Below are 57671 nucleotides of genomic sequence, written 5' to 3'. Positions count from 1 at the left end.
AATTGAAAGAACATTGTTCATGATAAGGCCTAGTTTATTATTTTTGATTTATGAATAGATAATAAATAGCCTTCCAAAATGGTCGATCACTTCTTTACTCCTCACTCCTCGCAACGCAAAGAATAAGGAATCTTCATAATTTGAGTGGATCACTATTATGAAAACCTATTTGTTTATCAAGATGCCAGATACATTAAGGGCAACATGATTGTTGCCCTTAATAATATATTAATTAGTTATTTCCAATTGATAAGGCAATAATGTTTTTTGCCACGGCGTAACAAACTATAACGCCCAAACAAACGATCACGCTCGGCAAATACATACATAGGTTCGGATTGTTTTTCACCGTTGATGGAAACCGCATTAGAACTAATCATGGTACGGGCCTGCCCACGGGAAGGGACAAATTCGGCTGCGACCAGTGCTTGTTGCAGGTCAGCCTCTTTTTCAAGTTCAATGGCCGGCATGCCATCTTGTGCCAATTGAGCAAAATCATCTTCAGTCAGATCAGCAATGGCCCCGGAGAACAAACTCTCAGTGATACGCTTCGCGGCGGCAAGACCTTCTTCACCATGCACCATACCAGTCACTTGTTCCGCCAGTACATATTGGGCACGTGGCGCTTTACCGCTGTGCTTATCTTCTTCTTCCAGTGCATTAATCTCTTCAATGTCCATGAAAGTAAAGAATTTCAGGAAACGGTAAACATCCGCATCTGCCGTGTTAATCCAGAACTGGTAAAATTTGTATGGACTGGTTCTTTTCGGATCTAACCAAACGGCTCCACCTTCTGTTTTGCCGAATTTCGTTCCGTCTGATTTGGTGATCAGTGGCACCGTCATACCAAACACTTGTTTTTGGTGTAAGCGACGAGTCAAATCGATACCGGAAGTAATGTTGCCCCATTGGTCTGAACCACCAATTTGTAATTCAACACCATATTTTTCGTTCAAGTTTGCAAAGTCATAAGACTGCAATAGGTTATAAGAAAATTCGGTGTACGAAATACCAACATCATCACGGTTAAGGCGCTGTTTCACCGCTTCTTTGTTGATCATCTGGTTTACGGAGAAGTGCTTACCGATATCACGCAAGAAAGCCAGTACATCCATTTGGCCAAACCAGTCGTAGTTATTGGCTAACTCTGCACCATTTTTACCCTCAAAACTCAGGAACGGGGAAACCTGATTACGAATTTTCTCAACCCACTCTTTGACCGTATTTTCTGTGTTTAATTTGCGTTCAGTTGCTTTAAAGCTGGGATCACCAATCAAACCTGTCGCCCCACCGACCAACACAATAGGCTTGTGCCCAGCAAGTTGGAATCGTTTTAAACACAGCAAGGGAACCAGATGGCCCAAATGCAAGCTGTCAGCGGTAGGATCGAAGCCACAATAGAGAGAAACCGGACCTTGCGCCAGTCTCTCAGCTAACGCCCCTTCATCCGTTACCTGGGCAACAAGGCCCCGCTCTTGCAGTTGTTTAATCAGGTTATTGCTAGACATTAATGACTCCATCGGTTTGTATACTTTACCTATATATCTATACCCTGCTTTCACGTTGCTGCTTTGTTATACGCCGCCACTTGAAATCTATTGGGTATATAAGCGTCTCGTTATAAATCAAGTGCTATAGCATAAAACGCCCGTAATATAAGTGCCAGTATTAAAAACAGTAATTATTCCTTCACTTTGCAACTCACGGCCTGATCGACTGTTTAAGGAGCCAAACGGTCAACATGCCACTTATCGCCTTCACGCTGATACAAAAAACGATCATGAAGACGATGAGCCCCCCCCTGCCAGAATTCGACTGAATCAAATTCGACCTTAAATCCTCCCCAAAAGCTGGGGAGAGGGACTTCACCGTTCTGGAATTTCTGTTTCAACTCCAAAAATTTCCCTTCCAAGATGCCTCTGGCAGAAATTTTCGAGGATTGCTGAGACGCCCACGCTGCAATTTGGCTATCCCTCGGACGACTATGAAAATATTTCATAACCTCAATCGGGGACAGACGTTCCGCTTTGCCGAGAAAACTGACCTGCCGTTCCAATTGATACCAAGGGAAGTGGAGACTGATCCGATTATTCTGGGCCAGATGTTTTGCCTTACGACTACCAAGGTTGGTATAGAATACCAAGTTATGCGCATCAAAATGTTTTAACAGAACAATGCGCTGATAAGGTTGCCCTTGTTCATCCACGGTCGCAATGCACATTGCCGTCGGATCAATGAGCTTCGCTTCACAAGCCTGTTTTAACCAATGCTCAAAAAGTTCAATGGGCTCTTCGGTAAGATCTTTTCGCCTTAACCCACCACGTATATATTCGCGGCGCAGTTCTGCGATAGCCATTTCATTATCTTCTGACATTTCTAACTCTCGATTTATTAATGAGTATTAGCATATCATTGTTATCTGCTAGCTAACTGTCTTCTAATAAGGATTATCTGTTAACCGACTATGATTCAACCGATTATCCTACAACCGGGTAAATTGCCCCTAAAATCGTTTCTCTATCCGCACCAGTGACGGATGGCAAGTTACCAGACAATCCTGACAGGGTTCTGAATGCCAGCCAAGCAAATGCCAATGCTTCCATATCATCACCACTCAAACCATATTTGTCTGTCGTCGCCACTTCCGCATCCGGCAATAAAACCGATAACCGATTCATCACGAGTGGATTACACGCCCCGCCGCCGCATACCAGAAGACGGTCACATCCACCACTCAGCACAACTTGTTGAGCAATGCTTACAGCCGTTAATTCAGCCAATGTTGCTTGCACATCCACGGGGGTAACATCAGGAAAATCAGCCAACTGTTTTTCCAACCATGCCATATTAAAGTATTCACGCCCGGTACTCTTCGGTGCAGTACGTGCAAAATAGGGGTCAGAAAGCAGGGTTTGCAGCAAAGGTTCATTGACCATACCTTCGCTGGCCCACAGCGCATCTTTGTCGTAAGGTAACTGTTTATGCCGCCATGTCCAGGCATCCATCAACATGTTGCCCGGCCCGGTATCATAACCTTTAACCGCAGAATTAGGCAGAAGTGCTGAGATATTGGCTATTCCACCAATGTTTAAAATGACCCGCCTTTCAGTCGGATGACCCAATACCGCCATATGGAATGCTGGCACCAAAGGCGCTCCCTGACCACCATAAGCCATATCACGCCGTCTAAAGTCACCAACGGTTGTAATGTTAGTCAGTGCGGCTACACGGTTATTGTCACCAATCTGCATGGTAAACGGCTTTTCACCATCCGGCTCATGCCAGACAGTCTGCCCATGACACCCGATTGCTGTAATAGCATTTGCAGTCACCCCTGCTTTATTCAATAAACCTTGAACAGCTTCTGCAAAGAGAGTACCAAGCTCATAGTCAAGTCTCCCGACCATTGATAATGTCGTCTGCTGCCCCTGACAAATGGAAAGTAATTTTTGCTTAAGATCTTGCGGAAAAGGATGGCTATAGCTGACTTGTTGAGTCACAGCTTTATCACTCATCTCCGCCAAAATAACATCAACCCCATCCATGCTGGTGCCAGACATCACACCAATATAGCGTCCTGACTTCATAAACATTCCCCTATTAAAATAATGGATTACATTTAACCTGTGGATGACATTCAATCTTGCGTAAACTATAAAGCACATCTATTCGGACTATATATGTTTAATCAACATTATTAGAGATAAAATCTGAGTTTTGGAAAGCTCTTCACAAAACATGCTAAGCTTTTGGTCAGGAATTATTCCTTCCAGAGTTTATTGTAAGCATTTATTATATTATGTAGAGATACACCATTAGTGGCCGACAAATTGATGAATTCTGCTGCTGACAAGGGTGTTTTAGTATCTGCTGCTGACAAGAGTAGCCGAACGCTTGGTTATCAGTTTATTACCAAGCTTCCCTATCGGGCATTAAAATTAGGAGTAACTATGTTAAAACGTTTCCTGGTTGGTGTAGCTGTAGCAACCACGTTATCGGGTTGTGCAGACATGGGAGCACTTTCTAGTGATACTTACTCTATTAATCAGGCCAAACAAGCTCAAACAGTAACCTATGGCACCATTCTGTCTGTACGCCCCGTTAAGATTAAAGGTAACCAAGCAGGTGATCCTAATATGTTAGGTCTCATTGGTGGTGCTGTTTTGGGAGGGCTGCTGGGTAATACAGTTGGTGGTGGCTCTGGTCAAAAACTTGCTACTGCGGCAGGTGCCATTGCTGGCAGTATGGCTGGCCAAGGAATAGAAGGTACTTTAAACCAAACGAAAGGGGTTGAGTTAGAGATTCGTATGGACAGCGGAAAAAGCGTTATCGTCGTACAAAAGTTAGACAACGTTGTATTCAACAGAGGGCAACGCGTCAGGATCGCAAACAGTGGGGACGCTTTGACTGTATCACCACTCTGAAATGTTCAAATAACACAAGACTAAAAATCGCGGTTTACCCGTAATGGATCTGGACCGCGATTTTATTATTATAAACTCACTTTTATATTACCTGTTTGTGCAATTGGTTAATATTTTTTTCAATTTTCTTTATTACTGAAGAAAACAGAATTAACTCATCATGAGTAATTCCCTGCAAAATTTCTTTTCTTGTCGAATCAATAACACTATCCACTTCTCTAATAAAAGTTTCCGATTCTTTGGTTAATTTGATTCTTTTTGCGCGTCGATCATTGGCACAGGTATGGCGTGTAATCAATTTCTTTTCTTCTAATTGATCAAGCGTTCTCACCAAAGAAGGTTGCTCAATACCAATCGCTTTTGCGAGCTGTATCTGTGACTGCTCTGGCGGCAGTTGGCTAATATTGTATAGAGTAACCCAATGTGTCTGAGTTAATTTCAACGGTTTCAAACGATGATCTATTAAAGCGCGCCAAACACGGACTAAACGTGCCAGATCTGATCCCAATGTCAATTCCAATTACCCCTCCTTATAATTAGAGACTCATATAACATCAATGAATTATCCAATCAATTTATTCATCTGAATAATGGATATGCACCCTATATCATGCTTACATTAGCAGAGTCAGCAATTCGCTAATTACCTAATTAGTGTCGCGTTGGCTTGTTACTCAAAGTTGACATTTTCGTCGCCCTAAAGAGCGAAATTGTACGGCACACCGAATAAAATCGCGCATTAATCCACCAACGATATAAACTGTATAAAATAATCTTCTAACTAAACTATTTATAAGTTTAAATATCAACAAAAAAAGCACAATCCCCCAAAATATATCCATTTGCACTCGGTTAAAGTTCTATAAGAATAACCGCCATCCAAATACTAATCTATATATTTTTACATTAATATCATTTTTATCTTACAGATACTGATAATGTTAAAATAAATAATATAAAAAACAATAAGATAACAAATCAGTTCTTTTTTTGTTCAATAAATACCTATTTGATAAGAAATTCTTACTGAAATGCCTAGCTTCATCAACAGACCTGATGTGTTAAAGCGACTTATGTCAAATAAAAAAAATATAATATAAGTAATGTATCATTTATTGTGGGTAATGTTTCTTATTTTTACGATCATCCTAAACTATAATTCACATAAGTGATATTTTTTAATCAATTCAGGATAAAACTAAAACAAATTGGGTTGTTGCAAGATAATCTCTTTATCTTTCTCCTTATTTCTTAGCTCCCTTAGCTGCCTCTGATGACATAAGCGCAATATTTTTCTTTTTTCATTATCCGATAGTTTCATCCACATAAAACGCTCTTCCCTGTTGCGATAACATCCCCGGCAAAAACCACGGGAATTGGATTCACAAATTCCTCGGCAAGGGCTTGGAATAGCAAAAAATTCTAATTGTTCAGCCATCTCATCCTCCTGTGCTTGAATTTATCAATTCTTTCCATAATGAAACTATTTATTGGTCAGTATAAACCTCACCTATAACATTTCAAAACAAAATAGTAACAATCGGAAATCAAATAAATAACAAACAGGACAATTTGAATTGTTTCATCTATACACGTTATAGTTGAACTAAGCATATGCCGGTATGTGAGCAAAATTTTGCAATAAAACACTGTTTCATACTAAAGCTATGTTTCGTGATAAAACTATAAAGATCAAGAGGTAATCATGCGTTTACTCCATACGATGATCCGTGTTGGCAACATGCCGCGCTCGATTGATTTCTATACTCAGGTCATGGGCATGCGTTTACTTCGCACCAGTGAAAATCCTGAGTATAAGTATTCTCTCGCGTTTGTTGGTTATACCGATGAAATCCAAGGCGCTGTTATTGAGCTAACTTATAATTGGGGCGTTGAAAATTACGAAATGGGAAGCGCATTCGGGCATATCGCCTTGGGCGTTGATGATGTTGCGGCAACCTGTGAACGCATCAAACTTGCGGGAGGGAAAGTGGTTCGTGAAGCAGGACCGGTTAAAGGTGGAACGACTGTCATTGCATTCGTTGAAGATCCCGATGGCTATAAGATTGAACTGATCGAAAATTCAAGTGCCAGCAGTGCATTAGGCAACTAATTCTATCAACAGCCACCAAATTATCGTTAAAAATTATTTACACACCGACAAAAGGGCATATCTTATTGCCCTTTATTATCCTCATCAGGTCAGCATTACTTCTGCAAGACACACCAAATTTTGTCATAATAGCCACTATTCCAGAATCAAAAACAGAATCCTGAAGCTAAAAACTGAAAATCAGATGTCTAATCAAAACGATCAAAATATGTTAAGTGGGCGTTTTCGTGGCTACTATCCCGTTGTCATTGATGTCGAAACCGCTGGTTTTAATGCACGCACAGATGCTTTACTCGAAATCGCTGCAATTACTTTAAAAATGGATGAAGAGGGTTGGCTCACACCTGCCAATACGCTGCATTTTCATATTGAGCCTTTTGAAGGCGCTAACCTTGATCCTGCTGCTCTCGCTTTCACTGGTATTGATCCAACAAATCCCTTACGGGGCGCTGTCAGTGAATACACTGCCCTGCATGCCATTTTCAAGATGATCCGCAAGGGTATAAAAGAGACGAATTGTAACCGCGCGATTATGGTCGCCCATAATGCCAATTTTGATCACAGTTTTGTCATGGCTGCGGCTGAACGTGCGGGTTTAAAACGCAATCCATTCCATCCGTTCGCCACTTTTGATACCGCCGCACTCAGTGGTTTGGTTCTTGGCCAGACAATCCTTGCCAAAGCCTGCATTACAGCGGAAATTCCGTTTGACAGCAATCAAGCACATAGCGCTCTGTATGATACTGATCGAACTGCCCTGCTTTTCTGTGAACTTGTCAATCGCTGGAAACGGTTGGGGGGTTGGCCCTTACCTTCTACTGACACCGCTCACTGCGAGGCTTAAAAAGGCAAGTCCACGCTGTAAGTAGTAACCCCATACCGATTAATGTATGGGGTTACTAAAAATATCCATCATTTAGATGAATTACTGACCTTCTTCCTGCTCACGATATTTGTCGGCAGTCTCTTTGATCAGTGTTTGTAGTTCACCGCGCTGATACATCTCAACCAGAATGTCACAACCTCCCACTAACTCGCCATCAATCCAAAGCTGGGGAAAAGTCGGCCAATTTGCATACTTAGGCAATTGAGCGCGGATATCTGGATTTTGCAGAATATCTACATATGCAAAACGCTCACCACAAGCGGATAAAGCCTGAACTGCCTGTGCAGAGAAGCCACAACTCGGCAGTTTCGGTGAACCTTTCATGTACAACAGAATGGGGTTTTCTTTGATCTGACGTTCGATTTTCTCAACGACCGTATCAACCGTTGTATCAGTTACTGTATTCGTGTTTGTATTAAAATTCGTCATTTTTTGCTTCCTTAAAACTGCAAGCGCTATTTATCAGCATAAGATAAAGATTGATTCAGAATACCACTTTCTACTCTCATTTTTCTACCGTGAACTTGATGCGGCAAATTTTTGCCATGATTTGCAACAAGTAATTCAGTTATCCTTACTTCAACTGGGTGTATCTAACCCTGTTGCCGTTCAGTTCTGCGCCAGTTCGCGGCCTGATAGCATCTTTTTCCCTGTTATTTAGCCGAAAAGTTGTTAAGATAATTATCAAAAAAGTAATACGATAATGAGATTAAATTTGCCCTACCCATGATGAGTACCTTAAGTCATGGCTTGTAGAGCCAAAAAACCCGATATTAAAAAGGAGCATGCAATGTCTTTTGAATTACCCGCATTACCTTATGCCAAAGATGCCCTGGAACCACATATTTCTGCAGAAACGCTAGAATACCACTACGGCAAACATCACAATGCTTATGTTGTAAACCTGAATAATCTGATTAAAGATACTGCGTTTGCCGGAAAATCACTGGAAGAGATCATCAAAACATCTGAAGGCGGCATCTTCAATAACTCGGCACAAGTTTGGAACCATTCGTTCTACTGGCATAGCCTGTCACCAAATGGTGGTGGCGAACCCACTGGGAAAGTCGCAGACGCCATCAACAATGCTTTCGGTTCTTTTGCCGAATTCAAACAGCAGTTTACTGACGCAGCCCTGAAAAACTTTGGTTCTGGTTGGACTTGGTTGGTTAAGAAAACTGACGGCACTTTGGCTATCGTCAATACATCTAATGCTGCAACACCATTGACCGGTGAAGACAAACCTGTACTGACCGTTGATGTTTGGGAGCACGCATACTACATCGATTACCGTAATGCACGTCCTCAATATTTGGAGCACTTCTGGGCGCTGGTCAACTGGAAATTTGTTGAAGAAAACCTTGCTTAATAAGATTAATTCTTAATACCAAGGTTAAAATAATCAGGGCAGGTTTTCCTTCATTCATGGCATCCCTATTGTTGGAAAACCCGCCCTTAAAGCAAGTGATGTTACAAATGCTTCTTCGCGATCTTAATCAGATCAGGCAAAGGCTTGCCAGAAAAACAATCATGACTAATGCACTCGCGGCAGCCAATAATCCCAATTTCAGATCTGTATCCATAGAACATCCTCAATGTGAAAATTAAGATACCTCAATACAATAAATTCCATAGGATAAATTTTAGTCGGTTATTTACCGTGCCATCTAAAAAAACCATACCCGATATTTAATCCATACTCTTTATAACATCGATTATTACTTTCACTTTTGAGCTAGATCAGACAAAATTCAAGGTTTATCGCTAACTTGTTGCCAACTATCACGCTATACATAAATATACTGGCAAACGATTAACAAATAGCTATACCCGATAGATTTCAACATTGAAAGATAAAAGGTATACCAATTAGACCAAAAGGTCAGGAGTCCTTTTTATCATGGCAACGATTAAAGATGTGGCTAAACGCGCTGGTGTTTCGACCACAACCGTATCGCATGTTATCAATAAAACCCGTTTCGTCGCCGAAGATACAAAGGCTGCGGTTTGGGCTGCGATTAAGGAACTGAATTATTCTCCCAGTGCCGTTGCCCGCAGCTTGAAAGTTAACCACACCAAATCCATCGGATTACTGGCAACCTCAAGTGAAGCACCTTATTTTGCTGAGATCATCGAATCGGTTGAAAATAGCTGCTATAGCAAAGGTTATACCCTGATTTTATGTAATTCCCATAATAACCTTGATAAACAGAAAGCATACCTCGCCATGCTGGCGCAAAAACGCGTAGATGGCTTGCTGGTAATGTGTTCTGAATACCCTGAACAGCTTTTGGGCATGCTGGAAGACTATCGCCATATTCCTATGGTGGTCATGGATTGGGGAGAATCCAAAGGGGATTTTACCGATGCAATTATTGATAATGCCTTTCATGGTGGTTACTTAGCGGGTCGTTATCTCATTGAACGCGGCCATCGTGATATTGCATCCATTCCCGGGTCATTGGCCAGAAATACCGGCGGAGGACGCCATCAAGGTTTCCTTAAGGCACTGAAAGAAGCCAACATCACCATTCGGGATGAGTGGATTGTACAAGGTGATTTTGAACCTGAGTCCGGTTATCAGGCCATGTACAAGATCCTGAATCAGAAGCATCGCCCGACGGCTGTTTTTTGCGGTGGGGACGTCATGGCGATGGGGGCGATCTGTGCAGCCGATGAGTTAGGATTGCGCGTTCCACAAGACATTTCAATTATCGGTTATGACAATATCCGCAATGCCCGCTATTTCACGCCAGCATTGACAACTATCCACCAACCCAAAGAACGTTTAGGGCAAATGGCGTTTTCAATGTTACTGGACAGAATCGTCAATAAACGTGAGGACGCACAAACTATCGAAGTCCACCCACGCCTCGTTGAACGGCGCTCTGTTGCGGATGGACCTTTTATCGATTATCGCCGCTGACAGTTAATTTTCTTGCAGCCATTCAGCATTAAGCGTTTCGCTATCTCCCAGATAATCAAGTAACCAACTTAATGCGGGTGAATGGCTCTTTTGCGACCATGTCAGGCAGCACGGGCTGTCAGGCAAAGGTTGCTCAAGTTCGAGTGAAATCAGCTTACCTTTACGGATCAACGGTAGTGCACGATGTCTGGGCACCATGCCGACACACAATCCATCCATCAGGCAATTTAACCCAATATCCCAATCAGGCACAATCAACCTCCGTTGATTATTCAAAGCCCAAGTATCACGCTTAGGCAAGCTGCGCGAAGTATCTTCGAGACATAAACTGGGATAAGGCCGCATTTGGTCATCGTTCAATTTTCCCGATATTACTGCCAGTTCGTGTTCAGGGCTGGCTACACATAGCCATGGCATGAATCCCATATCCCTGAAACTACATCGCTCACCAACGGGAGAAGCCCGTGTCGCGCCAATCGCAACGTCCACCCGTTCATCGACCAGGGCATCCCATACGCCATTGAAAACTTCAGGATAGATAAATAATTCAATATCAGGAAAATGACGATAAAAATCTAAAATTAACCGCAGCGTTCGTTCTGGTTTTACGACCTGATCAACGGCAATACTGAATTGCCCCCGCCAGCCATTGGCCACTTGTTGGCACTGGTGCCGAGTGTGATGCATTTTTTTGATAACAGAACGCGCTTCCTTGACAAAAACAGCCCCTGCTTCCGTTAAATCGACATCACGGTGACGACGTTCAAATAAAGGCACAGCCAGCCACTCTTCAAGCTGTTTTACGGTATAGCTGATAGCAGAAGGCACCCGATGAAGTTCTGACGCAGCCGCACTGAAACTTCCTGTTCTGGCAACGGCATCAACGACTTCCAGAGAGTATTCAGACCACATATATCTTCCTTTCAATTTTTTTCACAGCATGGTGCAAATATTACCGTTTCACAAGTGAAAATCATGCTATATAAAATAAGCCTAATATTTCCTTATCAACCACCACACCAAGTTATTAACACAATGACAACAAATAAAAACGCCATTCCATTCATGTTTTATCTCGCAGGCCTAAGCATGCTGGGCTATTTGGCCATCGACATGTATCTGCCCGCGTTTGACACAATGAAAGCAGAATTAGGTACATCAACAAATGCCATCAGTGCGAGCCTCAGCATTTTTCTTGCCGGATTCGCTTTTGCCCAACTTTTATGGGGACAATTATCTGACCGGTTAGGCAGAAAACCTGTTCTTATTATCGGACTTTCCCTGTTTTCCATTAGCTGTTTAGGTATGCTCTGGATCACTGATCCTGTTCAGTTATTGGTATTGAGGTTTATGCAAGCCGTTGGCGTTTGTTCTGCGGCGGTGATCTGGCAGGCTTTAGTCGTTGATAGATATGATGCAGAACAGACTAAACGGGTTTTTGCCATGATCATGCCGCTGGTCGCCCTGTCGCCTGCCCTTGCTCCTTTATTGGGCGCCTGGTTATTAACGCATAGTGGCTGGAGAATCATTTTCCTTGTCCTAATGATCGTGACAATATTGCTGTTATTACCTACCTTTTTTCTAAAGAATAAACGTACTCATACCGCAACCAATACCAATACCAATACCAATAAAAAGGCAGTTTCTTTCTTTACGTTACTCACTTCCCCGGTTTTCAGCGGAAATGTCTTGATCTACGCCTCTTGCAGTGCAGGTTTTTTTGCTTGGCTAACGGGTTCACCAACGATTTTGAAAAATATGGGTTATGATCCTACCGATATTGGCCTAAGTTATATTCCCCAAACGCTGGCATTTATGATTGGCGGGTATGGTTGCCGTATCTTATTGGAAAAAGTGAAAAGCGAAACCGTATTCCCCTTCCTGTTGGTGGGCTATGCGGTCAGCATGATCGCCATTTATTTGATTTCACTATTTAGTGAACCTTCATTTACCGCCATCCTTATTCCTTTTTGTGTGATGGCGGCAATGAATGGTGCATCCTATCCCATTGCCGTCGCCAATGCGCTGGCTGTTTATCCTCAGGACAGCGGTAAAGCGGCTGCCTTGCAAAATGCGCTGCAACTGGGCCTCTGTTTTGTCGCGAGTATGATCGTCTCCGTATTCATGGGGTCCCCTCTGTTATCGACGGCTACCGTCATGGTACTGACGGCTATTCCAATGGCTGTTGGTTATCGGTTGCAAAAACAGGGTATTAAAAAAACGGCTAAACATAAATTCAATAATTCCCCAAAAAAATAATAATTAAGAACATTATTATCTAAAGGTTGCATCATGATGTGACCTTTAGATGATTGTTTAAATGCCATTTCACTCATATACTCATACAGATTCATTATTCTAAGAATGCGGAATTTGAGGGTCTTTTGGAGCATTGAAGTTCTGTTCAATTTCAGGGTGAATAAGCAATATGTGCTTTCAGCATTATTTTTTAATAAACCTTCAAGGTTTTACATAATAAAAAACAGTTATAAAGTGACACCTCAAAATTCCATCACACAAATGTTGGAGAGTATATGAGTTCATCTTTCGTTGAAGGTAAAAAAACAATAACGGACCCTTGGTATAGGATCGCCCATGAATTGCTTCAGGAAATTGATATTGAGATCAATGGCAAGCGCCCTTTCGATATACGCATCAAGAATCCTGATTTCTATAAGCGCGTACTGAAAGAAGGTTCCTTGGGTCTGGGTGAGAGTTATATGGATGGCTGGTGGGAATGTGATCGCCTTGATATTTTCTTTTATAAAGTATTACAGGCTGGTTTAGAACATCGTATCCCCAAAAATGTCAAAGATATCTTCAAGATAATTATCTCTCGTATATTTAATTTACAATCTCCCAAACGCGCCTGGATTGTCGGTGAGGAACATTATAATTTAGGTAATGACCTTTTTACCCGGATGCTTGATCCTTATATGCAGTATTCTTGTGGTTATTGGAAAGATGCCAATACGCTGGAAGAAGCTCAAACCCATAAGCTCCGCCTGATTTGCGAAAAGCTACAACTTTCTCCGGGCATGACTTTGCTGGATATCGGTTGTGGCTGGGGAGGCTTGGCAGCTTATGCGGCAGAAAACTACGGGGTATCTGTCACAGGGGTCACGATTTCAGCCGAGCAACAAAAATATGCGCAGGAACGATGTAAGGATCTGAATGTAAAAATTATCCTTGAAGATTACCGAAACCTTAACCTCCAGTTTGATCGCGTTGTCTCCGTCGGCATGTTTGAGCACGTTGGCCCGAAAAATTATGACAACTATTTCGATATCGTGAAAAAGAACCTGAAACCTGATGGGCTGTTCCTTCTCCATACCATCGGCTCTAATATTGATAAATCAGGTTCCGATGCTTGGATCAGTAAATACATTTTCCCCAATGGTTGCTTACCATCGATAATCAAAATCGCTAAGGCAACCAATGGAAAGTTTGTTATGGAAGATTGGCACAACTTTGGGGCAGACTATGACCGAACCCTGATAGCATGGTATGAACGATTTACTGCCAGTTGGCACGAAATAGAGCATAACTATAGCCCACGCTTTAAACGGATGTTCAGTTATTACCTGAATGCTTGTGCGGGTGCATTCCGGGCAAGGGATATTCAGTTATGGCAGGTGGTATTCAGTCCGCGAGGCATTGAAAAAGGATTGAGAGTACCTAGATAGTGCTCTCCATAATTGGAATTCACAAAGCTACAGAAATAATATTTCTGTAGCTTTCTTGTTTTATTGGCTTTTACCGAATGACGTTAACGCAAGACCTATGACACGATCTCTATGACACCATTCAGAAATATTCTTTATTGTCCTTCAGTCTGTAACAATAATTTTTCTTGTTCTTTCTGAGCCATAATCCGTTCAACGGTATCTACAATCGTTTGAGTTTGTGGATCAATCTCAATATTCACTTTTGCACCCAAACGCTTTTTGCCCAGCGTTGTACGTTCCAGTGTTTCTGGAATTAAATGAACACAGAAGCGATTATTGACGACATCACCAATAGTCAGGCTAATCCCGTCAATACCAATAAACCCTTTGTGCAGGATATATTTCATCAATTGTTTGTCGTGAATTCGAAACCATATCTCATGGTTATTTTCAGAAGTGAAGATCTTGGCAACTTCCGCTATTGTAATAATATGACCGGACATCAAATGCCCGCCAATTTCATCACCAAATTTAGCCGCCCTTTCCAGATTGACTAAATCACCGAGTCTAAGTTCGCCGAGATTGGTCAGGCGCAATGTTTCTTTCATTAAGTCAAAACTGATTAAATCACCATCGATCTTAGTCACAGTCAGGCAACAACCGTTGTGGGAAACAGAAGCGCCCGTTTCAATTCCGGGTAATAATTCAGCCGGAAATTTAACAACATGAGTCCGAAAATGCATTTTTTCATCAATGGCAACTATCGGTGCTTTTCCCTGAACGATACCTGTAAACATGGGAACCTCTTTAATCATTTCATCTAGCGGATTAGTTTAACCTACTCACCGCTTTTAAACATCATTCTGTTTAAATACCACTTTGTCCATATACGCTATTTAAACATCATAATTGTCTAATACGTTATTTCGATAAACATCGTGCAACGATTGGATTAATAAAATGAGTCCTATACAATGAGGACGCTTATAAGCGATACATTTTCCATTTACATCGTTTGCTCGCAAAATATTTCTTGTTTTTCTCATTAATTTTCAATCAAAAAAGGTGTAGTACGTGCAGAAATATTTAAATGAAGCGCGTAGTTTGCTCGCTCTAGGGATCCCTGTTGTTATCGCACAGTTTTCACAAACTGCGATGGGGTTTGTCGATACTGTCATGGCTGGTAAAGCTGGTGCTATTGAAATGTCAGCAGTTGCGGTTGGCACCTCAATCTGGCTGCCAACTATTCTGTTTGGTCAAGGTTTATTGCTCGCCTTAACACCCATCGTGGCACATATGAATGGCTCCGGCCAAAGAAAAAACGTGGCAGGTCAAATCCAGCAAGGGTTCTGGCTTGCAATCTTCCTCTCTGTCTTGATCATTGCCGTATTGTATAACAGCCGGTTTGTTATCGAAGCACAACATAACATCGATCCTGTATTGGCACAAAAAGCGACGGACTTTATTCATGCCATCATGTGGGGAGCGCCGGGTTATTTGTTCTACCAAGTTTTGCGTGGTCAATGTGAAGGATTATCGAAAACCAAGCCAGCCATGGTCATTGGCATTGCCGGTCTACTGGTCAATATTCCCATCAACTACATTTTTATTTACGGTAAGTTTGGTGCACCTGAATTGGGTGGTGTAGGTTGTGGCGTCGCAACAGCAGCGGTCTACTGGGTAATGTTCCTGTTGTTGCTTGTCTATGTTAAACACTCGCCGGCCCAAAAAGATATCCAAACATTTAACAAATTTGCAGGTCCTGAATGGCATACGCAAAAACGGATTGCACTACTTGGCTTACCTATCGCCCTGGCGATGTTCTTTGAGGTGACTCTGTTTGCTGTCGTCTCGTTATTGGTTTCTCCACTCGGTGTTGTTGCCGTTGCCGGACACCAAATATCACTCAACTTCAGCTCGATGATGTTTATGTTCCCGCTGTCATTGGGAATAGCGGCAACCATTCGCGTTGGTTACAATCTGGGTACACAATCCACTGAAGGCGCAAAAATCTCCGCCTACACAAGTATTATTGTTGGCTTAATGATTGCTTGTATCACAGCAACCTTCACCGTACTGCTGCGCAAGCATATTGCATTTATGTACAACGATAACCTTGAGGTTGTTATTCTTGCCTCTCACTTGATGCTGTTTGCGGCTATTTACCAACTTTCTGATGCCGTTCAGGTCATTGGGTCGGGGGTATTGCGCGGATATAAAGACACACGCTCTATTTTCGTTATCACTTTTATTGCTTATTGGATCTTAGGGCTGCCTAGTGGCTATATTCTGGCATTAACTGATTATGTCACGAAGCCGATGGGGCCACAGGGTTTCTGGATTGGATTTATTATCGGTTTAACCGCCTCGGCACTCATGATGGGTTACCGTATTCTGTGGACACAGAAACAGCCAGCCCATTATATTCTGAAACGTTCTACTCATTAATTCAGTTCACTCAGTTACCAACATAAGGGGAAAAGCTGCAAATTCACGCTAAAAGATGTAATTGCGAGCAGTTGAACAAGAATTTGCACTTTTCCCCTTGCCAGAAAGCCCGGTGCCCGTTAATATTCGTTCCCGTTGTCAGCCACAGAAATTTAAATTGCGTCCGTAGCTCAGTTGGTTAGAGCACCACCTTGACATGGTGGGGGTCGGTGGTTCGAGTCCACTCGGACGCACCAAATATCTGACTGGCAAAAAAGAATGCGATGTGCGTCCGTAGCTCAGTTGGTTAGAGCACCACCTTGACATGGTGGGGGTCGGTGGTTCGAGTCCACTCGGACGCACCATATTCAATTCACAGCCTTACACTTTCCCTGCATTACTTTTCTAGCTAGCCAATTTTTTAGCCTTATTCCATTCCAGTGAACCGATCCCCATAAATTCATTGTTGCCCAATCTCCCCGCGTACGCAAAGTTCAAGATATCCTGTTTGCGCAACAACTCGCTGATTTATCTAATCATGCAGCCTGAATATCTCTTCTCTTTTGTATGGAAATCTTTTCAAGCACCATTTTTTGATTCATTTCACAGAAATTAGTCTCTATAATACGCTCATGTCATGAGTTGAATGGTTTCAGCTAACTAAAGTAGATAGATTGTCATGAAAAAAACCAAAATTGTTTGTACTATCGGGCCAAAAACAGAATCCGAAGAGAAGTTGACCGAACTGCTTAATGCAGGTATGAATGTAATGCGCCTGAACTTTTCTCACGGCGACTACGAAGAGCATGGTCAACGTATTAAAAACATTCGCGCAGTTGCAGCGAAAACTGGCAAAAAAGCAGCAATCTTACTGGATACTAAAGGCCCTGAAATCCGTACCATGAAACTGGAAGGTGGCAATGACGTCTCCCTTACTGCGGGCCAAACTTTCACCTTTACTACCGATAAATCCGTTATCGGCAATCAAGATCGTGTTGCTGTGACTTATGCTGGACTGCCAGAAGATCTGAAAGCCGGAAATACCGTATTGGTTGATGATGGTTTGATCGCGATGACAGTTAAGGAAACGACGGCGACCGAAGTGATCTGTGAAGTATTGAACAACGGTGACTTGGGCGAAAATAAAGGCGTTAACCTGCCAAATGTTTCCATTAACTTGCCGGCATTGGCAGAAAAAGATAAACAAGATTTGATTTTCGGTTGTGAGCAAAGCGTGGATTTCATCGCGGCCTCTTTCATCCGTAAACGTTCCGATGTACTGGAAATCCGTGAGCACCTGAAAGCCCATCATGGTGAACATATCCAAATCATTTCCAAAATCGAAAATCAGGAAGGTCTGACTAACTTCGATGAAATTCTCGAAGCCTCAGACGGTATCATGGTTGCCCGTGGCGATCTGGGGGTTGAAATCCCGGTAGAAGAAGTTATCTTCGCGCAAAAAATGATGATTGAAAAATGTAATGCAGCGCGTAAAGTTGTGATCACTGCAACCCAAATGCTGGATTCAATGATCAAAAACCCACGCCCTACCCGTGCCGAAGCAGGCGACGTTGCCAACGCTATTTTAGATGGTACAGATGCGGTAATGCTGTCTGGAGAAAGTGCGAAAGGGAAATATCCTGTCGAAGCTGTTTCCATCATGGCAACCATCTGTGAACGTACAGATCGCGTAATGAGCAGCCGAATTGAAAATACCCAGTCTCAGAAACTGCGTGTTACTGAAGCGGTTTCCCGTGGTGCTGTTGAAATCGCAGAAAAACTGGAATCACCACTGATTGTCGTGGCAACTTATGGTGGTAAGTCTGCAAGATCTATCCGCAAGTATTTCCCTAACGCGCCAATCCTTGCGTTGACAACGAATGAAATCACTGCCCGTCAATTGCTGTTAGTCAAGGGTGTTTTCACGCAGGTTGTCAAAGAAATCGCATCTACCGATGATTTTTACCGTATTGGTAAAGAAGCTGCATTGGCAAGTGGTATGGCGCACCTTGGGGATATCGTTGTCATGGTATCCGGTGCATTAGTACCCAGTGGCACAACAAACACGTCCTCTGTCCATGTGCTTTAAGGCTAAATAAGCGAAAGCGTACTGCCTAACCTTGGGTCGCCCCCTTGGAAAGCACTGGCAATCAAGAAAGCCCATATTTGTATTTATGCAAATTGGGCTTTTTTTGATTGTTCTGGTTAAATCATCTATTCAACTGCCTTTTTATTATCAATATCCAAAAATTATTGGCTAATTTTGAGATAAAGAAAGGTAGAATTTTTTTTTCGTAGCAAAAATTTATTCTCTTTCTAAAATAGTTTGTGTAATACTTAGATGGCTACTTGGAGATTAACTTAATCTAGAGGGTAATGTGATGAATCGTACTAAAGTTGTATTTGGTGCAGTAATTCTGGCTTCCACCCTGTTGGCAGGTTGCTCAAGCGCAACAAAAGTTGAACAGCTTGCCTCTCAGGTGCAAACTCTCGGTTCCAAAGTTGACCAATTGAGCAGTGACCTCGGTTCTATTCGTTCTGATGTACAATCAGCCAGAGATGAAGCGGCTCGTGCGAATCAGCGCCTTGATAACCAGGTTCGTTCATACAAGAAATAATCTTTGTAGTAGATAGAATGAGTTGATAAACAAAATGGCGTACCCTGTACGCCATTTCTATTTCCGCTTCCCGCCCCGTATTGATCCGTTTCTTAGGCTTCAGTTAATAAACCGGTTCGGGTTGATACAATGAAGGTATCTCAGCAGGTTTAATTTCAGGGACAACCGTTTTTTCAGTCTCTTCAATCAATCTTGATAACGCCCTTTCCGTCTGGTTATTAGCAACCTGTCCTGTATTCACCTGCACGGGGATTCCTGAACGACGCAGCATGGCCTGATCAACAAGAAACTCATCTGTTTCACTACTCTTGATGAACTTCACTAAACCTTCAGAACGTGGGATCGGTATTATCTGTGGATCATCTGTCTCTTTACGGGAAAGCGGCTGATGAACTTCCACATAGCGCTTACCATCCGGTTCGACGGCATATTTCACGGGTTCATTAATGATCTGGACGCGCGTGCCTCGTGGAACAGTTCGAAACAGCGCTTCAATATCATCAGGCCGCAAACGAATACATCCTGAACTCACCCGCATACCAATGCCGAAATCCGCATTTGTACCGTGGATCAGATATTCTCCCCGCCCGGCAGCCAAACGTAAGGCAAAATCCCCCATTGGATTATCCGGGCCAGCCGGTATTACGGCAGGCAAAATAATTCCGCGACTGGCGTAATCCTTGCGAATATTCGTGGTTGGCGTCCATGTCGGATGCTCAATCAATTGGCTGACTGATGTTGTCATGGTTGGCGTGTTACGCCCAAGCTGGCCGATACCAATAGGGTAAACAACCACATAATCCTTTCCTTCAGGGAAATAATAGAGCCTGAGTTCAGCCAGATTGATAACAATTCCCTGCCGGGGCGTGTCTGGCAGCAGCATCTGGGATGGAATAAGTAATTCAGTACCAGACTTAGGCAAATAAGGATCAACGCCCGGATTCGCTTCCAACATCGCCAGTAATCCTATCTGGTAATTAGCAGCAATGTACTCTAACGGACGCCCGTCATCGGGCACAATATAGGTGGAATTTACGCCAATCAGGCGGCTATTAGCAGGAGGCAATGGATACTCGACAGCATGGGCGATATTAGTCAATCCACTTAACGATAACATGCTGCTCAAGAACATGCCGATAAAAGTTAAAGATCGCTTCATACACGCTTCCTGAAAATAATACTTAAACGTTTGTGGTTAATTAATAGCCTACTTTGCCAAACTATTCTATCGCATTCGTAGCAATCAACGAGCAAGGCTGTTCCCGTCAGCCCAAGACTGACAGGAACAAAAACAGGATAAAACAATAGGATAATACTAAGATAACACGGCCGTTGTCAGGCGAGATGTGCAGCATAATTGTTGCTGATCGTTATAAATATCAATCTGCCAGACCTGATGTGAGCGGCCAAGATGAATAGCCTTGCAAATTCCTTTGACCATACCTTCACGAACAGATTTAAGGTGGTTAGCATTGATTTCTACTCCCACGACTTTCTGTTCACCTTCCGAACAGAGATAACCGGCAATGGAGCCGAGTGTTTCGGCCAATACTACAGAAGCCCCACCATGCAGTATCCCGAATGGTTGTTTCGTTCTGTGATCGACCGGCATGATCCCTTCAATAAAATCATCACCAAGCTGGGTAAATTCGATCCCTACATGTTTTACCATACACTGGTCATTAAATTGATTCAGTGTATCCACATCGATATTACGTTTCCAAATCACGGCATTATCTCCAATAAGGCTTGTAATGGATGTTTAAGTTGCTTTCCTTCTATACGCTTCACCTGACTGCGGCATGAATATCCGGTACTCAGGCAATGTTCTAAGGATACGTTTTTCAGTGCCGGAGCCCATGAAAGTGTATAGATGCCAATCGAACGTTCCAGATTTTTCTTTTCATGGCCGTATGTGCCTGCCATGCCACAGCATCCGACATTGACATGCTTCAATTGATGCCCGAAATAGTGAAAGATATCCGCCCATTGCTGACCACTCCCCGGTAACGCTGTCACTTCAGTACAGTGCCCCAGTAAATACCAGTCATGTATGGATATTGAATCATCACTTTTCGCCTGTGGTATTTTTTCCGGCAGGATGCCGGTTAACCATTCGTGTACCAACTGAACGTTAAAATTCCCCCGCCGTTCACCGAGAATATCGTTGTATTCATCTCGGTAACACAGAACTAAAGCCGGATCGACACCGACCATCGGGATATCCAGACCTGCGATCCGATTGAGGAAATCAGCCGTTTTCTCCGCAGTTTTGGCAAATCGCTGCAAAAAGCCTTTGACATGTTGCGCTTTCCCATTAGGTGAAAATGGCAATAAAACAGGCTTATACCCCAATTTTTCGGCCAGCAACACAAAGTCAGTGACCACTTTCGCATCGTAGTAACTGGTAAAAGGATCTTGGACAATCAACACATGTTGGGCACGCTGAGAGGGTGATAAACCTTCCAACTGTTCCAGCGTGGTCCTTGCTGCGTAATGGCTGGCAAGTTGCTGTTGCAATGTCGGGTAAGAGAGCAGCGGCAGATCAGCCATGCCAAGGGTATGCTGGCTGATTTTCTGTACCCACGGTTGCTTCAGGAAAAAGTTAAATGCCCGCGGCGCCTTCGCCATTAATGGCGTACTGTGTTCAACATTGGCAACAATATGATCACGCAATGGGCGCAGGTAACGGCTGTGATACAACGCCAGGAAACGTGAACGAAATGAAGGGACATCGATTTTGATCGGGCATTGTGTTGAACAAGCCTTACAGGCTAAACACCCCGACATCGCCTCTTTAACTTCATGTGAAAAATCGTATTCACCCCGCCATGCCTGCCAACTATGCCGTGTCTTTTCAATCAACCCCCGCAAACTGGGGCGTGCCTGCTCCAGCCCGTGCTCCAGCAACTTGGGTTCAACCCCCTGCTCCGTCAAAAGCCGCAACCACTCTCTGACCAGCGTCGCCCTGCCTTTGGGAGAATGAATGCGATGCTGGCTAATTTTCATTGATGGGCACATGGGGCTTTTAACATCGAAATTGAAGCATAACCCGTTACCATTACACTCCATCGCTCCGCGGAATGCGGTTCTGACATTGACCGGGATCGTCCGATCATAAGTCCCACGTTTGGCCGCATCAACTTTCATCATTGGCGCATCTGCCCCAAGAGGCGGACAAATTTTCCCCGGATTTAGCCGATTAAGGGGATCAAACGCCGCCTTGATCCGGCGCAGTTCGTTATACAAAACCTCACCAAAAAAGGCAGGGCTATATTCTGCCCGAAAGCCCTTTCCATGCTCTCCCCATAACAAACCACCATACTTAGCGGTCAACTGAACAACTTCATCAGAAATCTGTTTCATCAACATTTCCTGCTCCGGATCACACATATCCAGCGCAGGACGCACATGCAGAACCCCGGCGTCTACATGCCCGAACATGCCGTAACTCAACTGGTGGTTGTCCAAAAGCTGGCGGAATTCAGCGATATAATCAGCAAGATGCTGAGGAGGAACACAGGTATCTTCAACAAAGGGAATGGGTTTAGCGGCACCTTTACTGTTGCCCAATAACCCGACAGATTTTTTCCGCATGGCATAAATGCGCTCAATATCCCGCAAATCATGGCACGTCTGATAGCCAATAATGCCCGCCTGATTTTTTTCCATCAATTCATCAAGGCGCAAGCAAAGCGCTTGCAACTGCTGATCAATTTCCTGTTCATCATTACCACTGAATTCGACAATATTCAGACCCTGCATATCCTTATCTGGCACATCAGTAATCAATTCTTTCACTGAATGCCAGATAATATCTTCACGTGCCAGATTGAGTACCTTAGAGTCTACCGTCTCAACCGAGAGCGCCTTGGCTTTCACCATAAAGGGCGCGTTGCGCAGGGCAGAATCAAAAGAGTCATATTTGACGTTCACCAATCGCCTGACTTTGGGCAGCGGCGTGATATCCAGTGTCGCCTCGGTAATAAAGGCCAGAGTACCTTCAGACCCCGTTAAAATGCGGGTGAGATCAAAAGACTGCATATCGTCGCTGAATACATGGCGCAAGTCGTATCCCGTCAGAAACCGATTGAGTTTGGGGAACTTCTCAATGATTAATTTCCGTTGTTCACGGCAACGCTCCAGTACCGTTTTATATACCCGACCAACAACGCTCTCTTCTTGGGCAATCGATTCCGCCAATGCTGTGCTCATAGGGCGGGTATCTAACATTTCCCCGCCCAGCAGAACCGCGCGTACCCCCAGTACGTGATCCGAGGTTTTGCCATAAACCAGTGATCCCTGACCGGAAGCATCTGTATTGATCATGCCGCCCAACGTGGCGCGATTACTGGTTGAAAGTTCTGGCGAGAAAAAATAACCGAAAGATTTTAGATATTGATTAAGTTGATCTTTGATAACGCCGGCTTCCACTCTGACCCACCCCTGTTCTGGATTGATTGCCAGAATACGGTTCATATGGCGGGACATGTCCACCACAATACCATGGTTAAGTGATTGTCCGTTTGTGCCAGTCCCGCCACCGCGAGGAGTAAAGGTCAGCGTCTTAAAACGCGCCTCGCCTGCTATTCTTGTCAGCAATACAACATCGGCACTGGAACGGGGAAATACAACCGCTTGTGGTAACAGTTGATAAATACTATTATCTGTCGCCATTGTCAGCCTATCGGCATAGCTGCTGCTGATGTCTCCCGTAAAGCCAGCTTTTTTCAGTGCAGTCAAATAGTCCTGTGTCAGCTCACTGACATGGGGGGCTTGTGATATACGTGGGATCATTGGCTCATTGCCCCTTATTCTAATAAGTATCCACATTGCTTTATCTATAACTATCTTGATCTATATACTATCTTGGATAGGGTCACTCAGACAATTTCGGGTTTCTGAACTGACAGGTTTTAAACCATATCACAATATTTATCGATTTTGAGCAACCAATGAAATAACGTTATATTTAATGACCTTTGTTACTGCCAATAGCATTAATTACCTGAGAAATGATTTCATGGAAAAATCACCATCACACCAAGATCTGCCCAAGCTGTTATTTGCCCTATTTTTCATTTTATTGCTCATTACCACCAGCTTTTGGGTCTTGAGTCCCTTTGTCTTAGGATTTATTTGGTCAGGCATGGTCGTTATCGCAACCTGGCCATTATTGGAAAAATTACAACAACGATTATGGGGAAAACGCTGGATTGCGGTTTCTGTCATGACGTTATTGCTGGTTTTGTTATTTGTTATCCCCATTGCACTCCTTGTCAGCAGCTTGGTGGAAAACAGCGCACCATTGATTGCATGGGCAAAATCCCCCTCTTCTTTCCCGCTTCCACAACTGGAGTGGCTCAACCGGATACCTGTTATCGGCGATGACTTATACCTAAAATGGCAGAACTTGATTGCTGATGGCAGTAACATGCTTCTCAACAAAATTCCCCCTTATATCGGCAAGGCAGCAACATGGTTTCTTACCCAAGCCGCCAATGCAGGACGCTTTCTTTTCCATTTGGCACTCATGGTCATGTTTAGTGTATTACTGTATTGGAAAGGCGATCAGGTCATGCTGAGTATCCGCCATTTTGCCATCCGGCTGGCGGATAAACGCGGTGATGCCGTCGTGTTGCTGGCAGCGCGATCCATTCGAGCCGTCGCCCTTGGTATCGTGGTAACGGCGTTGGTTCAAGCCATCGCCGGTGGAGTTGGTCTGGCGATTGCCGGTATTCCTTATCCCATGATATTAACCGTGCTGATGTTTGTATGCTGTGTTGCCCAGCTTGGGCCTCTGCTGGTTCTTGTTCCATCGATTGCCTGGCTTTATTGGACAGGAGAAACAACCTGGGGAACGATTTTAATTATCTGGAGCTTAATATTAACCACCATGGATGGTGTTCTGCGCCCCTTCTTGATCCGACTGGGTGCCGATTTACCTATGGTATTAATTCTGACGGGGGTGATCGGCGGAATACTTTCATTAGGTGTCATCGGATTATTTATTGGCCCGGTAGTACTGGCTGTTTCTTACAGTTTACTATTAGCATGGATGAATGAAGTACCTAAACCCGAAAGCAAGATAGCGGATATGGAAAAACATTTCGGGGAAAAACAGGTTAAATAAACAAGTAACTGCGCGGAAAAAATAATATTTCCGCGCAATTATCAAACTGATGAATATATCATCCACACGCCCCCTGAAATGCAAATCTATTTTTCAAAATAACTCACTCCCAGCAAGTAAATTGTTGCAAAAAAGTTATTTTTCTAAAATTTCTTATCTAATCCATATTTATTAAGAGAATTCTTAAAGAAGAAACTGAATTATTAAATTAGTATTCATTTCATCGAAACAAACGTTTCCCAGAGTATTGCAATCTCAGCCTACAACGCCATAGGCTGGGTTCAATAAAGTAATATATATTGCTGTGTGTAGTCTTTGCCTGTCAGCCCATGATAGGCTTTTTTTTTGCCATTTTCTTATTTTCTCCATAATTCCTCCATAATTAATCACCCATAGCCAAAATATTATGTTATATAAAATATAAAAGCCTGAAAGTATTCTGGCAGGCTTTTATATTTAGGTCTGAATTATCCCTATAAACTCAAGTTACCGCCCGCAAGACAAAAGCCGCCGCTTATTATCTCCCCGATGCCGTGGGGAGATAATAAGCGTATCTTGAAGACGACGAGTATAAATGTGACTGGCTATTTTCGGCTTAACTATTTTCGGCTTAGCTATTTTCGGCTAAAGAAATCCACGTTTTCACGACGGTATCAGGATTCAACGACAAGCTGTCAATTCCCTCTTTCATTAACCATTGCGCAAAATCTTCATGATCCGACGGGCCTTGTCCACAAATACCGACATATTTCCCCTGACGTTTAGCCGCTTGAATGGCCATGGAAAGCAACTGCTTCACCGCATCATTACGTTCATCGAATAATTCAGATACCACCCCAGAATCACGATCTAATCCCAAGGCCAATTGCGTCATATCATTTGAGCCAATAGAGAAACCGTCAAAATGTTCAAGAAATTGCTCTGCCAACAACGCATTCGATGGAATTTCACACATCATAATGACTTTCAGTCCATTTTCACCGCGTTTCAAGCCCTGAGAAGCCAATTCCCCGATCACCGCTTCCGCCTGAGAGACTGTACGCACGAATGGGATCATCACTTCAACGTTAGTTAACCCCATCACATTACGTACCCGCTTGACCGCCTCACATTCCAAGGCAAAACATTGGCGGAAACTGTCAGAAACGTAGCGCCCTGCGCCACGGAAACCCAACATCGGGTTTTCTTCATGTGGCTCATAGCGATCTCCACCGACTAAGTTCGCATATTCATTGGATTTGAAATCTGACAATCGAACGATCACCCGTTTCGGCCAGAATGCTGCCGCCAGCGTTGCAATCCCCTCAGTCAATTTCCCAATATAAAACTCAAGCGGGTTATCATAACCCACCATCAACGACTTAATTTGCTCTTGCAGATCAGGAGATTGTTGGGAAAATTCGAGCAGGGCACGAGGGTGCACCCCGATCATGCGGTTAATAATGAATTCCAGCCTCGCCAGACCAACGCCATCATTGGGCAAACAGGCGAAATCAAATGCACGATCAGGATTGCCCACATTCATCATGATCTTCACATCCAATTCCGGCAACTTATCAACGTGGGAACTCTGCACGCTAAAGTCCAGCTTATTCTGATAGACATAGCCCGTATCCCCTTCTGAACAAGAAGCCGTCACCTGCTGACCTTCGCTTAAACGCTCAGTCGCATCGCCACAACCGACCACGGCAGGAATACCCAGTTCACGGGCAATAATCGCAGCATGGCAGGTGCGCCCACCGCGATTGGTCACAATAGCCGCCGCTTTTTTCATTATCGGTTCCCAGTCGGGATCAGTCATGTCAGTGACCAGCACATCTCCCGCCTGGATGCGATCCATTTCACTAAGATTATGAATAACCTTGACCGTTCCGACACCGATACGGTGCCCAATTGCCCGGCCTTCAACTAACACGCTGCCCTGCTCATTGAGTTGGTAGCGCTCCATTACCTGCTGATTCGAGCGAACCGTTTCAGGACGTGCCTGAACAATATATAACTTGCCATTGTGCCCATCTTTCGCCCATTCGATATCCATCGGGCGACCATAATGTTTTTCAATCAACAAAGCTTGTCTGGCCAGCTCTTCCACTTCACTGTCAGCTAAAGAGAAACGATTGCGTAATTCATCTGATACATTTTCCGTACGCACTTGCTTTCCATGCTCTTTGCTGTCGGCATAAACCATCCGTATTTTTTTAGAGCCAAGATTGCGGCGTACTATTGCCGGGCGGTGATTTTTCAACGTGGGTTTATGGACATAAAACTCATCAGGGTTAACCGCGCCCTGCACGACCATCTCTCCCAGACCATAAGCGGATGTAATGAACACAACCTGATCAAACCCGGATTCCGTATCAATGGTGAACATCACCCCAGACGAAGCCAAATCAGAACGCACCATGCGCTGCACCCCCGCAGAAAGTGCGACGCCGCGGTGGTCATAACCCTGATGGACACGATAAGAAATGGCACGATCATTAAAAAGTGACGCAAAGACATGCTTGATAGCCACCATAACCGCATCAATGCCTTGCACATTCAAGAAAGTTTCCTGCTGTCCGGCAAAAGAAGCATCCGGCATATCTTCTGCTGTTGCGGAAGAGCGCACGGCGAAAGAGGCATCCGGCTCGCCTTCAGATAATTGGGAATAGGCATCACGGATATCTTGTTCAAGTTGGGGAGTAAATGGCGTATCAATCACCCACTGGCGGATCTGTGCACCCGCTTTGGCTAATTGATTGACATCATCAACATGGGTTTCATCCAGCAATTGATAGATACGCTGGTTCACACCACTTTGTTCCAGAAAATCATTAAATGCCTGTGCTGTTGTCGCAAACCCATTGGGAACAGACACGCCAAGTTCAGCCAGATTGGTAATCATCTCGCCGAGCGAGGCGTTTTTACCACCGACCCGATTAACGTCATTCATGCCTAATTGATTATACCAGAGCACATTACTTGGGGTGAGGCCGCTATTGGACATTAGAAACTATCCTTTTTACATTCGGAGGTACAAATCGGAAAATTAATGCTGCGCTTCACAGCAAGAAATAGCCTAGCACATTGTCTTGTCAGATATAGAAAGGTGAATCGATCAACCCAACAATATTATTTTTTTGACAGGTATAATCTGGAAACAATCCCAAAGACATAACAATATAAAGGAGAGAGATAATGACAGAAGCTGATAACCCCCAAACACCAGAAAATGAAATACTGGAACGCAGTGTATTTTTTATTTCCGATGGAACGGCAATCACAGCAGAAGTATTAGGCCACGCCGTGTTATCCCAATTTCCCATTACCATGACTTCCTATACCTTACCTTTTGTGACGAACAAAGCCAGGGCAGAGGAAATCCGGGATCAAATCGATACGATATATCAACAAACCCAAATCAAGCCATTAGTTTTTTACTCCATCATTTCGGATGAAGTCAAAAGCATTATTACCCGTAGCAACGGGTTCTGCCAGGATATTGTTCAAACATTAGTCGCACCATTACAGCAAGAAATTGGGCTGGAACCAAAACCCGAATTAAATCGAACCCACGGCTTATCCAAGAAAAATCTGGGGCAATATGATGCCCGCATTGCGGCCATTGATTATACCCTCGCCCATGATGATGGTGTTTCATTACGTAACCTTGATCAGGCCCAAGTCATTATCCTTGGTGTATCCCGTTGCGGAAAAACCCCGACCAGTCTCTATCTGGCCATGCAGTTTGGCATTCAGGCCGCCAACTATCCTTTTACCGATGATGATATGGATAATTTGCAATTACCCGCTGCCTTAAAGCCCTTCCAGCACAAATTATTCGGCCTGACAATTAACCCGGACAGGCTTGCGGCCATCCGTGAAGAGCGGAGAGAAAATAGCCGGTATGCTTCATTACGCCAATGTCGGGTCGAAATTGCTGAAGTTGAGGCTTTATTCCGAAAAAATCAGATCAATTACCTGAATACCACTAATTATTCTGTCGAAGAGATTTCAGCCAAAATTATTGACAGGATGGGATTACAACGTCGTATGTTTTAATTTCAAAATACAAACCTGTTTAACACGATTTATTCACGGCACTTTCCCGCATATACCCGTCGTACTTCAGGACGCATTTATTATCTCCCCGCAACGCGGGGAGATAATTAGCGGTTTTCATCTCATGAGCGGCAACATGGAATTTATCGGCGATAAATATCCTGATTGTCTGTTGAATTTGTTGGGAGTTGAGTTATTGTGATCCCCCAATCATTTCAGACTCTGTCTCAATGTGAAGTAGAATTCGAGAAAGTATATGTACAAAACAGATGAGCTAAGAACCCACCGCATTGATAGCCTAATTACACCGAAAGCGCTTGCCGAACAATATCCTATATCCGAGAAGATCTTGCAAAATGTGACATTGTCACGACAGCGTATTGAATCCATCCTGACAGGCGATGATCAGCGTTTACTGGTCATTATTGGCCCCTGCTCCATTCATGATATTGACGCAGCCCTTGATTATGCCTCCCGCTTGCGCCCGCTACGCGAAAAATACCAGCATAATCTGGAAATTGTGATGCGCACCTATTTCGAGAAACCGAGAACCGTTGTTGGCTGGAAAGGCTTGATTTCAGACCCCATGCTGGATGGTTCTTGTCAGGTCAATAAAGGGATCGCCCTTGCCCGTAAGCTATTAATGGATATCAATGAATTGGGTATCCCGACTGCGACAGAATTTCTGGATATGGTCACGGGTCAGTATATTGCTGATTTAATTAGTTGGGGAGCGATTGGTGCCAGAACGACAGAAAGCCAGATTCATCGGGAAATGGCCTCTGCCTTATCATGCCCGGTGGGTTTCAAGAATGGGACGGATGGCAATACAGGTATCGCCATTGATGCAATACGTGCAGCACGCGCCCGGCATATGTTTTTATCCCCGGATAAACATGGTCAGATGACCATCTATCAAACCAACGGGAACCCCTACGGGCATATTATTATGCGCGGTGGGAAAAAACCGAATTACAGTGCCGAGGATATTGCCGCAACCTGCCATAAATTACACGAATTACACTTACCTGAACGTTTGATTGTGGATTGCAGCCACGCCAATTGCCAGAAAATTCATCGTCGTCAACTGGATATAGCAACAAATATTGGTGAGCAGATCCGGGCAGGTTCAACCGCCATTGCCGGGGTGATGGCTGAAAGCTTTTTAGTTGAAGGAACCCAGAAAGTCATCAAGGGAGAATTTTTAACATATGGTCAATCTATTACCGACCCCTGCCTGAGCTGGCAGGATACGGAGAAATTTATCAGTATTCTTGATGAAGCCATGAAAAATCGTTCCTGAAACCTTCACTTTTTCTGGCTCCTGACCCCAACCGGAGCCAGCCACCGGCAAAAATAGCCAGTTAAGCTCAGAAAAACAACTACATAAATTTAGGTATAAAAAAGAGCTTGAAGTTAGCCCCCATTGAAACGATAATTATTCTCAATATTGGAATAATTATTGTTCAAATTTGGTTATGAAAAAATTAACACATCATCAACATTGCTACTCAGCAAATTTATTCTAATACAATAAAAAACCTAACAAGTTCACTGCGAATACCAGTGAGATTTTAGTGACTTGTGTTTATAGAAACACACTATTTCACCATGGAAATTGACCTGCATGACTCGAATGAAATCACCAAGCCTAAGATTGTCTACCTTGAGTGTCGTTATCTTCGCAAGTTTATCTTCTGCGAATGCCACAACCGTACATTCTGAAACCGCGCATTCCGAAACCGTACATGCCAAAAAAGATAAGTCATCCAAAGATACGTTGACTGTATATGCTACCGGCAACCAGCGTGACAGTTTTGAAGCCCCGATGATGGTTACCGTCATTGACAACCATTCGGCCAGTCATCAGGTTGCAGGCAATGCGAATGATTTACTGCGCAATATTCCGGGTATTGATATCGCGGGTGTTGGTCGTGCCAATGGGCAGGATATCAGTCTGCGGGGCTATGCCCAAAAAGGCGTTTTGACCCTCGTTGATGGGATTCGACAAGGCACCGATACCGGGCACCTCAATGGGGTATTCCTCGATCCCGCCCTGATTAAACAGGTTGAAGTTGTCCGTGGCCCGTCAGCATTACTCTATGGCAGTGGTGCCTTGGGTGGTGTTATTGCTTATCAGACGGTCGATGCTGCGGATTTATTGGAAACAGGTAAAAATAGCGGTTTTCGGGTCTTTAGCCGTGCCGGAAGTGGTGACCACAGTTTGGGATTTGGGGGAACGGCTTTTGGTAAAACAGAACAGCTTGATGGCTTACTGGCATTTGGTACGCGTGATGTCGGTAATATCCGCTACGGAAATGGCATAAAAGATCAAAATGATGAAACCATGGGTAATCTATTGGCAAAAGGCTCCTGGAAAATCAATGATAGCCAAAAACTCAGCGGCAATCTGCGCTATTACCGTAATGAAGCCCACGAGCCTAAAAATCCACAGACCCTGAACCAAGACGGTAGTCAACGAACCGATCGCACCACGGCACAACGTGATGCTCAACTGTCTTATCAATTGAATCCGGCACAATTCAGTTGGTTAAATGCCAGGGCGGATATCTATTATTCCGACATCAATATTAATGGCAAAAGCAAAGACAAGGGTTTTGAAGGCCGCAAGCAAGAAACCTATGGGGTAAAACTTGAAAACCGCTCTCATTTGGCCACCACAACTTTTGCCGCGCATCAATTTACCTACGGTGGTGAAGCCTATAAACAAAAACAGAAGCCAAGCAGCCAGATTGTAGAAGGGTTCCCCGACGCAAATATCCGTTTTGCATCAGGCTGGGTTCAAGACGAAATGACCCTGCGTGATTTGCCTGTTTCATTTATTGCCGGTACACGCTACGACAATTATAAAGCCTCAAACAGCAAATATGCCGATATCAGTGCGGATAAATGGTCGTCAAAAGGCGCTATCAGCATTACCCCGACGGATTGGTCAATGCTGTTTGCCTCCTATTCACAGGCATTCCGTGCTCCGACCATGGGCGAAATGTATAACGATTCGAAACATTTTTATATGCCTCCAAGGGACGGGCGACCTGAATTTACAAACTATTGGAAACCCAATCCGAACCTGCGCCCTGAAAGCAATGAAACTCAGGAATACGGCTTCGGGCTGCGTTTCGATGAAGTGCTTGCCAGCAATGATGGTCTGAAATTTAAGGCTAGCTATTTTGATACCAAAGCGAAAGATTACATCTCTACCACGATGGCACCTGATATGAGATTTACGACATCTTCCAATATTCCAAAAGCGAAAATTTGGGGTTGGGATCTCTCTATGACGTATAACTCTGACTGGTTCTCTTGGGATCTCGCTTACAACCGTACAACGGGTAAAAACGAAGAAACGGGGGAATCTATAGAAGCCCTCAGCCCGGATACCCTGACCAGCACCCTGGACATTCCATTGTCTACCACAGGCTTTTCCATTGGATGGGTTGGTAAATTTACCCAACATACTCACATCAGGGGAGTCAAGGGGGACAGAAACGAACGTGGTCAGAAGATCACCCAATACGCAGGTTATGGCGTCAATGACTTCTATGTCAGCTATCACGGCGAGGGTGAATTAAAAGGATTAACGACATCTGTTGTACTGGGCAACGCTTTCGATAAAGACTATTACTCATCACTGGGCGCACCACAGAATGGCCGTAATGCCAAACTGCTCGTCAGCTACCAGTGGTAAAAACCCGCCATTCATTTTGATTTTAAGATATTGTTTCTAACATATTTTTTCTAAATATTGTTTTAAAGATGTTGTTTTAAAGATATTGCTTTAAAGATATTGTTTTTAATAGATCGTTTTTAAACGCCGTTTTTTAAGGAGCCAGCAACTTGAATCAGTCACTTTATGAACGTTACTTACAAGCCAAAGCAGAAAACAAAGCTAAATATGCGCGCGATCTGGCGGCTTACCTCAATGTCAGTGAAGGGGAGTTATTACATAGCCGTGTCGGTATCGACGCAAAGCGTTTGAATATTGACGCGTCTACCCTGCTTCAGGAACTGGCCGTAGTTGGCGAAACCAAGGCGATTACCCGTAATGATTTCGCCGTTCATGAACATATTGGATGCTACGAAAATACCAAATTCAGCCCACATGTTGGTTTGATCCTTAATCCGCGTGAACTTGACCTGCGTATCTTCTTCGATCACTGGAGCAGCATTTTCTCTTTGGTTGAACCTGCCAAGAATGGTCTGCGCCACAGTATTCAATTCTTTGACCGTCAGGGTGATGCCCTGCATAAAGTTTATGCCACCAGCAACACCGACATGGAGGCTTGGGAGGCGCTGATCGAAAAATATCAGGCCCATGAAAACCCGGTTCTGGTGATCCAACCGGAAGAAGTGCCTGAACATGCCGAAGTCACGGCACAACTGAAAACTCAGTTAGATGAGGAATGGCGTGCCATGACTGACGTTCATCAATTCTTCATTATGATGAAACGTCACAATCTTAACCGCCAACAGATTTTCAATGCCGTTAACGATGATTTGGCTTATCGTGTGGATAATTCCGCAGTTACCCAAATTGTTGAAACAGCTTATAAAGATCAAAACGAAATCATGATCTTTGTCGGGAACCGTGGTTGTGTTCAGATTTTCACGGGTAAACTGGAACGTCTGATGCCTTATCAGGAAGAAAATTCCACTCAAAAATGGCTCAACATTTTCAACCGCAATTTCACCCTGCACCTGATTGAAAGTGCCGTTGCAGAAAGCTGGATTACCCGTAAGCCGACAGACAGCGGCTTCGTCACCAGCCTTGAATTGTTTGATGCCAACGGCAATCAAATCGCACAATTGTACGGCCAACGCACGGAAGGTACGCCTGAACAAGCGCAATGGCGTGAACAAATTGCGGCTTTACCTAAACTGCAACCAGAACAGGAAACTTGTGTAGCATGAAAAAATGGCTTCTAACATTTATGCTCGCCATCTCTTTCAATGTGTTCTCTGCTGAACGCATTGTGACTATTGGTGGCGATGTGTCTGAAATTGTTTTTGCACTTGGCGAAGGACAGCACGTTGTCGCAAGGGACAGTACCAGCCAGAATCCCAAGGAACTGCTTTCGTTACCCGACATCGGCTATATGAGGATGTTGAGTTCAGAAGGGATTTTATCCATGCGCCCATCACTGGTGATCGCAAGTGAATCGGCTCAACCTTCTCTGGCACTCAAGCAAGTCGAAGATTCCGGTGTAAAAGTCATTAAAGTGACCAGCGAAACCTCGTTAGAAGCCGTTCCTGAAAAAATCATGACCGTCGCCAAGGCGGTCAATCAGGAAAAACGGGGTGAAGCACTGATTACCCAATACCGGCAACAACTGGCCGATATCACCACGTCAACGCTTTCCACTAAAATCGTTTTTGTCATGAGTCACGGTGGCATCATGCCGATGGCAGCGGGTCAGCAAACCGCCGCAGATCAGATTATCCGTGCGATTGGCGCCCAAAATGCGATGCAGGGTTTCCGGGGATACCGTCCTTTGTCTCAGGAAGGGGTTATTGCCAGCAAGCCAGATTTACTGCTGGTCAGCACCGAAGGGCTAAAAACGTTGGGTGGCATGGATAAAGTTTGGCAACTCCCCGGGTTAAATTTCACACCTGTCGGAAAGAAAAAACAGGTCGTGGTGGTTGATGAAATGGGGCTGCTTGGCTTTGGTCTGCAAACACCGGCTGTGATGAAACAAGTCCGTGATGCTGCGGAGGATGCAGTGGAGAAAGCGCAATGAGTCGTTCTCAATCCCCCAGTCTCGGTTTGCTAATACTGGGTTTATTGTTGTTGTTTCTGGCAATTAGCTCAGCAAATATGGGGGCATTGCCACTTTCCTTTAAAACACTGTGGGAGTCCTCTTTGGATGACCCACAGTGGCAGATTTGGTTAAATATCCGGTTACCCCGTATTTTGCTGGCGATCCTCGTTGGAGGCGCGCTGGCGATATCGGGTGCTGTGATGCAGGGGTTATTCCGCAATCCCCTGGCTGATCCCGGCTTATTAGGGATCAGCAGTGGTGCCGCACTGACCGTCGCAATGGTGATTATTCTGCCTTTCGCCTTACCAGCCAGCATTGCGTTATACGGGCATATTATTGCCGCGTTTATCGGCAGTTTACTCGTCTCATCCCTGATATTTATGCTTAATAAATATAACCACGGCAATCTGTCAAAGCTATTACTCGCCGGCATCGCCATCAATGCACTGTGTGCATCATTTATTGGCGTATTGAGTTACATCAGTAACGACCAACAATTACGCCAATTCTCCATCTGGATGATGGGTTCACTCAGTCAAATCGAGTGGCCAACACTGATTATTGCCGCATCACTCATTATTCCTGTTTGTCTGCTGACTTTCAGCCAGGCACTAAAACTCAATTTGCTGCAACTGGGAGATGAGGAAGCGCACTATTTGGGGATTAATGTCCAACGTACCAAATATCAATTATTGCTGTTGAGTGCCTTATTGGTCGGATGTGCAGTTGCTTTGACCGGTGTTATTGGTTTTATTGGCTTAGTTATCCCACATCTTGTCAGGCTGCGGTTTGGTGGCGATCATACTTGGCTGCTGCCGATATCGGCGCTGGGTGGAGCCTGCCTTTTGTTACTGGCCGACACATTCGCCAGAACATTAGTTGCTCCCGCTGAAATGCCGGTAGGTCTTATCACGGGTTTGATCGGTGCTCCCTATTTTTTATTGCTCATTCTTAGACCATCAAAAGGCCGTTTATAATGGAACCGATCATGGCAACCAATTTACTTGAAGCACAAAATTTAAATTATTTCATCGGGCAACGCCAGATAATCAAAGATGTCTCCCTTTCCCTTCATCAAGGGGAAGTGGTCGCCATTATTGGTCCCAATGGGGCCGGGAAATCCACATTATTGCGTCTATTGACTGGCTATATTCCACCCAGCTCAGGCGACTGTTTATTAAAAGGCACTTCCATTTCCCGCTGGCCAACTCAGAAGCTGGCCCGCATTCGTGCAGTCATGCGACAATACAGCTCTCTCTCCTTTCCATTCAGTGTCGAGGAAGTCATTGCCATGGGACGTATTCCCCATGAAAATGCCCACAAAAAAACCGCCATTGACGAAGCGATTGCATTGACAGCGTGTGAAGAACTGAGAAACAGGAATTATCAACAGTTATCTGGCGGGGAGCAGCAACGGGTTCAACTGGCAAGGGTTTTGGCTCAACTCTGGCATCCTGAACCTACCGAATCTTGTCTATTTTTGGATGAACCCACGTCAGCACTGGATCTTTATCACCAGCAACATACCTTGCGCTTGGTTCACCGCCTGACACGACAACAACCCATTGCGGTCTGCTGTGTACTGCATGATTTGAATCTGGCGGCAATTTATGCCGATAAAATTATCCTGTTGCACAAAGGTCGGTTAGTGGCATCTGGCACGCCACAAGATGTGCTGCGTGACGATATTCTTAAACAATGGTATCAAGCCGATTTGGGTGTTATGCAGCATCCCGAAACCCACCAGCCACAGATCTACCTCCGGCAATAAAAAACAACTGCTTATCCCCTGTCATTTGGAAGAATAAAATCACCTAACGCCTCGCAAGGGGCGGTTATTACTTTTCTGTTACCTCTCCCTGTTGAGAAGTCCGCCCTTCACTCAGACGATTAAATCAGTCAGGGACACTGCCCCGCATCACAATAGACATTATTCTATCGCGAGACAAATTAGGCCAAAAAACAAGAAATATATTGCCTAAGTTTATTATTTCCCTAGAAATAGAAACTAGTTGAAAATTATGAATCCCTATACACTCGTTTAATTCCAAAATGCGGTACGTCATAAACATGATTGATGAAAAAACCAACAAAACAGAAAAGCATCCACATACGAATTCAAGTTACTTGGATGGGTAACGTTAATTTTTATAAATTACGCGCCCGAATTTATGGTGATCGATAAATGGCTGGATTTAGACAGAGCAACGGTAACAGATTCAAGTACAATTTAGATGTCTGCATGGATAATTCTGAATATTAATTTTTCTATCAGATTATAAATATAGGTAAAAAGAGATTACGATGAATACACTAGACATTATAAAAAACAACATGAAATTGTCACACCCCGTTGAAATATTAGAGACATTACTAATACGTCTACATTTATACGATCGCGCATCAAATAAAGACCTTTCATTAAAAAGCAACTTACCTATCCCTATCATTTCGGCATTTAAAAAAGAATTAATAAAATATCATTTCGCTGAAAATAAAGGGGTTTTTAAGTTAAACCCCACGGGTATAAATTATGTGCTAAATGAACTGGAATATAAATCAATTGATATCAATCAATATCATTCACTCTCTTCCGATGAAAAACGAGAAGAGTTTGCAAATGAACTATCCATTTTACTGGAACCTATCTATAACAACAGACCACAAGTCAATGTTTTGCTAGATCAAGCCCATGCAACATTAGAGACATCAATAAGCAGGGTCATGTTATTACTTAATAACCCACGGATATTTAAACAAAACATTCTATTCTTAGGTGATGATGATTTAACGTCTTTAGCCTTAATGATGGCATTTAAAAAACTCGGCCATCATTCCTCAAAAAATATTTTTGTCAAAGATATCGATCAGGATCTATTAACATTTATCCAAGGTGTAGCGAAACAGAATGATTTCTCGATTAATACAGAGTATTTAGATCTAAAACGCGCTAATGTTTATACCAAAAATTTTGACATTATTTGGACAGATCCGCCTTATACGTTGAGTGGATTAAAATTATTCTTATCACGGGCAATTAGTTTAGCTAAAAATGATAACAGTGAGATTTTACTTTCATTTGGTCAGAAAAAACCGATAGAGAACCAAGAAGTGCAACGGTTACTCAATACCCAGAATCTCTTTATCAAGAATATTTATCCGCAATTCAATAAATATCATGGCGGAAGTATCATAAGTAATGTCAGTGATTTATACGTTCTTTCTGTAACACCACACACTTACCCAATTATTTCAGGGAAAAGTGACTACTCAGATAAAATATACACCGGAGAATTAAATCCTCGTATAAAATTTTATCAATGCAAATCATGTAATAACATGATAACCATTGGGCACGGAAAAAACATATTAACGATAGAACAGCTTATCGAGACAACGTGTGATAAGTGTCACGGCAATAAATTTCAATATCGCGGTCAAGAGAAAGTCAATTCATCAGCTGATGTAAGGCAACTTGGCACGCACATTATTGTAGATATGAAAGATTGTGATGCAGAAATATTGAAATCTGTATCAATCATTGAAAAAATCATGCTTGATGTTGCCCAAAAATTTGGGTTAAACGTGGTTACCCATCATTTTCACCAATTCAAACCATGGGGTGTCAGTGGAGCACTGATACTGGCTGAATCACATTTTACAATTCATACATGGCCAGAATATCATTACGCAGCACTTGATTTATTTGTCTGTAATGAATTTAAACATCAAGATGCGTTCATGACGGAATTACAAATGCAGCTTAATGCTCAGGAATATGAGTATAAACTACTACAGAGAAGGTTTTAATTTTAAAATACCTGATTAACACCTTACCCACAAAAAAACTGATTGTTAATTAACCCAACGCGAAAGGCAATCAGTTACAGAAGAATAAACGTATCTATACTCAATTTGTGTTTTTTTGACCAAAAAATAAATTTCAATATGTTGCAACAGCTATGCCTTTCCCGCATTTCATAATTAACGCATTTGCTTTAACCATGATTTAATCAACACCTTAAACTTGACAATCACATTAACAATCAATCAAAAAAACCATCCCAAGAAATACATTTAATTAATTCCATCTTTTATTTTCAGAAAATTAATCCATTTCTTTCAGCCATAGATTAAATAACCTCAACGGGCTGAAGGCATCAAAATAGATGCCATATCCCATAAAAGTGGTTATTCAGAATTTTTATGATGGAACTGAAATTAAATCCTGCGAGCTTGCCAAAACACCCGACGCCAATAGACATTATCAAGGGAAGAACGTATTACGCCTTTACTCGTGGATGCGTGAATAAACTGATTGTTAGTATCATAAATACCCACATGCAGCCCACTTTTTCCACTGCCCGTTTTGAAAAAAATCAAATCCCCGGGCATCAGATCATCTTTACTGATCCGTGTGCCTATTGCGGTCTGTTCATCGGTTGTGCGAGGAAGCCGGATATTAAAGCGATCATAAAAAGTCCGGTAAACGAAGCCAGAACAATCGATACCGTGCCTATCCATGCCGCCATAACGATATGGCGTGCTATGCCATTGTTCAAGTTGATCTTTTAACTGGGCAATAACCATTATCGGATCAGAAAGCGCGACTTTCCGCGCAGGCGAGTTAGGCTGAGAAACCGGGTTGGTACAACCAATCAGCAAGAGACTCAAGAATAAACATAAGTGCCTTATTCTTATTGCCATGTGCTTTTCCTCAGCCATTATCTTTCCCTTAACCATCATAGATAGGAACCACAAATTTTACCTCAATTATCATCGATGAGATCGCTTTGTTTCCGGTCGGCTGATGAGCCAAATGCCCAATAAGATGAAGAAAACGCCCAACGTTTTTAACAGGGAGAGCGTTTCATTGAACCAAGGCAATAAAGCCGCCATGAAGTAAACAAAAACATAGCTCAAGCTGATAATAGGGTACGCTTTATTCAATGGCAGGTACTTCAACGCGAAAAACCAACATAACATGGACAGTACATAACCCGCCAATCCTGCCATAACCATCAGCAAGGAGTTATGATTTGCCCAAAGCCAGTCGATATCCAGCCAATGCATGGAGAACGAAAGTTCTGGCAGGCGGGCAACGCCCCATTTCAATAACAACTGCGCCACGGTGATCAGCAAGACACTTGCCATGCCCCAAAGGTAACCTTTCATTGACTCAAGCTCATCAATAAGATGCCGAACATAATTGCACAAACCCCCATCCAGTGCTTTCGCCCCACCTTTTCCTGATACAATAATTGTCCAATCAACGTCACTATGACAAAATTTATGCTAAGCATAGGGTAAACAATGCTCAGTGGCAAAAATTGCAATAATCGCAACCAAAATACCATCCCTGTACCCAACAGAAGAATAGCACCCGACAACCATATCACCACAGATATCTTTTTATGCGCGGTCGCTTTTTTCTGCCAACAAATAACGGCCTGTTTCTGGCATAATTGCCCCGCGCAGGTAAATAAGCTCACTAAAATCAATAAGATGATATTACTGATCATGGCTGTTTCTTATAAGTTACAAGCACAAATCTGTGGTTACGACGCACAAAATCCGGCTTCGGTAATTCAGATAATTCACCTTCTGAGGGTAATAGAAAAACAATCGCGACTTTGCCTGTTTTACGCGCTTTCGCCAACCATGCAGGAAATTCATTTTCTGTGACATAGCGGTATTGGCTGTCAGGATAAGCAAGCCCATATTCTAATTCCCCCGGGCGATCAAACACATAAATATCACTGCGTTTTAATTCCCATGCAATCGCCGCCCCCACGCCAACAGACTGAGTAAAAATATATTTGCTGTCAGCCAGCTCTTTTTCGTTTTGTTGAATAAAATGCTGGGGAAGCTTGGAATTGATGGTATTGTCAGGCAATGCGCTACCGATAGAGAGACTGAGCACAATGGAACACGCGGCAGCCCATAACCAATATTTACCCTCACGAATAAAACAGAGGTAACCCATTCCGCTCCAAGCGCCAAAGGCGAGAATGCCCACAATCCATTTCAGCCATTCGTCAGGCTGATAAAGCGGGGGAGACTTTACGGTTTCCAGAATAAAAAGTACCAGAATGGCAAGCAATCCGATGAAGACATTCACCAAACCATTCATTTTCAACACTTTCATGTTGCCATTTTTAATACAATCGACACTATATTTTGCCATCATCACGGCTAAGGGGCCGATAAAAGGTAAAACGTAAGTCGGCAGTTTGCCTTTTGCAATACTGAAAAACACCAATGGGACAACAAACCAACAAAACAGGAAAAACATTTCCGGATGATTTTTTCTCTCTTGCCAACCTTTGATTAAGGCATTTGGCAGTAATCCTAACCACGGGATCACGCCTAAAATCACTATGGGCAGGTAATACCAAATAGGTGCAATGTGTTGGGCGTTGTCAGAAGCAAAACGCTGTATATGTTCTACCCAAAAGAAGTAATGCCAGAAATCCGGTTCACGCAAAGCAATCGCAATCACCCACGGCAGGCTGATCAAAACAGCAAAAATCACGGCAAGGGGGCCAAAAAGAACCATTTCCCAAAAGCGTTTCTGGTATATCGTGATGGGTATCATCGCAATCACAGGCAACGCCAATGCCAGAAAGCCCTTTGTCATAAAAGCCATGCCACAGGTCAGCCCCAGAACAGACCATGCCAAGATGCGTTCTCGGATCGTCACCGCCTTAAGCGCCCAAAAACAGCTCACGATCCCTGCCGTCACCCATAAAGAAAACATCGGGTCAAGCACACTGTAAGTCCCAATGGAAAAGACAATGAACATGGAAATGTAAATCAGGCTGGAAACAAAAGCCGTCTGGCGACATTGCCACATCATCATTGCCAAACGATAAAGAAGCCATGCACTGATTAGGATACTGAACACGGAACCAAAACGAACAGCAAAATTATTGTCACCAAAAATCCACTGGCTGATGTTGTTGATCCAATAACCTGCCACGGGTTTTTCAAAATAGCGGATATCCAAGAAGTGAGGCACAATCCAATCCCCACGTTGCAGCATTTCCCGGCTAATTTCAGCATATCGGGTTTCATCCGGCTGCCATAACAGGCGACTCTCCAGAGGCAATAAGTAAGTAAGAACAAAAAAAAGAGCCATCAGAACGGCTCCCATTTTACTCGTCCGAGTATTCAACATAATTGTGTTATACCTCTTGTTGGCAACCTAACCAGCCTTCACGACCAGGAAAATCCGAACGAACCACTTTCCCAACAGGAAGCGTACTTCTATCTTCTGGTAACAAATGACTTAATTTACAAAACTGAATATCTTGCTGATGCAGCATGTTCAGCAATGCCTCAAACTGGGAAGACTTCGACATGCCTTCGACTTCGGTATGGATCGTATAAACAGGAACCCCGTGATCATGTTTGATCGCATCAAGGATAAAGTGATTAAAATCTGCATCGCTGATTTGTGTTCCAACAACTTCATCATAAGTCGGTAATGTGACAGGAATCTGTACTGTTCCCACTTTTCCGTCCGGCAAGAGCGGCCTGAACGGGTGGGTTCCCCGACAATCACTGTTGTAATCAAAACCAAAATGTTGTTTAACTGCCAGCACACGTTCATCTGCCCGCCAACCCGCAACGGCTGAACATGTCACCGCTTTTCCGGTTGCTTTTTCCAAGGCATCAAGGCCTAACTTGACTTGCTCTGCTAACTCATCCTCCGACCAACGCCCCACTTTCGCCTGCCAACCTTGATGATCCCAAGCATGTAAGCCAATTTCATGACCTGCATCCACGCTTTGCTTCATCAGATATCCGAGATCTCGGGCGATTTTTTTCCCCGGCCAGGCTGTACCCGCCAGCAAGATATCCAGACCATAGAGAGAGGCTGCATTTGATCTCAGCATCTTCCAGAAAAACTTCGGACGCAGCAGGCGCCATAAATGGCGCCCCATGTTGTCTGGGCCAACGCTGAAGAAAAAGCTGGCTTGAAGATGGTGCTTTTGTAAAATCGCAAGCAACCGGGGGACACCTTCCTGAGTGCCCCGGTAGGTGTCCACATCAATTCTCAATCCCACTTTCTTCATAGGTTATGCCCACTCTCTTCCCGTTTTTCCCATTGGTTTTTAGTTTTTCACTCTGGATTCTTCAATCGCGCCACGAAGGAAGAAATCCAAGGTTTCATCAACGGTTTGTTTCATGTCAATGGTGGGTTGCCAACTTAACAGGCGCTCGGCGTTTTTAATGCTCGGCTTGCGGTGTTCAACATCCTGATAGCCTTGCCCATAGTAGCTGCTGCTTTCAATTTTCTTGAATCCGGCAAATGGCGGGAAATGCCCGCGTAATTCATGTTTCTCAAAGCTGTCCAACAACATTTCAGCCAACTGGCGAATGCTCGCTTCATTGGTGGGATTACCGATATTGATGATTTGACTGTCGCATAGCCCATCCCGGTTTTCGATGATCCGAAACAGCGCTTCAATGCCATCATGAATATCTGTGAAACACCGTTTTTGCTCACCGCCATCGACCAGTTTAATCGGGGAGCCTTCCACCAGATTCAAAATCAATTGGGTAATCGCTCTTGAACTACCAATACGCGCTGAATTGAGGTTATCCAGCCTTGGCCCCATCCAGTTAAACGGACGGAATAAGGTAAATTTCAAGCCTTCTTTTGTGCCATATGCCCAGATGACGCGATCAAGCAATTGTTTAGAGACTGAATAGATCCAACGCTGTTTATTAATAGGCCCGACAATCAGGCGCGAAGTGTCTTCATCAAATTCCTTATCATCACACATGCCGTAAACTTCAGATGTCGATGGGAAAATGATCCGTTTATTGTATTTAACACAATAACGAACAATTTTAAGGTTCTCTTCAAAATCCAGTTCAAAGACTCGCAAAGGATTGCGGGTATATTCAATCGGAGTGGCGATTGCCACTAATGGCAGGATGACATCACATTTTTTGATGTGATATTCGATCCATTCCGTATGGATGCTGACATCCCCTTCAATAAAGTGAAAACGGGGATTGCCAATAAATCGTTCAATTGCCGAAGAGCCGATATCCATCCCGTAAATGTCATAATTGCCATCACTTAACAACCGCTCAGTCAGGTGATTACCAATGAATCCGTTGACGCCCAAAATGAGGACACGTTGGCGACGACTGACCTGAGTCGTTGCTTTAGGGCCAACATAACCCCCTGCCACAATGCCCATCTCAAGCGCTAATCGGTGACCTTGCACATAAAGCCCTGACTCACCTTGCCCGCTGATAATTTCCAACGCGCCATCACCACAGGCAATCACGAAGGGATCGATCGAAATGATGGTACCGGGACGTTTGTCATGGGATTGATTAAGCGGCCGTGAACGCCAAATCGTGATTTTACGTTCGCTCAGAAAAGTAAATGCGCCCGGATAGGGTTCGGTCACTGCCCTAATCAGGTTATTGATCTCTTTGACGGATTTATGCCAGATGATTTCACCATCTTCCGCTGCGCGACGGCCAAAATAGGTCGCCTGACTTTCATCCTGTGGCATTGACGGATAATGGCCGGATTTTATTTGAGGCAGAATGTCATCCAATAATCCCCTTGCCGCTTCGCGTATTTTTCCATGCACGACCAGAGAAGTATCATGTTCATCAATCTGTACGATCTGTTGCGCGATAATATCGCCGGCGTCCGGCTTCTCCAGCATTTTATGTAGTGTGACGCCTGTCGCAGTTTCTCCATTGAGTACTGCCCAGTTAACCGGCGCACGGCCACGATATTTCGGTAATAACGAGCCATGCAGATTAAAGGCGCCTTTTTCCGCCAGGGACAAAATTTCCGGACTCAGCATATGGCGATAGTAAAAAGAGAAAATGACATCCGGCTTCATCTCACGAATGCGTTCAACCCAAAGCGGGTGATTGACATTTTCTGGCGCAAACACCGATAAGCCCAAATCAGCGCCAATATGTGCCACAGAAGAGAAAAAGTGATTTTCATTCGGATCATCGGTGTGAGTAAATACAGCCTGAACATCAAAGCCCGCTTTGACTAATGCTTTAAGTCCGACACAACCAATATCGTGATAGGCAAAAATAACTGCTTTCATTCGCTTTCTTCCTGATTGTCGTTGGTCTTCTCAACTCCGACCACTTTTTGAATAAAATAACGCGGGCGAGCACGGACATCGTTATATATCCGGCCAATGTATTCACCCAATAATCCCATTGCGACAAACTGTGCCCCGATGAACATGAAAAGGATCGCGAACAGGGTAAACACCCCTTCGGCAGCCCACATGGAACCGAGTATAAGACGCAAGGCAATCAACAATACCGCCAACAGAAAACCGGTTATGGCAATGATACTTCCCGCGACACTCAATAATCGCAATGGCGCCGTTGTTAAGCACGTCAGGAGGTCATACATCAGGTTGATCAGTTTCATAAAACTGTATTTGGAATCCCCAAACTCACGCTCTGCATGGGCGACGTCAATTTCTATCGTTCTACGGGCAAAGGTGTTGGCAAGGATGGGAATAAACGTACTGCGTTCATGGCATTGGAGCATCGCGTGTATAATGTGACGCCGATAGGCGCGCAACATACAGCCATAATCCCCCATCGAACGTCCCGTCGCCTTGGTTATCAGCGCATTGATTATTTTAGACGCGGTTTTACGGAACCAAGAGTCCTGACGATGAGCACGGCGTGTCCCCACGACGTCATATCCCTCTTCGGCGGTTTTAACTAAACGGGGAATTTCTTCCGGCGGATTTTGTAAATCAGCATCAAGTGTAATGACCAGATCACCGTCAGCTTGATGGAAACCTGCCATGATAGCGGAATGTTGCCCATAATTACGGTTAAGAAAAATCGCAATCACATGATTTTCCGGCGATTCAGCCGCGTGAGTTAAGATCTCGACAGAGCTATCGCGACTGCCATCATCAATCAGGATTAATTCGTATTTCTGTTCTAGTTTTTGACATGCGGCGAGAGTTCTTTCCAATAACTGGGGTAAACTTTCTTCTTCGTTGTAAACAGGAATAACGACGGAAACTTTTTTGATTTTCTCAAATGTCACTTATTTATGCTCCGAAAGAATTTCAGTTATCGCATTCACGACACGATCGACATCGCCATTGCTCATATCCGGGAAAAGGGGTAATGAACAAAGTGTTGACGAATTCCACTCTGAGACCGGCAGGGAAAGCTGTGGATAACGCTCACGATAATATTTCTGTGTATGCGCGGCCCTGAAATGCAAACCCGTGCCAATATTGCTGTCCTTTAGGCGAGCCATGAAAGTATCGCGGTCAATACCACAGGTATTTTTGTCAACACGTACCATAAAAAGATGATGGGAATGCACATGCTGATATTCAGGCGCTTTCAGCATTTGCAAAGGTGAATCAATAAGTGCGGCAGCATACCGGGCCACCAGCTCCCGACGGCGTTCATTCATTGAAGCCAGCTTGCCCAGTTGCACGACTGCCATCGCCGCATGAATATCTGACAGGTTATATTTAAAGCCCGGTTCAATGACTTCTGCCTGTGGTTTCCTGCCCTGAATTTGTCGGTCAAAAGCATCAACCGCTAATCCATGAAATTTTAAACAGCGGACTCGTTGGGCAAGTTCATCATCATCTGTAACGAACATGCCGCCTTCGGCACAGGTCATGTTTTTAATGGCATGGAAAGAGAAGATTGCCGTTCCCCGCTCCCCGACCCATTCATTTTTATAACGGGTACCGACAGCATGGGCAGCATCTTCAATCAGGGGAATATTGGCGGCTTGAGCCACAGCGCGAAGAGCGTCAAGATCACAAGGCGCTCCCGCATAATGAACAGGGAGAATGGCTTTGGTTTTTGGGGTAATCGAGTTTTTGATTGTTTCTGCACTGACCATCAAGGTATCACGGTCAACGTCAACCATGACAGGTTCAGCACCCAACAAACAAATCATATTGATGGTGGAAACCCAAGTTTGGGAAGGCGTGATGACTTCATCACCGGGGCCGATGTTTAGCGCCAACAAAGCCAGATGCATTCCCGCAGTCGCAGAACACAGGGCGACAGCATGTTTGCATCCAAACCGATGAGAAAAATCTTGCTCTAACTGATGGTTTTGCGGGCCTGTCGTGATCCAACCTGAGTGTAAAACTTTTTCTACCGCTTCAATCTCTTCATGGCCAATCGCAGGCCGAGAAAATGGCAAAAAACTATCCATAACCGCCTTATGCCTTTTATGTCCCAAATTGTTTTATAATTGATCGATTCTAAATGATGATTTTTTAACAAAACCTCAACGAAAAACAAATTTTGGTCAACCAAACGCCAAAAGCAGACAGCAGGCAATGATTATGCTGAATTTCACTGACAGAAATTACCCGTGGCTGACCCTCCATAATTTATAGCTGGCATTTTTGATATGTCCAATATTTGCCTCAAAAACCTCTGATAAATTTCGTTCTGTCATTACATTCTGTGGCATACCCGATGCCAACAATTTTCCATGCGCAAGCAGCCAGACGTCTGTCGCCTGTTCATACGTGTGGTCAAGGTTATGACTGCTCAATAAGACCGTCCCCCCCAATGCACAAAACTTTGTGGTTAATTTATCCAAAATCGCTTGTTGGGTGATATCAAGATTATTTGTTGGCTCGTCAAGTAAAAGTAAACGCCCGGCAGGATTCAGTTCCGGCCATATCTGAAAAAAAGTGCCGGCTAATCTGACACGCTGCCACTCGCCACCGGAGAGTTGACCTATTGATGAAGAAAGTAGTGGCAGAAGTTTCATTTGCTGGCAAAGCCCGTTCAACACATTTTCGCTCTGGGCTAATGGCGCGGATTCAGGACGAAACATATCTAAGTACTGAAAAACCGGCATAACAGGAACAGAAGACGATTGAGAGAACCAGGCCCGATGCTTTGCCAACTCATGCTGGCGGTAATCCTGCAAGTTCCGGCCATGCAGGCGAATCGTTCCGCTATAGGGTAAAATGCCCGCCACCGCCGAAAGTAGCGTGCTCTTCCCTGAACCATTTAACCCAACCAAATGAATTTGTTTTCCTGCGGTCACCGTCTCAGATAATGCACTCAATCTGTTGTTAATCGTAACGTTATCCAGTTCCAAAATCGGCTGGCCGACCATGTGATTATCCTCATCGCCTTGTCCTGCATTACCAGACAGGCTCAGTATTTCTCAATAGTGACGTGTTCTTAATAACAGCCATATAAAAACGGGGGAGCCTAAGGTGACTGTGACCACCCCTATCGGCACTTCTGCATGAGATAATGACAGGCGGGAAATTAAATCGGCCAACAATAAACCGCTGCCCCCTGCCAATGCACTGGCCGGAAGTAATGCCTTATGATCAGTCAAACCAATCAATCTTAAGATATGCGGGATCACTAAGCCGATAAAACTGATTGATCCTGCAAGGGCAACACTCAAACCCACTAATAACCCAATGACCGATACCAATAAATTACGCCATGTATGGTGAGATATCCCCAGTTGCCGAGCCTGTAACTCGCCAAGAGAGAGATAATTCAAAATGTTGCCTTTGCTGCTTAACCATAAAATGACAGGAAACAAGGCAATAATCAGCCATGTTTGGTGCCAGTCAACACCGCTGAAACTGCCCATCATCCAATACATCAACTGCCGAAGATCCAAACTGGTACTGAAATAGACCATCCATGTCATCAAGGCACCAAAGATCACCCCAAAAGCAACGCCAATCAATAACAGACGGGTATTTGTCACTTGATGCTTTCTGGCAAATGTCAGCAAAATGGCCGTCATGAAAAATGCTCCCAATATCGCGCCAATGCTCAAGAGCCACAATGGTGCAACACCATGAAAGAGAAGTATTAAACATACCACGACCACCCCCGCGCCATTACTGATGCCAAGTAATCCCGGCTCCGCCAACGGGTTTTCAAATAAAGCCTGCATGATTGCACCTGACAGGGCTAAACTTGCGCCAACAACCATCACTGCTACCGCTCTGGGCAGCCTCAACTGCCAGATAAACAACCGGGCAGGCTCCGACAGCCATTGATCAGGCCAAAACCAGATTTCACCTGCGCATAATGACAAAATAAAGAGGATAACGAATAAAACAGATAAAACGGCCATCACTCGATGGTTACGTTTTCTCTGATAAGTGATCAGCTCATAAACAGAGGGCATGTGTGGGCCATTTAGAAAAATAAATACACTTCACATTGGACATAATGAGACATAGAAAGATAAGAAAAAGACCGCTAAGTGCGGCCTTTTTATGTATTTATTCTTTGGGTAACGCTTTTTCCACCCTATTTTTCAGTTTTTGCCCAGGGCGAAAAGTGACAACCCGGCGAGCCGTAATCGGAATATCTTCGCCTGTTTTCGGATTACGGCCTGGACGTTGATTTTTGTCTCGCAAATCAAAGTTGCCAAATCCAGATAACTTCACTTGTTCCCCGTTCTCCAAAGAACGACGCACTTCTTCAAAGAACATTTCTACTAGATCTTTAGCGTCACGTTTGCTAATACCCAGTTTCTCAAACAGATTTTCTGACATTTCAGCTTTAGTAAGCGCCATAAGTTCAGTCCCTCAAGGATGCTTTGAATCGCTGTTCTAATGCAGCAACGCATTTGTTGACGGTCGCAGCAATTTCTTCTTCTTCCAGTGTACGCACGGTATCCTGCAAGATTAAGCTAATAGCAAGGCTCTTGTAGCCTTCCGCGACACCTTTACCACAATACACGTCAAATAAGTTTATGCCAACTATATGATTTACGCCAACTTTCTTACATTCAACCAGAACATCTTCTGCGGCTACATTTTCAGGCACAACAATGGCGATATCACGGCGGTTAGATGGGAAGCGAGAAACTTCTTTCATCTCAGGGATCATGCGGTCTACCAGACTGGTCCATAATAACTCGAATACCACGGTACGGCCGTTTAAGTCAAGTTTACGTTCCAATTCTGGATGAACAACACCTATATAGCCAATGTAATTATTTTCCAGATAAATCCCAGCACTTTGTCCGGGATGTAAAGCAGGATGTTCTTCTGCCTTAAAGGAAATGCTAGATAGTTTACCTGTCAATTCTAAAACAGATTCTAAATCACCCTTCAAATCAAAGAAATCAACTGGTTTTTTTTCAATCGACCAGTGCTCTTCAAAACGGTTGCCTGCGATAACGCCACCAAGCATTAATTCCTGACGAATGCCATGTTCTGCATTTTCGTCCGGCACAAAACGTAACCCTGTCTCAAATAAGCGAATACGGTTTTGCTGGCGGTTTTGGTTATAGGCGACGGTCGTCAATAGCCCGGTCAACAGGGATAAGCGCATGGCTGACATATCCGCCGAAATTGGATTAGGCAGGATCAACGCTTCTTCCTGTGGGTGCAGGCATTGCTGAACTTTAGGATCAACGAAGCTATAAGTAATGGCTTCTTGATAACCTCTGTCCACCAGCATGGTTTTCACCCGTTTCAGCGGCAAATCAGCTTCACGATGTGAAGTCATCAGCAAATCTGCCCGCACTGGCACATCAGGAATGTTGTTATAGCCGTAAATACGGGCAACTTCTTCAACAAGATCTTCTTCGATCTGCATATCAAAACGCCAGCTAGGCGCAACAGCCTGCCAATGACCATCCTGAACAGTGACCTGACAACCTAAACGCGTCAGGATATCGGTGACTTGTTCATCAGCAACATGATGACCAATCAAGCGATCCAATTTATTGCGAGTCAGCGTTATCGCTGCTGGCTTTGGTAAGTGAGATTCACTGGTCGCATCAACGATTTCCCCTGTTTCTCCGCCACAGATGTCGATCAACAACTGAGTGGCATATTCCATAGCTTTGTGCTGAAGCTGTGGATCAACGCCACGTTCAAAACGGTGGGAGGCATCAGTATGTAAACCATAACGACGGGCACGACCGGCAATTGCCAGCGGTGCAAAAAACGCGCACTCCAGCATAATATGCTGAGTTTCTGCGTTAACACCAGAATATTCCCCGCCGAAAATCCCCGCTATAGCAAGTGCTTGCTTTTCATCAGAAATCACAAGTGTTTCAGCAGAAAGTTCGGTTTCATTACCATCTAGCAGAGTGACTTTTTCACCTTGCTCAGCAAAGCGGACAATTATTGACCCCGTCAGACGTTCCAAATCGAACGCATGCAATGGTTGACCTAATTCGAGTAATACATAATTGGTGATATCAACAACCGGATCGATAGAGCGAATACCACCACGACGCAGTTTTTCTCGCATCCACAGCGGCGTGTTCACCTTAATGTTCACGTTCTTGATCACACGTCCCAAATAGCGTGGGCAGGCTTCAGGGGCGTCAACGCGAATAGGGAATGTGGCATCTGTCGTTGGTTTAACCGCTTCGATTTTCGGCTCTGTCATGGACAATTTATTGATAACCGCAACGTCACGGGCAACCCCCATGATGCTCAGGCAATCAGCACGGTTTGGTGTGATGCTGATTTCAATCGCGTTATCGTCCAATTTAATATAATCACGCAGGTCAGTACCAATCGGGGCATCTGTCGGCAGCTCAATGATGCCATCCTGATCGCTGGCAATACCCAGTTCAGAAAACGAACACAGCATGCCTTCTGACGGTTCTCCGCGCAATTTTGCTGATTTAATTTTGAAATCGCCCGGTAGTACCGCACCGACGGTAGCGACAGCGACACGAAGCCCCTGACGGCAATTAGGTGCACCACAAACAATGTCCAACAGACGTTCGCCGCCGACATTCACTTTTGTAACACGTAATTTATCGGCATTTGGGTGTTGTCCACATTCAACGACTTCCCCAACAAATACACCGTGGAATTGACCGGCCACTTTTTCAACACCATCAACTTCCAAACCCGCCATGGTGATTTGATCAGACAATGCTTCACTACTAATGGCTGGGTTTGCCCACTCGCGTAACCAGAGTTCACTGAATTTCATGAGATATACCCGCCTTATTTGAATTGTTTAAGGAAACGCAAATCATTTTCGAAGAACGCACGCAAATCTGTCACTCCATAACGCAGCATGGTCAGACGTTCCATTCCCATACCAAAGGCAAAACCAGAATAGACTTCTGGATCAATACCAACATTACGCAACACGTTAGGATGCACCATGCCACAACCCAATACTTCTAACCATTTCCCATTCTTACCCATCACATCAACTTCTGCGGAAGGTTCGGTGAATGGAAAATAAGAGGGACGGAAGCGTACCTGCATGTCTTCTTCAAAGAAGTTATTCAAGAAGTCATGCAGTGTGCCTTTCAGGTTGGTAAAGCTGATGTTTTTATCAACGATCAGACCCTCGACCTGATGGAACATTGGCGTATGTGTCTGATCGTAATCATTGCGATATACGCGCCCTGGCGCAATGATACGGATGGGTGGCTGACGATCTTTCATGGTGCGGATTTGTACCCCAGAAGTCTGGGTACGCAGCAAGCGAGTCGCATCAAACCAGAAAGTATCGTGATCAGCACGTGCAGGATGGTGTGCAGGAATGTTCAGGGCATCAAAGTTATGATAGTCGTCTTCAATTTCTGGACCAGATTCAACCGAAAAGCCCAGTTCGCCAAAGAAAGTTTCAATACGTTCAATCGTACGGGTAACAGGGTGCAATCCGCCATTTTCCATACGGCGGCCAGGCAATGAAACATCGACTTTTTCTGCTGTCAAACGCACATTCAGAATATCGGCTTCCAACTTTGCCTTACGCACATTTAATGCGTCTTGCACTTCTTGTTTTGCCTGATTAATAACAGCCCCTGCCGCAGGACGTTCCTCGGCTGGTAAGTCACGCAGCGATGACATTTGGAGGGTTAAATGGCCTTTTTTTCCCAGGTATTCAACTCGCACCAAATCCAACGCGGCAACATCCTGGGCTTCTTCCACGGCTGCTTTTGCCTTTGCAACCAGCTCAGTAAGATGTGACATCGTTTTCCTCTTCCTTTGGCCAGATGGCCCTTTAGTTGTTATCGGTTATGTCCCCATACGTTATCGATTAATGAGGCCATAAAAATAAAAAAGCCTCCACACCGGAGGCTCGAGCGCTATTTTTCGTTTCTTTTCTTACGCGCAAAGCCCCCTTATTTCAGGCGCTAAAGTAAAAAAAGAAACGAAAAAAGGCTAATTTTATCATGTTGTTTTTTTCTCCTGTGTCTCTTTTGCCACCGCCAATCGTAACCGAATGACAATGTGATGTGATCATATATTATAGTCAACCACATTTTGGAAAAACGTAAAAGAGGGAGCAAGCTCCCTCTTTTAACCTGACTTATGCCAGAGCGCCCTTCGCTTTTTCAACCAGAGCAGCGAATGCTACTTTGTCGAATACAGCGATATCAGCCAGAATCTTACGGTCGATTTCAATCGAAGCCTTTTTCAGGCCGTTGATGAAACGGCTGTAAGACATGCCGTTCTGACGTGCAGCAGCGTTGATACGAGCAATCCACAGTTGACGGAATTGACGTTTACGCTGACGGCGGTCACGGTAAGCGTACTGACCAGCTTTGATAACTGCCTGGAAAGCAACACGATAAACGCGCGAACGGGCACCGTAGTAGCCTTTCGCTTGTTTTAAAATTTTCTTGTGACGTGCACGGGCAATAACACCACGTTTTACGCGAGCCATATACTTCTCCTATCGTCTCTATCTGAGTTCTAATCTAAAAAAAATTGCTTATGCGTATGGCAAACAAGCAATAACCAGGCCCAGATCACCTTTGGAGACCATGCCTTTTGGACGTAAATGACGTTTACGCTTAGTTGATTTTTTAGTCAGAATGTGACGAAGGTTAGCGTGCTTACGCTTGAAACCACCGCTGGCAGTTTTTTTGAAGCGTTTAGCTGCGCCGCGTACTGTTTTAATCTTTGGCATTTTAATTTCCACTTCGCATTGTTAATTACAACGAACTAGCCAGGCGAACAGGCTCCAGCCAGATTAACTGGAACCCATTACTTGTTTTGCCTGACTATTTCTTCTTAGGAGCGAGCACCATGATCATCTGGCGGCCTTCAACCTTCGATGGGAAGGATTCAACTACAGCCAGTTCACTCAGATCGTCACGGATGCGGTTAAGCATCTCAATACCAATCTGCTGGTGCGCCATTTCACGCCCACGAAAACGCAGGGTGATCTTGGCTTTATCGCCATCTTCCAGAAAACGAATCAGGTTGCGTAGTTTGACCTGATAGTCGCCTTCATCTGTACCAGGACGGAATTTAATTTCCTTAACCTGAATAACTTTTTGTTTCTTTTTCTGTTCTTTGACTGACTTACTCTTCTCATAGAGGAACTTGCCGTAATCCATAATACGACAAACCGGCGGTTCGGCATTTGGGCTGATTTCAACTAAATCAACTCCAGCTTCCTCAGCTTTTTCAAGAGCTTCCCTCAGACTGACAATACCAATCTGTTCGCCATCTAATCCAGTTAAACGAACTTCAGAGGCGCGAATCTCTTCATTAATGCGATTTGGGCGCGCCGGTTGAATTCTTTTTCCGCCTTTAATACCTTATTCCTCCAATTGATGAAGATTACGACTGCGTATTTCTGTCAGCAGTTTCTCTGTAAACTCACTGACATCAATGCTACCCAAATCCTTGCCTCGGCGAGTACGAACGGACACTTTTCCTGATTCGACTTCTTTGTCGCCACAAACAAGCATGTAAGGCACTCGACGCAGAGTGTGTTCACGGATTTTAAAACCAATCTTCTCGTTTCTCAAGTCTGCTTTTGCACGAATGCCTGCATCTTGAAGTTTTTTTACCAATTCCTGTACATAATCTGACTGACTATCCGTAATATTCATGATGACGACCTGCTGAGGTGCCAACCATGTTGGGAAAAACCCTGCATATTCTTCTGTCAGGATACCGATAAAGCGTTCCAGAGAACCCAGAACTGCACGGTGAATCATTACAGGAACCTTACGTTCGTTATTTTCACCTACATACGACGCGCTCAGACGTGCTGGTAGTGAAAAATCGAGTTGCACAGTACCACATTGCCACGCACGATCCAAACAATCATAAAGGGTAAATTCAATTTTAGGGCCATAAAATGCCCCTTCACCCGGCTGATATTCAAATTCAATGCTGTTTTGGGTCAATGCTTCAGCAAGATCCGCTTCTGCCTCATCCCATTGTTTTTCCGTGCCAATACGTTTTTCCGGGCGAGTTGATAATTTGACAACAATCTTCTCAAAACCAAATGTCGCGTACACATCATAAATCATTTTGATGCAGCTACTGACTTCTTGCAGAATTTGATCTTCAGTACAGAAAATATGTGCATCATCTTGAGTAAAGCCACGTACACGCATCAAGCCATGTAAAGCGCCTGACGGCTCGTTACGGTGGCAGCTACCAAATTCAGCCATGCGCAAAGGCAAATCACGGTAGGATTTCAATCCTTGGTTGAAAATCTGGACATGACCCGGGCAGTTCATCGGTTTTACGCAATATTCACGGTTTTCCGATGAAGTGGTGAACATATTTTCTTTATAGTTTTCCCAGTGCCCTGTTTTTTCCCACAGGATACGGTCCATCATGAATGGGCCTTTTACTTCCTGATATTGGTACTCTTTGAGCTTCAGGCGGACAAACGTTTCCAATTCACGGAAAATTGTCCAGCCATCATTATGCCAAAACGCCATGCCTGGTGCTTCTTCCTGCATATGATACAGGTCAAGCTGCTTACCAATCTTACGGTGATCGCGTTTTGCCGCTTCTTCCAGACGCTGCAAATAGGCATTAAGCTGCTTCTTATCCGCCCATGCCGTACCATAAATACGCTGCAACATTTTGTTGTCACTATTGCCGCGCCAATATGCCCCTGCCACTTTTTGCAGTTTGAAGTGATGGCAGAAACGCATGTTAGGGACATGTGGCCCACGGCACATATCAATGTATTCTTCATGATGATACAGGCCGGGACGATCATCGTGGCTGATATTTTCATCCAAAATCTGGATCTTATATTCTTCACCACGAGCCGAAAATGCGTCACGCGCTTCTTGCCAGCTCACTTTTTTCTTAATGACATCGTAGTCTTTTTTAGCAAGCTCCAGCATGCGTTTTTCAAGCAGCTCAATATCTTCCTGCGTCAAAGAGCGATCCAAATCGACATCGTAATAGAAACCATTATCAATGATAGGACCGATAGCCATTTTCGTATCCGGCCATAACTGTTTGATTGCATGGCCCAACAGATGTGCACATGAGTGGCGGATAATTTCCAAGCCTTCTTCATTCTTGCTGGTGATAATCGCAAGATTGGCATCAGTTTCGATTAATTCGCAGGCATCAACCAATTCACCATTAACACGGCCAGCGATACACGCTTTTGCCAAACCAGCACCGATATCACGAGCGACATCCATGACAGAAACAGCATGCTCAAATTGACGTTGACTACCGTCAGGAAGAGTAATTACAGGCATTTAAAATCCTTATGTACAGTGGTGACCCACACGAAAGATCACTTGCATTAAATCAAATTCATTATTAAATCAGTACGTTAGAGATAAACCCTCGCTTCACTCCGCAAGATGTGTACATGTTTAAGGAAATAACTTCAAAAACATCAGGTACATTTACCCTAACTCGCCCGACATACTATCACACAGAGTAAGGGTTAAAATAGCTCTGTGAGAAAAGATTTAAACCATTTCCAGCTTCACTTAAATAGTTTTTATAATAGTGAAAGTTTGCAATCTTATCCCGTGCAACACACGGGATAAGATATTTATTCCTATCATTTTGAAACACTATTTAATCACTTGTCATAATTTCATTTTTCCAATAATGACTATATGTTTTTTCATTGTTAGCTGGGTCAATGATATAATATTCGAAGTAAATAACCCCTATTCCACCGTCCGTATATCCTTTCACATCATTAAGTTCTGGTGACTCAATTTTAATAATGATTGTCGACAAGTTTCCTCCTGGATTATCTGGCGCATGTGGGGCAACAGCTTTAAATATTCTATCAAGATTCTGATTTGCTGATCTAACATACATTCTCAAATATATCTCTTTACCCCAAATGGGATAAGACTGATCATTTTCATCATTAGTACACATAATTTTTGCATACAACTGATATCCACTGACAGAAGAGTTAGATACATCATCTTGGGTGATATCTTCATTATTGGGTTTTTTATCATCATCAGAGTGTTCAAGTTTAGGATCTTTTTTGATATCAGCATAATTGGAGAAAATCCTGGGCATATTATATATTCTTTTGACACTATCATCAGGCGCGCCTATTCCCTCTCCGACATATTTAACCTGCTGAATCCCTGAATATATACTATTGCCAAAATCCGGTGCTATCACATAATAGAGCATTGAATCTGTTTCAGATGGAAAAACTTCTCTTTTCATCACAAATGTATAACTATAAGCACTTGAATTGTGCGAAACATCGGCAATCTTTTGCACTGGAAATATTAAACCTTCTGGATCAAAAGAACCATCGTCTTTTTGCTTGTTAAAAAATAAAATCCTGTCAGTCAAAGACGCATTAGGATAAGAATCAACTTGTGCGTCAAAAAACTTATCTCCACCACCGTCCAATAAATCTCCGGAGAG

Annotated in this window: 50 protein-coding genes, 2 tRNA genes and 1 other annotated feature (1 of these 53 running past the window's edge); of the genes, 21 read left to right on the top strand and 31 right to left on the bottom strand. The window is 43.9% G+C overall.

Going from position 1 to position 57671, the window contains the following annotated elements:
- The 4 genes from pdxY to anmK form a co-directional block, all read right to left on the bottom strand.
- Window positions 1-21, bottom strand: the 5' portion of a protein-coding gene (pdxY, locus tag PSI17_RS00260) for a pyridoxal kinase PdxY (protein ID WP_273550016.1). The gene continues 858 nt to the left of window position 1, outside the view; the window shows 21 of its 879 coding nt (coding positions 1-21); it begins with the start codon at window positions 19-21; its stop codon lies off the left edge, out of view.
- A 215-nt stretch (window positions 22-236) separates the two neighbouring features.
- A complete protein-coding gene (gene tyrS / locus PSI17_RS00255) occupies window positions 237-1508 on the bottom strand; it encodes a tyrosine--tRNA ligase (RefSeq protein ID WP_273550015.1) in 1272 nt (423 codons plus the stop codon).
- 212 nt (window positions 1509-1720) lie between these two features.
- Entirely contained in the window at window positions 1721-2374 is a 654-nt protein-coding gene (gene pdxH / locus PSI17_RS00250; protein ID WP_273550014.1) for a pyridoxamine 5'-phosphate oxidase, read from the bottom strand.
- Window positions 2375-2477: 103 nt separating this feature from the next.
- Window positions 2478-3587 (bottom strand): anhydro-N-acetylmuramic acid kinase, encoded by a 1110-nt coding sequence (gene anmK, locus PSI17_RS00245; protein WP_273550013.1) that lies wholly within the window; start codon window positions 3585-3587, stop codon window positions 2478-2480.
- A 363-nt stretch (window positions 3588-3950) separates the two neighbouring features.
- Between anmK and PSI17_RS00240 the strand changes: the two genes are divergently transcribed.
- Window positions 3951-4424 (top strand): glycine zipper 2TM domain-containing protein, encoded by a 474-nt coding sequence (locus tag PSI17_RS00240; RefSeq protein WP_273550075.1) that lies wholly within the window; start codon window positions 3951-3953, stop codon window positions 4422-4424.
- Between the two features lie 82 nt (window positions 4425-4506).
- Here the strand turns inward: PSI17_RS00240 and slyA are convergent, their stop codons facing one another.
- Window positions 4507-4944, bottom strand: coding sequence for a transcriptional regulator SlyA (gene slyA / locus PSI17_RS00235; RefSeq protein WP_273550012.1), 438 nt, complete (start codon window positions 4942-4944; stop codon window positions 4507-4509).
- A 678-nt stretch (window positions 4945-5622) separates the two neighbouring features.
- Window positions 5623-5862 carry a DUF1289 domain-containing protein gene (locus PSI17_RS00230; protein ID WP_273550011.1) on the bottom strand — a complete coding sequence of 80 codons (240 nt, stop codon included), beginning with the start codon at window positions 5860-5862 and terminating at the stop codon, window positions 5623-5625.
- Between the two features lie 267 nt (window positions 5863-6129).
- Here PSI17_RS00230 and gloA point away from each other — a divergent pair, with 267 nt between their 5' ends.
- Together gloA and rnt are read left to right on the top strand one after the other, a co-directional pair.
- Window positions 6130-6537: a lactoylglutathione lyase gene (gene gloA / locus PSI17_RS00225; RefSeq protein ID WP_273550010.1), complete on the top strand. Its 408-nt coding sequence runs from the start codon at window positions 6130-6132 to the stop codon at window positions 6535-6537.
- A gap of 184 nt (window positions 6538-6721) precedes the next feature.
- Window positions 6722-7381, top strand: coding sequence for a ribonuclease T (rnt, locus tag PSI17_RS00220; protein WP_273550009.1), 660 nt, complete (start codon window positions 6722-6724; stop codon window positions 7379-7381).
- 81 nt (window positions 7382-7462) lie between these two features.
- Here rnt and PSI17_RS00215 read toward each other — a convergent pair whose 3' ends face one another.
- A complete protein-coding gene (locus PSI17_RS00215) occupies window positions 7463-7852 on the bottom strand; it encodes a Grx4 family monothiol glutaredoxin (protein ID WP_273550008.1) in 390 nt (129 codons plus the stop codon).
- Window positions 7853-8213: 361 nt separating this feature from the next.
- On the opposite strand from PSI17_RS00215, the gene sodB reads away from it, so the two are divergent.
- Window positions 8214-8792, top strand: coding sequence for a superoxide dismutase [Fe] (gene sodB / locus PSI17_RS00210; RefSeq protein ID WP_273550007.1), 579 nt, complete (start codon window positions 8214-8216; stop codon window positions 8790-8792).
- 531 nt (window positions 8793-9323) lie between these two features.
- A complete protein-coding gene (gene purR, locus PSI17_RS00205; protein WP_273550006.1) occupies window positions 9324-10349 on the top strand; it encodes an HTH-type transcriptional repressor PurR in 1026 nt (341 codons plus the stop codon).
- A gap of 3 nt (window positions 10350-10352) precedes the next feature.
- Here the strand turns inward: purR and punR are convergent, their stop codons facing one another.
- On the bottom strand, window positions 10353-11261 hold the full coding sequence (gene punR / locus PSI17_RS00200; protein ID WP_273550005.1) for a DNA-binding transcriptional activator PunR: 909 nt from the start codon (window positions 11259-11261) through the stop codon (window positions 10353-10355).
- A gap of 123 nt (window positions 11262-11384) precedes the next feature.
- Here punR and punC point away from each other — a divergent pair, with 123 nt between their 5' ends.
- Both punC and cfa read left to right on the top strand, forming a co-directional pair.
- Complete coding sequence (gene punC, locus PSI17_RS00195; RefSeq protein ID WP_273550004.1) at window positions 11385-12608, top strand: purine nucleoside transporter PunC; 1224 nt, start codon at window positions 11385-11387, stop codon at window positions 12606-12608.
- Between the two features lie 275 nt (window positions 12609-12883).
- A complete protein-coding gene (gene cfa / locus PSI17_RS00190; protein WP_273550003.1) occupies window positions 12884-14035 on the top strand; it encodes a cyclopropane fatty acyl phospholipid synthase in 1152 nt (383 codons plus the stop codon).
- A gap of 134 nt (window positions 14036-14169) precedes the next feature.
- On the opposite strand, the gene PSI17_RS00185 is transcribed toward cfa, so the two are convergent.
- On the bottom strand, window positions 14170-14814 hold the full coding sequence (locus PSI17_RS00185) for a riboflavin synthase subunit alpha (protein ID WP_273550002.1): 645 nt from the start codon (window positions 14812-14814) through the stop codon (window positions 14170-14172).
- A gap of 277 nt (window positions 14815-15091) precedes the next feature.
- On the opposite strand from PSI17_RS00185, the gene PSI17_RS00180 reads away from it, so the two are divergent.
- The 5 genes from PSI17_RS00180 (at window position 15092) to PSI17_RS00160 (ending at window position 19062) form a co-directional block, all read left to right on the top strand.
- Window positions 15092-16465: an MATE family efflux transporter gene (locus PSI17_RS00180; protein WP_273550001.1), complete on the top strand. Its 1374-nt coding sequence runs from the start codon at window positions 15092-15094 to the stop codon at window positions 16463-16465.
- Window positions 16466-16624: 159 nt separating this feature from the next.
- Window positions 16625-16701, top strand: a tRNA-Val gene (locus PSI17_RS00175).
- A 31-nt stretch (window positions 16702-16732) separates the two neighbouring features.
- Window positions 16733-16809, top strand: a tRNA-Val gene (locus tag PSI17_RS00170).
- 314 nt (window positions 16810-17123) lie between these two features.
- Entirely contained in the window at window positions 17124-18533 is a 1410-nt protein-coding gene (pykF, locus tag PSI17_RS00165) for a pyruvate kinase PykF (protein WP_273550000.1), read from the top strand.
- A gap of 292 nt (window positions 18534-18825) precedes the next feature.
- Window positions 18826-19062 (top strand): major outer membrane lipoprotein, encoded by a 237-nt coding sequence (locus PSI17_RS00160; protein WP_273549999.1) that lies wholly within the window; start codon window positions 18826-18828, stop codon window positions 19060-19062.
- Window positions 19063-19165: 103 nt separating this feature from the next.
- On the opposite strand, the gene PSI17_RS00155 is transcribed toward PSI17_RS00160, so the two are convergent.
- The 3 genes from PSI17_RS00155 to ydiJ all read right to left on the bottom strand — a co-directional run bounded on the left by PSI17_RS00155 (window position 19166) and on the right by ydiJ (window position 23859).
- A complete protein-coding gene (locus PSI17_RS00155; RefSeq protein ID WP_273549998.1) occupies window positions 19166-20221 on the bottom strand; it encodes a L,D-transpeptidase family protein in 1056 nt (351 codons plus the stop codon).
- 156 nt (window positions 20222-20377) lie between these two features.
- A complete protein-coding gene (locus tag PSI17_RS00150) occupies window positions 20378-20791 on the bottom strand; it encodes a hotdog fold thioesterase (RefSeq protein ID WP_273549997.1) in 414 nt (137 codons plus the stop codon).
- Window positions 20788-23859 (bottom strand): D-2-hydroxyglutarate dehydrogenase YdiJ, encoded by a 3072-nt coding sequence (gene ydiJ, locus PSI17_RS00145; protein ID WP_273549996.1) that lies wholly within the window; start codon window positions 23857-23859, stop codon window positions 20788-20790. Before ydiJ ends, PSI17_RS00150 begins: the two co-directional genes overlap by 4 nt.
- 226 nt (window positions 23860-24085) lie before the next feature.
- On the opposite strand from ydiJ, the gene ydiK reads away from it, so the two are divergent.
- Window positions 24086-25195, top strand: coding sequence for an AI-2E family transporter YdiK (gene ydiK / locus PSI17_RS00140; RefSeq protein WP_273549995.1), 1110 nt, complete (start codon window positions 24086-24088; stop codon window positions 25193-25195).
- A gap of 610 nt (window positions 25196-25805) precedes the next feature.
- Here ydiK and ppsA read toward each other — a convergent pair.
- Complete coding sequence (gene ppsA / locus PSI17_RS00135; RefSeq protein ID WP_273549994.1) at window positions 25806-28184, bottom strand: phosphoenolpyruvate synthase; 2379 nt, start codon at window positions 28182-28184, stop codon at window positions 25806-25808.
- A 233-nt stretch (window positions 28185-28417) separates the two neighbouring features.
- On the opposite strand from ppsA, the gene ppsR reads away from it, so the two are divergent.
- The 8 genes from ppsR to speD all read left to right on the top strand — a co-directional run bounded on the left by ppsR (window position 28418) and on the right by speD (window position 38829).
- Complete coding sequence (gene ppsR / locus PSI17_RS00130) at window positions 28418-29239, top strand: posphoenolpyruvate synthetase regulatory kinase/phosphorylase PpsR (RefSeq protein WP_273550074.1); 822 nt, start codon at window positions 28418-28420, stop codon at window positions 29237-29239.
- 256 nt (window positions 29240-29495) lie between these two features.
- A complete protein-coding gene (locus PSI17_RS00125; protein WP_273549993.1) occupies window positions 29496-30542 on the top strand; it encodes a 3-deoxy-7-phosphoheptulonate synthase in 1047 nt (348 codons plus the stop codon).
- 324 nt (window positions 30543-30866) lie between these two features.
- On the top strand, window positions 30867-32948 hold the full coding sequence (locus tag PSI17_RS00120) for a TonB-dependent hemoglobin/transferrin/lactoferrin family receptor (protein WP_273549992.1): 2082 nt from the start codon (window positions 30867-30869) through the stop codon (window positions 32946-32948).
- Between the two features lie 149 nt (window positions 32949-33097).
- On the top strand, window positions 33098-34171 hold the full coding sequence (locus PSI17_RS00115; protein WP_273549991.1) for a hemin-degrading factor: 1074 nt from the start codon (window positions 33098-33100) through the stop codon (window positions 34169-34171).
- Window positions 34168-34998: a heme/hemin ABC transporter substrate-binding protein gene (locus PSI17_RS00110; RefSeq protein ID WP_273549990.1), complete on the top strand. Its 831-nt coding sequence runs from the start codon at window positions 34168-34170 to the stop codon at window positions 34996-34998. The genes PSI17_RS00115 and PSI17_RS00110 overlap by 4 nt, the downstream gene beginning before the upstream one ends.
- Window positions 34995-35996, top strand: coding sequence for a FecCD family ABC transporter permease (locus PSI17_RS00105; protein WP_273549989.1), 1002 nt, complete (start codon window positions 34995-34997; stop codon window positions 35994-35996). Before PSI17_RS00110 ends, PSI17_RS00105 begins: the two co-directional genes overlap by 4 nt.
- The gene (locus PSI17_RS00100; RefSeq protein ID WP_273549988.1) at window positions 35996-36790 is read left to right on the top strand and encodes a heme ABC transporter ATP-binding protein; all 795 of its coding nucleotides are present in this window, start codon (window positions 35996-35998) and stop codon (window positions 36788-36790) included. The genes PSI17_RS00105 and PSI17_RS00100 overlap by 1 nt, the downstream gene beginning before the upstream one ends.
- A gap of 533 nt (window positions 36791-37323) precedes the next feature.
- Window positions 37324-38829: an adenosylmethionine decarboxylase gene (gene speD / locus PSI17_RS00095; RefSeq protein WP_273549987.1), complete on the top strand. Its 1506-nt coding sequence runs from the start codon at window positions 37324-37326 to the stop codon at window positions 38827-38829.
- Window positions 38830-39240: 411 nt separating this feature from the next.
- Here the strand turns inward: speD and PSI17_RS00090 are convergent, their stop codons facing one another.
- The 18 genes from PSI17_RS00090 to PSI17_RS00005 form a co-directional block, all read right to left on the bottom strand.
- On the bottom strand, window positions 39241-39726 hold the full coding sequence (locus PSI17_RS00090; RefSeq protein ID WP_273550073.1) for a C40 family peptidase: 486 nt from the start codon (window positions 39724-39726) through the stop codon (window positions 39241-39243).
- Window positions 39727-39795: 69 nt separating this feature from the next.
- Window positions 39796-40194, bottom strand: coding sequence for a 4-amino-4-deoxy-L-arabinose-phosphoundecaprenol flippase subunit ArnF (arnF, locus tag PSI17_RS00085; protein ID WP_273549986.1), 399 nt, complete (start codon window positions 40192-40194; stop codon window positions 39796-39798).
- Window positions 40191-40541 (bottom strand): 4-amino-4-deoxy-L-arabinose-phosphoundecaprenol flippase subunit ArnE, encoded by a 351-nt coding sequence (gene arnE / locus PSI17_RS00080; protein WP_273549985.1) that lies wholly within the window; start codon window positions 40539-40541, stop codon window positions 40191-40193. The genes arnF and arnE overlap by 4 nt, the downstream gene beginning before the upstream one ends.
- On the bottom strand, window positions 40538-42199 hold the full coding sequence (arnT, locus tag PSI17_RS00075; RefSeq protein ID WP_273549984.1) for a lipid IV(A) 4-amino-4-deoxy-L-arabinosyltransferase: 1662 nt from the start codon (window positions 42197-42199) through the stop codon (window positions 40538-40540). The genes arnE and arnT overlap by 4 nt, the downstream gene beginning before the upstream one ends.
- 7 nt (window positions 42200-42206) lie before the next feature.
- Window positions 42207-43100, bottom strand: coding sequence for a 4-deoxy-4-formamido-L-arabinose-phosphoundecaprenol deformylase (arnD, locus tag PSI17_RS00070; protein WP_273549983.1), 894 nt, complete (start codon window positions 43098-43100; stop codon window positions 42207-42209).
- Between the two features lie 39 nt (window positions 43101-43139).
- Window positions 43140-45125 carry a bifunctional UDP-4-amino-4-deoxy-L-arabinose formyltransferase/UDP-glucuronic acid oxidase ArnA gene (arnA, locus tag PSI17_RS00065; RefSeq protein WP_273549982.1) on the bottom strand — a complete coding sequence of 662 codons (1986 nt, stop codon included), beginning with the start codon at window positions 45123-45125 and terminating at the stop codon, window positions 43140-43142.
- Entirely contained in the window at window positions 45122-46102 is a 981-nt protein-coding gene (gene arnC / locus PSI17_RS00060; protein ID WP_273549981.1) for an undecaprenyl-phosphate 4-deoxy-4-formamido-L-arabinose transferase, read from the bottom strand. The genes arnA and arnC overlap by 4 nt, the downstream gene beginning before the upstream one ends.
- Window positions 46103-47248, bottom strand: a complete 1146-nt coding sequence (arnB, locus tag PSI17_RS00055) for a UDP-4-amino-4-deoxy-L-arabinose aminotransferase (protein ID WP_273549980.1) — start codon at window positions 47246-47248, stop codon at window positions 46103-46105.
- 156 nt (window positions 47249-47404) lie between these two features.
- Complete coding sequence (gene btuD / locus PSI17_RS00050) at window positions 47405-48172, bottom strand: vitamin B12 ABC transporter ATP-binding protein BtuD (RefSeq protein WP_273549979.1); 768 nt, start codon at window positions 48170-48172, stop codon at window positions 47405-47407.
- Window positions 48173-48223: 51 nt separating this feature from the next.
- Window positions 48224-49219: a vitamin B12 ABC transporter permease BtuC gene (gene btuC, locus PSI17_RS00045; RefSeq protein WP_273549978.1), complete on the bottom strand. Its 996-nt coding sequence runs from the start codon at window positions 49217-49219 to the stop codon at window positions 48224-48226.
- Window positions 49220-49316: 97 nt separating this feature from the next.
- Entirely contained in the window at window positions 49317-49613 is a 297-nt protein-coding gene (gene ihfA / locus PSI17_RS00040; RefSeq protein WP_038233943.1) for an integration host factor subunit alpha, read from the bottom strand.
- Between the two features lie 4 nt (window positions 49614-49617).
- The gene (gene pheT / locus PSI17_RS00035) at window positions 49618-52005 is read right to left on the bottom strand and encodes a phenylalanine--tRNA ligase subunit beta (protein ID WP_273549977.1); all 2388 of its coding nucleotides are present in this window, start codon (window positions 52003-52005) and stop codon (window positions 49618-49620) included.
- A gap of 14 nt (window positions 52006-52019) precedes the next feature.
- Window positions 52020-53003: a phenylalanine--tRNA ligase subunit alpha gene (gene pheS / locus PSI17_RS00030; protein ID WP_273549976.1), complete on the bottom strand. Its 984-nt coding sequence runs from the start codon at window positions 53001-53003 to the stop codon at window positions 52020-52022.
- Between the two features lie 83 nt (window positions 53004-53086).
- Window positions 53087-53209 (bottom strand) — a sequence feature (Phe leader region).
- Window positions 53210-53343: 134 nt separating this feature from the next.
- On the bottom strand, window positions 53344-53700 hold the full coding sequence (rplT, locus tag PSI17_RS00025; RefSeq protein ID WP_010847342.1) for a 50S ribosomal protein L20: 357 nt from the start codon (window positions 53698-53700) through the stop codon (window positions 53344-53346).
- A gap of 48 nt (window positions 53701-53748) precedes the next feature.
- Window positions 53749-53946, bottom strand: coding sequence for a 50S ribosomal protein L35 (gene rpmI, locus PSI17_RS00020; protein WP_004157374.1), 198 nt, complete (start codon window positions 53944-53946; stop codon window positions 53749-53751).
- A 94-nt stretch (window positions 53947-54040) separates the two neighbouring features.
- The gene (gene infC / locus PSI17_RS00015; RefSeq protein ID WP_071827254.1) at window positions 54041-54580 is read right to left on the bottom strand and encodes a translation initiation factor IF-3; all 540 of its coding nucleotides are present in this window, start codon (window positions 54578-54580) and stop codon (window positions 54041-54043) included.
- Between the two features lie 3 nt (window positions 54581-54583).
- Window positions 54584-56512: a threonine--tRNA ligase gene (gene thrS, locus PSI17_RS00010; protein ID WP_273549975.1), complete on the bottom strand. Its 1929-nt coding sequence runs from the start codon at window positions 56510-56512 to the stop codon at window positions 54584-54586.
- 331 nt (window positions 56513-56843) lie between these two features.
- The coding region (locus PSI17_RS00005; protein WP_273549974.1) for a hypothetical protein at window positions 56844-57671 on the bottom strand (828 nt) is incomplete at its 5' end.

It is taken from the genome of Xenorhabdus sp. IM139775 (assembly GCF_028598745.1).
Classification (GTDB): domain Bacteria; phylum Pseudomonadota; class Gammaproteobacteria; order Enterobacterales; family Enterobacteriaceae; genus Xenorhabdus.
The sequence above is the reverse complement of the archived record's forward strand: the minus strand, read 5'-3'. Positions and strand labels throughout refer to the sequence as shown.

Bases quoted from the DNA above. Each gene is read 5' to 3' on its own strand.
- tyrS (WP_273550015.1), bottom strand. From the start codon at position 1,508: ATGTCTAGCAATAACCTGATTAAACAACTGCAAGAGCGGGGCCTTGTT.
- pdxH (WP_273550014.1), bottom strand. From the start codon at position 2,374: ATGTCAGAAGATAATGAAATGGCTATCGCAGAACTGCGCCGCGAATAT.
- anmK (WP_273550013.1), bottom strand. From the start codon at position 3,587: ATGAAGTCAGGACGCTATATTGGTGTGATGTCTGGCACCAGCATGGAT.
- PSI17_RS00240 (WP_273550075.1), top strand. From the start codon at position 3,951: ATGTTAAAACGTTTCCTGGTTGGTGTAGCTGTAGCAACCACGTTATCG.
- PSI17_RS00230 (WP_273550011.1), bottom strand. From the start codon at position 5,862: ATGGCTGAACAATTAGAATTTTTTGCTATTCCAAGCCCTTGCCGAGGA.
- gloA (WP_273550010.1), top strand. From the start codon at position 6,130: ATGCGTTTACTCCATACGATGATCCGTGTTGGCAACATGCCGCGCTCG.
- rnt (WP_273550009.1), top strand. From the start codon at position 6,722: ATGTCTAATCAAAACGATCAAAATATGTTAAGTGGGCGTTTTCGTGGC.
- PSI17_RS00215 (WP_273550008.1), bottom strand. From the start codon at position 7,852: ATGACGAATTTTAATACAAACACGAATACAGTAACTGATACAACGGTT.
- sodB (WP_273550007.1), top strand. From the start codon at position 8,214: ATGTCTTTTGAATTACCCGCATTACCTTATGCCAAAGATGCCCTGGAA.
- purR (WP_273550006.1), top strand. From the start codon at position 9,324: ATGGCAACGATTAAAGATGTGGCTAAACGCGCTGGTGTTTCGACCACA.
- punR (WP_273550005.1), bottom strand. From the start codon at position 11,261: ATGTGGTCTGAATACTCTCTGGAAGTCGTTGATGCCGTTGCCAGAACA.
- punC (WP_273550004.1), top strand. From the start codon at position 11,385: ATGACAACAAATAAAAACGCCATTCCATTCATGTTTTATCTCGCAGGC.
- cfa (WP_273550003.1), top strand. From the start codon at position 12,884: ATGAGTTCATCTTTCGTTGAAGGTAAAAAAACAATAACGGACCCTTGG.
- PSI17_RS00185 (WP_273550002.1), bottom strand. From the start codon at position 14,814: ATGTTTACAGGTATCGTTCAGGGAAAAGCACCGATAGTTGCCATTGAT.
- pykF (WP_273550000.1), top strand. From the start codon at position 17,124: ATGAAAAAAACCAAAATTGTTTGTACTATCGGGCCAAAAACAGAATCC.
- PSI17_RS00160 (WP_273549999.1), top strand. From the start codon at position 18,826: ATGAATCGTACTAAAGTTGTATTTGGTGCAGTAATTCTGGCTTCCACC.
- PSI17_RS00155 (WP_273549998.1), bottom strand. From the start codon at position 20,221: ATGAAGCGATCTTTAACTTTTATCGGCATGTTCTTGAGCAGCATGTTA.
- ydiJ (WP_273549996.1), bottom strand. From the start codon at position 23,859: ATGATCCCACGTATATCACAAGCCCCCCATGTCAGTGAGCTGACACAG.
- ydiK (WP_273549995.1), top strand. From the start codon at position 24,086: ATGGAAAAATCACCATCACACCAAGATCTGCCCAAGCTGTTATTTGCC.
- ppsA (WP_273549994.1), bottom strand. From the start codon at position 28,184: ATGTCCAATAGCGGCCTCACCCCAAGTAATGTGCTCTGGTATAATCAA.
- PSI17_RS00125 (WP_273549993.1), top strand. From the start codon at position 29,496: ATGTACAAAACAGATGAGCTAAGAACCCACCGCATTGATAGCCTAATT.
- PSI17_RS00120 (WP_273549992.1), top strand. From the start codon at position 30,867: ATGACTCGAATGAAATCACCAAGCCTAAGATTGTCTACCTTGAGTGTC.
- PSI17_RS00110 (WP_273549990.1), top strand. From the start codon at position 34,168: ATGAAAAAATGGCTTCTAACATTTATGCTCGCCATCTCTTTCAATGTG.
- PSI17_RS00105 (WP_273549989.1), top strand. From the start codon at position 34,995: ATGAGTCGTTCTCAATCCCCCAGTCTCGGTTTGCTAATACTGGGTTTA.
- PSI17_RS00100 (WP_273549988.1), top strand. From the start codon at position 35,996: ATGGAACCGATCATGGCAACCAATTTACTTGAAGCACAAAATTTAAAT.
- speD (WP_273549987.1), top strand. From the start codon at position 37,324: ATGAATACACTAGACATTATAAAAAACAACATGAAATTGTCACACCCC.
- PSI17_RS00090 (WP_273550073.1), bottom strand. From the start codon at position 39,726: ATGGCAATAAGAATAAGGCACTTATGTTTATTCTTGAGTCTCTTGCTG.
- arnF (WP_273549986.1), bottom strand. From the start codon at position 40,194: ATGAAAGGTTACCTTTGGGGCATGGCAAGTGTCTTGCTGATCACCGTG.
- arnE (WP_273549985.1), bottom strand. From the start codon at position 40,541: ATGATCAGTAATATCATCTTATTGATTTTAGTGAGCTTATTTACCTGC.
- arnT (WP_273549984.1), bottom strand. From the start codon at position 42,199: ATGTTGAATACTCGGACGAGTAAAATGGGAGCCGTTCTGATGGCTCTT.
- arnD (WP_273549983.1), bottom strand. From the start codon at position 43,100: ATGAAGAAAGTGGGATTGAGAATTGATGTGGACACCTACCGGGGCACT.
- arnA (WP_273549982.1), bottom strand. From the start codon at position 45,125: ATGAAAGCAGTTATTTTTGCCTATCACGATATTGGTTGTGTCGGACTT.
- arnB (WP_273549980.1), bottom strand. From the start codon at position 47,248: ATGGATAGTTTTTTGCCATTTTCTCGGCCTGCGATTGGCCATGAAGAG.
- btuD (WP_273549979.1), bottom strand. From the start codon at position 48,172: ATGGTCGGCCAGCCGATTTTGGAACTGGATAACGTTACGATTAACAAC.
- btuC (WP_273549978.1), bottom strand. From the start codon at position 49,219: ATGCCCTCTGTTTATGAGCTGATCACTTATCAGAGAAAACGTAACCAT.
- ihfA (WP_038233943.1), bottom strand. From the start codon at position 49,613: ATGGCGCTTACTAAAGCTGAAATGTCAGAAAATCTGTTTGAGAAACTG.
- pheT (WP_273549977.1), bottom strand. From the start codon at position 52,005: ATGAAATTCAGTGAACTCTGGTTACGCGAGTGGGCAAACCCAGCCATT.
- pheS (WP_273549976.1), bottom strand. From the start codon at position 53,003: ATGTCACATCTTACTGAGCTGGTTGCAAAGGCAAAAGCAGCCGTGGAA.
- rplT (WP_010847342.1), bottom strand. From the start codon at position 53,700: ATGGCTCGCGTAAAACGTGGTGTTATTGCCCGTGCACGTCACAAGAAA.
- rpmI (WP_004157374.1), bottom strand. From the start codon at position 53,946: ATGCCAAAGATTAAAACAGTACGCGGCGCAGCTAAACGCTTCAAAAAA.
- thrS (WP_273549975.1), bottom strand. From the start codon at position 56,512: ATGCCTGTAATTACTCTTCCTGACGGTAGTCAACGTCAATTTGAGCAT.